Source organism: Kitasatospora sp. NPDC052896, assembly GCF_044547075.1.
Taxonomy (GTDB): Bacteria; Actinomycetota; Actinomycetes; order Streptomycetales; family Streptomycetaceae; genus Kitasatospora.
In genome coordinates this window covers 219231-274768 of sequence record NZ_JBITZU010000004.1, presented here as the reverse complement: position 1 = coordinate 274768, position 55538 = coordinate 219231, and the positions used below count along the sequence as shown (strand labels likewise).

Below are 55538 nucleotides of genomic sequence, written 5' to 3'. Positions count from 1 at the left end.
GCGTCGCTTCGATGACATGTCGGCCTCCTCGCTCGCTGCTGCGTTTCGCCCCTCTCCAACGTTGCACATGCGCGGCCCGTCGGCGCGGCGTCGACGTTCGGCAGGCGTTCGGCAGGCGGTCGGCAGGCCGTCGGGCGCCGCCGTGTCAGCGCCGGAACCGCCCGGTCAGGACGCTCCACCAACCGCGTCGCTGCCGGGGGATGGCGGCCGCCGTGGCGGGCGGTTCGGCCGGCTCGGCCGGCAGGGGGGCGGGCGCTGCCGGCGGGGTCGTGGGCGCGTTGCCTTCGGCGATCGCCGTCTCTTCCCCGGGCTTCGTCGGCGGGGTGAAGCTCACCGGCAGCTCGACCAGGTGCTGGGACAGCCAGGCCGAGGTCCAGGTCAACTCCCCCTCGGGAAGGGCGAGTCGGAGATCCGGCAGGCGGGTCAGCAGGATGTCGATGCCGGTCTCCGCGATGGCCCGCCCGATGTCCTGGCCGGGGCACTCGTGCGGGCCGCTGCCGAAGGCCAGGTGGGAGCGGTTGCCGTAGAGCGGCTGCGACAGGTCGGGACGGACGACCGGGTCGACGTTGCCGGCCGCGAGACCGAGCAGGAGCATGTCGCCGGCCCTGATCTGCTGCCCGCCGAGCTCGGTGTCGCCGGTGGCCCAGCGGCCCGCGACCAACGACATCGGCGCGGAGTCCCAGAGGACCTGGTCCAGGGCGTCGGGCAGGGTCATGTGGCCGCCGGACAGGTGGGCGCGGAACCGCCGGTCGGTGAGGACGAGCTTCAGGGTGTCCGCGATCAGGTTGACGGTCGTCTCGTTCGCGGCGAGCAGCACCACCCGCAGGTGCTCCAGCACCTCGTCGTCGGTGAGCCCGGCGCCGTGCTGCATCAGCCATGACACGAGATCGGCGCCGGGCGCCACGCGCTTGCGCTCCATCATCCGGCGCAGCGTCGCCACGACGTAGTCGTTGCTCTCGATCGCCGTCTCGGTGCCCTTCATCAGGTCCCGGGCGGCTTCGACCAGTCGGGGCCCGTACTCCTCGGGCATCCCGACCACCTGCGTCATCACGAGCATCGGCAGGTGCTCGGCGAACTGGGCCACCAGATCGGCCCGGCCGGTGGATCCGAAGTCCTGGATCAACTGGTCGGCGAAGCGGGTGACGTAGCGGCGGATCCCGCGCCGGTCGAAGCGGTTCAGACTTTCGGTGACCGCCCCGCGCAGGCGCCGGTGCTCCTCGCCGTCCGCGAACACGCACAGCGGCTGCCAGGCGATCACCGGCATCAGCGGGGAGTCCGGGGTGATCCGACCCTCCTGGAACGCCGTCCAACGGCGGGAGTCCCGGGAGAAGCGGGAGGGCGTGCGCATCGCGGTGAGGTTCGCGGAGTGGCCGAGGACCAGCCAGGCCGGGAGGTCACCGTGCAGCAGTACGGGCGCCACCTCGCCGTGCTCGGCGCGTAGTTTCTCGTACAGACCTGCCGGGTCGGCCTCGGCCTCCGGCCCGTAGAGCCGCCGGAGGCCGTTGGCGCCGAGCCCCTGGGCGCCGAGTCCGTGGGCGGGGCAGCCGGGCGGCGGGGTGAGGGAGGCGTCGTCAGGGAACGAGGTGGTCACGGTGTCTCCGGGGTCGGCGCCAGGCGGTCGTCGTGGGGCGCGGTCGTCGTGGGGCGCGGTCGTCGTGGGGCTGGCAGGGCGGGTGCGGTCACCGCGCGGGCGGGGCCGAGAGGTCGTACAGGTAGCGCATCAGGGCCATCAGGACGTCCCGGCTGGATTCGCGGGTCCGGGCGTCGCACGCGACGATCGGCACCTCGGGGGGCAGGTCCAGGGCGGCCCGCAGTTCCTCGGTCGGGTAGGTCGGCGACTCGGGGAAGGTGTTGGCCGCGACGACGAAGGGCACGCCGCGGTCCTCCAACCGCCCGATCACGTCGAAGCTGACTTCGAGCCGGCGGGTGTCGACCAGCACGACCGCGCCGAGGGCCCCCTCGAACAGGCCGTTCCAGAGGAACCAGAACCGCTCCTGCCCGGGGGTGCCGAACACGTACAGCACCAGTTCGTCGCTGATGCTGATCCGGCCGAAGTCCATCGCGACCGTGGTGGAGGTCTTGAGCTCGACCCCGGCGAGGTCGTCGACGCCGGCTCCGGCCTGCGTCATCGTCTCCTCGGTGGTCAGCGGGCGGATCTCGCTCACGGAACCGACCAGGGTCGTCTTGCCGACGCCGAAACCGCCCACGATCACCACCTTGACCGCCATGGCGGCCGAGTCCGGGAGCAGGTCCGCGCTCTGCGGCCCCACCACCACCTCAGAGCTTCTGTAGTCCATGCATCACCGCCTCCAACAGGGCGCGCTCGGGAAGGATCGCCTGCGGGACACCGGCGCGGGCCTCGATCCGCCCTTCGGCGAGGAGGTCCGCCAGCAGCACGGTGACCGCGCTCATCGGCAGCCGCAGGTAGGCGGAGATCTCGGCCACGGACAGCGGCGAGCCACAGATCCGCAGGATCGCCGCGTGCTCCGGCTGCATCGTGAGGGTCGGCTCCGAGCCGGAGACGATCAGGGTGACCAGGTCGAACGTGGTCCGCTCGGCCGGACCGCTGCGGCCGCGGGTGATCACATAGAGACGTTCCGGGTCGTTGCCGTCCCAGTCCTGGTCCGCAACGCTCATGTGCCCGCCTCGCAGGGCTCGGCCCGCGCTTCGCCCACGCGCACCGCCCGGACGACGAACGCGTTTCGCCCGCTCATGCGACCTGCTCGCTGTTGCGCGGAGCCGTGCTGAGGTGTTCGCCGATCCGGGCGACCAGGTCCCGCATCCGCTGGCCCATCAGCCCGGCGTCGACCCCCTCGTCGGCGAGCACCGCCAGGTAGGCCCGGGCGCCGGCCGCCATCAGGTAGAAGAAGCCGCCGCCCATCTCGATCACGACCAGCCGCATCCGACCGTCACCGTGCGGGAACTCGTGTCCCACCGCGGTGGCCAGGCTCTGCAGGCCGGCGCAGGCGGCGGCGAGGCGGTCCGCGGTGTCGTTGTCGGTGCCGTGCTGGGCCATCCGCAGGCCGTCGGCGGAGAGCACGACGATGTGCCGGGTGTGCGGAACGCCGTCCGCCAGCTCCTTGAGCATCCAGTCCATGTTGGTCCGCTGCTGAATCACTGCTCGCCCTTCCCTGCCGACTCTTCACTGGTGTGGCCGGCCGCACTGGTGGACGGCGCGTGGCCGTTCACCCCCTCGTGGAACGCGGCCAGCCACATCCCGGGCTGTACCGGCGCCTGGGCCGGCTCGGTGACCCTGGAGGCCCCGGGAGCGACCGTCCGGGCGGGTGCGGCGTGACGGCGGCGTTGCGGCAGGCCGTTCGGGGTCCGCTCGGTCACCACCGGAATCCCGTCGTCGGCCGGGACCGGTCCGGTGGCGGCCCCCCGGGAGGACCTGAAGGACGACCCCGTGGCGGAGGCGGGTACCGTCCTCGACCCCCACGGCCGCGGTCCGCCCGCCACCCGGGGGCCGGAGGCGATGCCGATGCCGTGCGCGCGGCCGGTGGCGGGCGCCGTGGTGATGAGCTCCTGCGGCACGATCAGCACGGCGCGCACCCCGCCGTAGGCGGAGGGACGCAGCGAGACCTGGAAGCCGTACGCCTGCGCGAGTCGGCCGACCACGGCCAGGCCGAGCCGCGGGGTCTCGCCGAGGTCGTTGAGGTTGATGCCGGCCTGCGCGTCCCGGAGCATCCGCTCGGCGCGGGCCCGCCCCTCCTCGCTCAGGCTGAGGCCGCCGTCCTCGATCTCGATCGCGATGCCGGTCTGCACCTCGACCGCGGTCAGGTGCACGTTGGTCTGCGGCGGGGAGTAGCGGGTGGCGTTGTCCAGCAGTTCGGCGAGTGCGTGGATGAGCGGCTCGACCGCCGGTCCGACCACGGCCACCTGGGACACCGGGTGCAGTTCCACCCGCTGGTAGTCCAGGATGCGCGACATGCCGCCGCGCAGCACGCTGTACAGCGGCACCGCCCGGCCCCACTGCCGGCCGGGGCGGGCGCCGCCGAGCACGGCGATGCTGTCCGCGAGGCGGCCGATCAGCGCGTTGCCGTGGTCCAGCCGCAGCAGGTCCTCGAAGACGGCGGGGTCGTTGCCGTGCCGGTCCTCCATCGAGCGCAGGTCCTGGGCCTGCCGGTGGACGATCGCCTGGACCCGGCGGGCGATGTTGACGAAGGCCCGCTGGGCGGACTCGTGCAGGGCGTCCTCGTTGTCGACCGCCTCCAGGACGGTGCGCAGCACGGCCTGCCGGGCGGCCCGGAACTCCGCGCCGACGATGGCGTCGTGGGACTCGTACGCCCTCAGCACGTCCTCGATGAACGCGCCGCGCTGGAGCCGGGCGACCGCCTCGGGCAGGGCGAACCTGGCCAGCCGGTCCGTCTCGCTCTCCTGCCGGGCCAGCCGACGGCGTAGCTCGCTCTCCTGCCGGGCGGAGCGCTCGCGCAGGTTCGCCAGCGCGTACCCCCGGCGTGCCGCCTCGGCGGCCACCACGGCCACCGCCACGGTGCCCACCACCCCGAACCAGACCGCTCCCGCGCGGGCGCCGGCGGAGGCCACCGACGCGGCGACGACAGCGGCCGCCGCCGTCACGATCGTTGGCAGGAGCCACACCAGAACGGGAGCGGAGCGCCAGCCTCCTGGTGACGATCCAGCACGAAGCATCATCATCCTCAAACGATCGGAAGAGTAGGGAAGGACGGACCGGGAACGCGTCCGGACGGGGCTCTCGCTCCGCCGGCCGGGGTGGTACTGGCACCAGGATTGCCCTGACCCGGGCTTGTCGTACCGGTGCCCAGCCTCAGTTCGCCCATGAGGGGGTTCTCCCCGGAAATCGCCACGTGGTGCGGGAACTCCGTGCTACGGCGCGATCCACGACATGACCTGGATCTTTCCGGTCCGCGCTGTCCCCGCGGAGGTGACCGGCCTCCCGGCGTCGCCGATCTCCCCGGGACATGGCTGGTCCCGGCCGCGCGGACGGCCGGGACCATGGAATTCGCCGGTCAGAGCCGGGGGATGACCTCGCGCCCGTAGGCGTCGATGGTGTCCTCGATGGCGTCGTGCATCGCGTAGAGGGCGAACTGGTCCACGCCCAGCGCCCGCAGCTCCTCCAGCCGGGCCACCTGCGCCGCCGGCGGGCCGATCAGGCAGAACCGGTCGACGATCTCGTCCGGCACGAACGTGGTGTCCGGGTTGTCCACCCGTCCGTGGTGGCTGTAGTCGTACCCCTGACGGTTCTTGATGTACGCGGTGAGGGCCTCCGGCACCAGGTCGGAGTGCTCGCCGTAACGGCTGACCAGGTCGGCCACGTGGTTGCCGACCATGCCGCCGAACCACCGGCACTGCTCGCGGGCGTGCGCCAACGCCGCCGGCGACTCGTCGGCCGTGACGTAGGCCGGCGCGGCGACGCAGATGGTCAGCGCGGCCGGGTCGCGACCGGCCTCGGCCGCCGCGGCCCGGACCGCCTTGACCATGTACCCGGTGAGATAGGGATCGGCCAGCTGCAGGATGAACCCGTCGGCCTGGCGGCCGGTCAGCGCGAGCGCCTTGGGACCGTAGGCACCCATCCAGACGGGCAGCGCGCCGTCGCGCACCCACGGCAGGTGCATCTCGGTGCCGTCCACCTCGACCGACCGCCCCTCGGCCAACTCCTTGATGGCGTGCATCGCCTCGCCCAGCCGGGCCAGCGTGGCGGGCCGCCGGCCGGCCACCCGCATCGCGGAGTCGCCGCGCCCGATGCCGCAGACCGTGCGGTTGCCGAACATCTCGTTGAGCGTGGCGAAGAGCGAGGCGGTCACCTCCCAGGTCCGGGTGGACGGGTTGGTGACCATCGGCCCGACCTTCAAGTGCCGGGTCTGGCCGAGGATCTGACTGTAGATCACGAATGGTTCCTGCCAGAGCACGCAGGAGTCGAAGGTCCAGCCGTGGCTGAAGCCGGCCGCCTCCGCGCGCTTCATCCGCTCGACGAGCAGCCGGGCGGGCGGGTCGGTCTGGAGCACGAGCCCAAAGTCCATCAGCGGCACAACCGTTCGGTGGTCGGAAGCGGATCAGGTCAGGTACTGGCAGGTGTCGCGCCGCAGGAAGGTGCCGTGGCCGGCCCGGCCGAGCCACTCGCCGCGGTCCAGCACCACGCTGCCCCGGGAGAGCACCGTCCGTGCCCGGCCGGTGAGTTGACGGCCCTCGTAGGCGGAGTAGTCGACGTTCATGTGGTGGGTGGCGGCGGAGACCGTCTGCTTCGCCGTCGGGTCGTAGACCACCAGGTCGGCGTCGGCGCCGGGCGCGATGGTGCCCTTGCGCGGGTGGAGGCCGAACATCCGGGCCGGGGCGGCGCAGGCGATCTCGATCCACCGCCTTCGCGACAGGTGCCCGTCCAGCACGGCCTGGTGCAGCAGGTCCATCCGGTTCTCCACCCCGGGCAGCCCGTTGGGGATCTTCGAGAAGTCGCCGCGGCCGAGCTCCTTCTGGCCCTTGAAGCAGAACGGGCAGTGGTCGGTGGAGACCACCTGGAGGTCGTTGACGCGCAACCCCCGCCACAGCGCGGCCTGGTGCTCACGCGGCCGGAGCGGCGTGGAGCAGACGTACTTGGCACCCTCGAAGCCCGGCTCGGCCAGGTTCTCGGTGGAGAGGAAGAGGTACTGCGGGCAGGTCTCGCCGAAGACGTTCAGCCCCTCGCGCCGTGCGGTGGACAGCTCGGCGAGCGCCGAGGCGGCCGAGACGTGCACCACGTACAGCGGCGAGCCGGCCACCTGGGCCAGCTTGATGGCGCGGTGGGTGGCCTCGGCCTCCAACAACTCCCGGCGGACCTCGCCGTGGTAGCGCGGGTCGGTGTGGCCGGCCGCGAGTGCCTGCTCGACCAGCACGTCGATCGCGATGCCGTTCTCCGCGTGCATCATGATCAGGCCGCCGTTCCCGGCACCGCGCTGCATCGCCCGCAGGATCCGCCCGTCGTCGCTGTAGAAGACGCCGGGGTAGGCCATGAAGAGCTTGAACGAGGTGGACTCGCCGGAGGCGACCAGCAGGTCCATCTCCTTGAGCACCGCGTCGTTGACGTCCGAGACGATGGTGTGGAACGCGTAGTCGATCGCGCAGCGGCCCTCGGCCTTGGCGTGCCAGGCGTCCAGGCCCTCCCGCAGCGAGCCGCCGACCGGCTGGACCGCGAAGTCCACGATGGTGGTGGTGCCGCCCCAGGCGGCGGCCCGGGTGCCGGTCTCGAAGGTGTCGGAGGCGTGCGTGCCGCCGAACGGCAGCTCCATGTGGGTGTGCGCGTCCACCCCGCCGGGGATCACGTAGTGTCCGGTGGCGTCGATCTCGGTGTCGGCGGTCCAGGCCTCGGCCGCGCCGCTGCCGGTGGCGGCGAGCGCGACGATCCGCTCGTCCTCGACCAGCACGTCGGCGGTGGTCTCCTCGGTGGCGGTGATCACCAGGCCGCCCCGGATCACGGTCCGGCTCATACCGGCTCTCCCGCCACGTCGATCCGGCGCAGCGCCTCGACCAGCAGGTCGCCGCCCTCGCGGGCCTCGGCCTCGGTGAGCGAGAGCGGCGGGGCGATCCGCAGCACGTGGCCGGCCCGGCCGCCCTTGCCGATCAACAGACCCAGTTCCCGGGCGTGTTCGAGCGCGGCGGAGGCGGCCGCGGCGTCCGCCAGCTCGACCGCGAGCATCAGTCCCCGCCCGCGCACCTCGTGCACGGCCGGCAGCTTGGCACTCTCCAGCCGCTCGCGCAGCACGGCGCCGGTGCGCCGGGCGTTGCCCTGCAGGTCGTTGGCGAGCAGGTGGCGCAGGTTGGCCAGCGCCGCCGCGGTGGTGATCGGGCTGCCACCGAAGGTGGAGATCGAGTTGGCCCCCAGGCAGTCCATGACCTCGGCCCGGGCCACCACCCCGCCCATCGACATGCCGTTGGCGATGCCCTTGGCGAAGGTGAGCAGATCGGGCGGGCCGGCCTCGGCGTGCGCCTGCCAGCCCCAGAAGTGGTCGCCGGTACGGCCCCAGCCGGTCTGCACCTCGTCCGAGATCCACAGGATGCCGTGCCGGTCCAGCACCCGCTTGAACGCGGCGAGCAGCCCGTCCGGTCCGTGGGTGAACCCGCCGACGCCCTGGATGGGTTCGGCGATCAACGCGGCGACCGTGCTCTCCGCCTGGTCGAGCATCTCCTCCAGGTCGGCCACACAGGCGGCGATGAACTCGCCGTCGGAGAGCGCCGCGAACGGTCCGCCGGTGCGCACCCCGCCGTGCACGTAGAGGGTCTGCAGCGGCGAGAGGCTGGTGGGCGACCAGGAGGCGTTGCCGGTGATGCCCACCGTGCTGAACGAGCGCCCGTGGTAGCTGTTGCGCAGCGCCACCACCTGGTTGGAGCGGCGGTAGCAGGTGGCCAGCAGCAGGGCGGCGTCGTTGGCCTCGGTGCCGGAGGTGGTGAAGAACACCTTGGCGTCCGGGATGCCCGACAACTCGGCGATCTGCTCGGCCAGTTCGACCATCGTCGAGGAGAGGTAGAGGGTCGAGGTGTGCAGGATCCGGCCGGCCTGCTCGGCCACCGCCGCAGTGACCTCGGGCAGTGCGTGGGCGGTCATCGTGGTCAGGATGCCGCCGAAGAAGTCCAGGTAGCGGTTGCCGGCGGCGTCCCAGACGTGCCGGCCCTCGCCGTGGGTGAGTTCGAGCGGTTCCCGGTAGTAGGTGGCCAGCCAGGCGGGCAGCACGGCGCGGTGGCGGTCCAGCAGGGGTCGGGTCATGCGGCTCTGCACGCTCCTTGTCGGTGGGCCCGCTGGCGGTGCGGCCGGCGGGCGGGTCGGGGTGCTCACGCCTCGGTCAGCTGTTCACGGCTGGGTCAGCGGTCCGTACGCGTCGGGCCGGCGGTCGCGGTAGAACGCCCACAGCTGGCGCACCTCGTCGATCACCCCGAGGTCGAGATCGCGCACCACCAGTTCCTCCTCCTTGTCGGAGGCCACCTCACCGACGAACTGGCCCCGCGGGTCCACGAAGTAGGACGAGCCGTAGAAGTCGTTGTCGCCGTACTCCTCGGTGCCGACCCGGTTGATCGCCGCGATGAAGTACTCGTTGGCGACCGCGGCGGCCGGCTGCTCCAGCTGCCAGAGGTGGCTGGAGAGGCTGCGGCTGGTGGCGGAGGGGTTGTAGACGATCTGGGCGCCCGCCAGGCCGAGCGCCCGCCAGCCCTCGGGGAAGTGCCGGTCGTAGCAGATGTAGACGCCGACCTTGCCGACCGCGGTGTCGAAGACCGGCCAGCCCAGGTTGCCCGGCTTGAAGTAGTACTTCTCCCAGAACCCCTTGACCTGCGGGATGTGGTGCTTGCGGTACTTGCCCAGGTAGCTGCCGTCGGCGTCGATCACGGCCGCGGTGTTGTAGTAGAAGCCCGCCTGCTCGACCTCGTAGACCGGCACGACGATCACCATGCCTAGCTCCCGGGCGAGCGCCCGCATCCGGACCACGGTGGGACCGTCCGGCACGGGCTCGGCCCAGCGGTAGTGCACCGGGTCCTGCACCTGGCAGAAGTACGGGGAGTTGAAGACCTCCTGGAAACCGATGATCCGCGCACCCTGGGCCGCCGCCTCCCGGGCGTACCGCTCATGGTTGTCGATCATGGAGTCCTGGTCACCCGTCCACCTGGTCTGGACGAGCGCCGCACGAACGATCTGGGACATGGAAACCGCTCCTGTCAGAGAGGGCTGGTTGGTCCTGGTCCTGTGTATACGCGACGGGCCGCGGTCGCGACGGGTACCGACGACCCGGCGCCGGCCGCGTCACCCGGGTGGCCCGTTTGGCGGCCGCCGCGGTGTGCCGTGACGGGAATGCTGTTGGACATTCCCCATCCGCCGGGGCGGCGAACCCGACGACCTGTCAGGCCCGGGCGGAGTTCCCTGCCATCCTGCCGCTGGCGTGCCCGGAACGTCGTGATCCCGTTTGGCCCAGCGGGCGAACCAGGCGGCCTCCGCCGTCGTCCTTATGGACATGACGAACTTCGTTTCCAAGCGTGCCGCGCTGCTCGCGGCCGGTGTCGCCGCCCTCGGTCTGTCCCTCACCGCCTGCGGCTCCGGCGGTTCGACCGCCTCCGCCGGGGCCGCGGGCGCCCCGGCGGCCGGCAGCAGCGTCGCGGCCGCCGCCGGTTCCGTCACCTCGGGTGGTGGTGGCACGGCCCAGCAGACCGGAGCGCAGACCTCCGGCGGTGGCCGCACCGGCTCGACCGGTTCGGGCTCCACGGGCACCAAGGGCACCGGCGGGTCCGCTTCCGGCACCGCGCAGGCCGGCGGCCCGGGAATGTCGGCGGGTGGCGGTCCCGGCAACGGCTGCACCCCGGGGCAGGTCTCCGTCACCAGTGCCGACGGCGGGGCGGGGATGGGTCACCAGGGTGTCGTCCTGGTCTTCCGCAACACCTCCTCGAACGGCTGTAGCCTCTACGGCTACCCGGGCGTGGCCGCGGTCGACGCCTCCGGCAAGCAGGTCGACCAGGCCCAACGCACCCTGAACGGCTACCTCGGCGGCGCCCAGTCGGTGACCGCCGTCCAGCTGGCGCCGGGCGCCCAGGCCTCGGCCCTGCTGGAGGGCGACGACGTGCCGTCGGGCAACAAGCCCTGCCTGACCTACGCCTCGCTGCTGGTCACCCCGCCCGGGACCAAGACCTCCACGCCGCTCGGGGTGACCGTGGCCGACTGTGACGGGCTGCAGGTCCACCCGGTCGTCACGGGCGCCTCCGGGAGCGCCCAGTAGCCGCCCCGCCGCCCGGCGGCCCGGTGGCGGGCCGCCGGGCGACCGGATAATGAAGGAGGAGGAAGTTCCCGTCGGTCGGGCCACGGGAGGAGGAAACCATGATCGTCCGAATCTGGGAGGCGAAGGTCATCCCCGGTCAGGTCGGCGAGTTCTGCACGCTGCTCGCGACCAAGGTGATGCCCCAGCTGGTCGGCTTGGACGGGTTCCTCGGTGGTGAGCTGCTGCGCGCGGTGCCGGACAGCTCGCACCGGGTCCTGGTGGTCACCCGGTGGCGGGACGAGGAGGCGCTGCGCGGCTACGCGGGCCCGATGTGGGCGATCCGGCCGGTCTGGTCCGACTCGGACATCAGCCATTTGGAGCATCCACCGGAGGTTTCGCACTTCGGCGTGGTCACCACCGCCCCCTGAGGCCGTCCGTTCGGTGACGGGCCGCCGAGAGCTATTTCCAAAGAACTCTTTGCAAAGAAGTCTTTGCGGTCTACGGTGCTGCCATGACCGAAGACACTCCTGACCGGCCTGCCATGGACGAGGTCGCCGTCCTGGACGCCAAGGGGCTTCGGGCGCTGGCCCACCCCGTCCGGGTCCGGCTGCTCGGCCTGCTGCGCCGGTACGGGCCGTCCACCGCCACCCGGCTCGCCGAGCGGATGGGCCTGACCTCCGGTGCGACCAGCTACCACCTGCGCCGGCTCGGCGAGGCCGGCTTCGTCGCGGAGGACCCCGAGCGGGGCAACGCCCGCGAGCGCTGGTGGCGGGCGGTGCACCGGACGACCTCGTTCAACGACCTCGATCTGCTCGACCAGGAGCCGGAGGCCGTCGAGGCGTACCTGAGGTCCGGGCTGGCCGTCTACGCGCTGCGCGGCCAGCGCGCGTTGGACGAGATCCGGACCATGCCGAGCGCCTGGCAGCGGGTCCTCGACCTGAACGACTGGACACTGCGACTCACGCCCGACGAGGCCGCCCGCCTGCGCGCGGAGCTGGCCGAGCTGGTCGGTCGTTACCGCCGGGACACCCCGGAGGCGGCCGCCGGCGCGCCGGCCGGTGCCCAACGGGTGGGCCTGATCACCCAGTTGCTGCCGGAGCTGGACACCACCGGGACCGGCGGGGGAGCGGCGGAGGAATGAACAGCTCACGGGGGAACAGCCGGCGACCACTGGTCGGGCTGCTGGCGGCCACCGGCGTGTCGCTGACCGGGACCAGGGTGTCGGCCATCGCGATGCCCTGGTTCGTCCTGGTCACCACCGGCAGCGCCACCCGCACCGGGCTGGTGGCCTGCTGCGAGATGGCGCCGTACGTGATCGCCAAGGCGTTGAGCGGCCCGCTGGTCGACCGGGTCGGACCGCGGGTGGTGTCCTGGGGCGCGGACGCGGTCAGCACGGTCGCCGCCGGCCTGATCCCGCTGCTCCACGCCGCGCACCGGCTCTCGTTCGGGTTCCTGCTGTTCCTGATCGCCGTGGTCGGCGCGGTGCGCGGGCCCGGCGACCTGGGCAAGCACGTGATGGTGCCGGAGGCGGCCGAACGCGGCGGGGTGCCGCTGGAGCGGGCCACCGGCGCGTCCGGGGTGATCGAACGGCTGGCCTCCACGGTGGGTCCGCTGGCGGGCGGGGTACTGGTCGCGCTGACCGGTCCGGTGGTCGGCCTGGTGGTGGACGCGGCCTCGTTCGCGCTCGGCTCGGTGGTCATCGCGCTCTTCCTGCCGCGTGGGATGGGACGCCCCGCCGCCCCGGGTGAGTCCGCCCCGTCGGGCTACTGGCGGCGGCTGGCCGAGGGTCTCGCCTTCCTGCGCGGCGAACCGCTGCTGCTCGCCATCGTCGTGATGGTCGGGGTCACCAACCTGCTTGACGCCGGCTTCAGTTCGGTCCTGCTGCCGGTCTGGGCCCGCGGCCACGGCGGCCCGGGCGTGCAGGGCCTGCTCGCCGGTGCCGCCGGAGTCTGCGCCGTCGGCGGAAGCCTGATCGCGACCGGGGTGTCCCACCGGCTGCCGCGGCGCCCGGTGTTCTTCCTGGGCTTCCTGTTGGCGGGCGCGCCGCGGTTCCTGGTGCTCGCGTTGCACCCGCCGACCTGGGCGGTGGCCGCGGTCTTCGCGGTGGGCGGTTTCGGCGGGGGCTTTCTCAACCCGATCCTGGGCGCGCTGGCCCTGGAGCGGATACCGCGCGAACTGCTCGGCCGGGTGGGCGCGTTGGGCGACTCGCTGGCCTGGGCCGGGATTCCGCTCGGCGGTCTGCTCGCCGGAGCGGCGATCGGCTGCTGGGGCCTGGCCCCGGTCCTGCTGGCCGGCGGCGCGCTGTACTTCGCCACCACCAATCTGACGGCACTGCGCCCGGAGTGGCACGAGATGGACCGGAGCCGGCGCGCGGGCGGCCGGCCGGTCCAGTCGGACGGATCCGGCGTCAGCGGTCACGAGCCGGGCAGGGAAGCGAAGTTGAGCGCGTAGAGGGGCGCGACCGAGGCGGCGGTGACGTAGTCCATCGCGACGGTCCCCAGCGCCGGTCGCCCGGTCGGGTCCAGGGCCGCCAGGTAGCCGCTCACCTTCGGCCCGATCGCCTCGGCGGCCTGCGGCGGCCACAGGCCCGCGCCGGAGGAGGAGGTGAAGGTGAGGAAGAGTCGCCGCGGGTCCTGGGCGGCCCGGGCCGCGTCGAGGTGGGCGGAGACCTCGGGCCACTTCCGCGACCAGAGGTCGAAGACCGTCCCGATCTGGTAGTCGTCCTCGATGTCGGTGAGTGCCCCGCCCCAGGGGATGCCGGGCAGGCCGGAGCTGTCCGCGAGCACCACGATCCGGCCGCGCACCTCGCCGAGCCGCGGGATGCGCTGCTCGGCCCAGAACAGCCCGGGCCACCGGGTCCGGTAGCTCGCGAAGATCGCCGCGAAGTCGGCGTCGGAGACCGTGGAGTACTCCTGTTTGACCCGCATCAGCACGGTCTCGCCGGGGTGTTCGGCGAGGAAGTCCTGGCAGGCGTTGAGCACGTCGCCGAAGAAGATCTGCTGGAAGACCTGGCTGTGGTGGATCGCGAACACCCCGCTGATCGCCCGGCAGCGGATGTCGAGGAAGCGCACCCCGGCCGCCAACTGGTCGGGGACGGAGAGGGTCTGGGTCCGGGCGAGCGGTCCGCCGTGGCGTGAGCAGGTGTCGTGGCTGCCGGGGATGGTGAGGCAGGACAGCGGGCACGCCGCGTCGAGCGCGCCCAACCAGTCCGAGGCCGGGGGGAGTTCGGCCGCCCGGGCGGGCCGGGCGGCCAGTCCTGTGCCGGCCGCGGCGACGCCCAGCGCGAGTGCGGCGCGGCCCAGGTCGCGTCGGCTCAGCCGAGTTCCCGTCAGATCCATGGAGTTCTCTCCTCGTTGCGCGCCCGCGATCATCTGGCATGGGCATTATCGACAGCTTGCGCCATATAGCGGTAGTCCGCCCGGGGGCATACCGTGGCGCGGGGTGGCGTTGGGTGGCGCTTTATGGTGCACGGCGGCACTCCGGATGGCCCGGCGTGCCGGACGGCGCGACGGCTCGCGTCGATCACCGGACGGCTCGCGGTGGAGGCGCGGATCATCCGGGGGCGCCCCCACCGCCGGCGGGTCGGCCGTACGCTGGGCCGATGACCGTCTCCACCGCTGTTCCGTCCGACCCGTCCACCATCCCGGTGCCCGTCCCCGGTCCGGAGTTCCTGGCCTTCTGGGCCGAGCGCCACCTCTGCACGCTCACCACCCTCCGCCCGGACGGCACGCCGCACGTCGTTCCGGTCGGTGCCACCTACGACCCGGCGACCGGCGTCGCCCGGGTGATCACCTCGGCCGCCAGCCGCAAGGCCCGCAACGTCGAGGCCGCCGGCGAGGGCGGCGCCCGGGTGGCGCTCTGCCAGGTGGACGGCGGCCGCTGGGCCACCCTGGAGGGCGTGGCCGTGGTCCGCCGCGACCCGGCGGCGGTCGCCGACGCGGAGGCCCGCTACGCCCGCCGCTACCGGACTCCCCGTCCCAACCCGGACCGGGTGGTGCTGGAGATCACCGTCACCCGCACCCTCGGCCGGGGCGCCCCGCCGCGCGCTCAGTGACGGGCGGCGGCGCGCAGCGAGCGCAGGACCGAGCCGTCCACCCGCAGGATCCGGGCCCTGACCAGCACCGGGTGCGCGTGCACCGCGTCCCCGGCCCGGACGTACTCCGCCCACAGGCGGTCGAACTCGGCCTGCTCGTCCGCCGCCCAGCCGCACCGCTCGACCGCCTGGTCCGGCCCGGGGAAGGCGGCGCGGCGGCGGTCCCGGACGGCCAGCGCGTAGTCGCCGAGCGCGCGGTCGGCGTTGAGCACGGAACGCTGAAGGGCGATCAGTTCGGCGGGGAGGGCGAGGGTCGGAGTGCTGGACACGCTGCCACGGTAGGGGCGGGTACTGACAACCGGCCGCCGCCCCCGGGGACTGTCAGCGGCGGGTGGCAGACTCGCGCCATGACCGAGATCCCAGCCGAGAACCTGCCGCCGATCTGGCCCGGTACCCGCCCCACCATCCCCACCGTCGGCGACGAGCGCGCGATGCTGACCGCGATGCTCGACTGGCACCGCGCCACCTTCGAGCTCAAGTGCGCCGACGTGCCCGCCGCGCGGCTCTCCGAGCCGAGCGTGCCGCCGTCCGGGCTGAGCCTGCACGGGCTGCTGCGCCACCTCGCCGGGGTGGAGCGCTGGTGGTTCCAGCAGCAGTTCGCCGGCTCGGACGTGCCGGACCTGTACTACTCGGACGACGATCCGGACCAGGACTTCGAGCGGCTGGACGGCGACACCACCGCCGCCCTCGCGGTCTGGCGGGCCGAGTGCGAGAGCTCCCGCCAGGTCGTGGCCGCGACCCCCTCGCTCAACGACCTGGGCGTCCGGCAGCCGAACGGCAAGCCGATCGCGCTGCGCTGGGTGCTGCTCCACCTGATCGCCGAGTACGCCCGCCACAACGGCCACGCCGACCTGCTGCGGGAGAGCCTCGACGGCCTGACGGGGGTGTGATGCCCCGGCGGCCGTGCGGCGGTGCCGCTGTCTCAGGCCAGTTGCCGCACGGCCGCCGCGAACAGTGCCGGAAAGCGGGCCGCCGTCGGCACGATCCGGTCGGCCAGCAGTGGCTGCTGCCGTGCCCAGAGCAGCGCCGCCGTCAGCGCGCGGCTGCGCAACGCGAGCCGGCGCCAGGCCCGTTCGTACTCCAGCGGCCGGTCGGCCCGGACGCAGCGCACCAGCGGTCCGGCGGCGGCCAGCGCCAGCGCGATGCCCTCGCCGGTCAGCGCGTCGAGGTACCCGGCCGCGTCACCGACCAGCAGCACCCGGCCGGCCACCCGGGCCCGCACCGACCGGCGCAGCGGTCCCGCGCCGCGGGCCGCCGTGCCCTCCCCAGTGGCCCCGGCCAGCCGCGCGGCCACCTCGGGAAAGCCCGCCAACTGCTCGCCGAACGGCCGCCGTTCGCGGGTCAGCACGGCCACCCCGACCAACTCCGGCCCGACCGGCGTGACATACGCCTCCGCACCGTCCGCCCAGTGCACCTCGACGTGGTCCGTCCACGGCGGCACGGCGAAGTGCCGGCGCAGGCCGTACCGGGCGGGGGCCGGCCCGCGCGGCCCGTCCAGGCCGAGCCGGCGGCGGATCGGTGAGTGCAGCCCGTCCGCGGCGGCCAGGTAGCGTGCGGTGATCCCGGCGGCGGTGACCGCGTGGGTGTCCTGCCGCACCGCGGTCACCCGCAACGGCAGTACGGGCACGCCGAGTTCCGCGACCCGCCGGGCCAGCGCCGCGTGCAGCTCGGTCCGCCGCACCCCGCGGCCCGGCCCGTCCGGAAAGGCCGCCTCGACTTGGCGCCGCGCGTCCAGGTAGCGGATGCCACGCAGCGGCCGCCCGCCGACCGTGACCCCGAGGCCGGTCAACTCCCGTACCGCGCCGGGCATCAGGCCCTCGCCGCAGGCCTTGTCCACCGGTGTCGGCCGGGGCTCGGCCACCACCACCCGCAGCCCGGCCCGCGCGGCGTGGATCGCGGTGGCCAGCCCGGCCGGGCCACCGCCGACCACCAGCAGGTCGATCACGGCGCCGCCGCCAGGACGCCACCGGCCGGCCGCGCGGGACCGGCCGCGAGCGCGGCGTTCTCGCAGCGCAGCCGCACCGCCAGCAGCGGCAGGTTGAGCAGGGTGAACCCGGTCGCGGTGAGCCAGGCGCCGTGCACCAGCGGCAGCGCGACCCCCTCCGCGACCACCGCCAGGTAGTTGGGGTGTCGGAGCCACCGATACGGCCCGCCGGTCACCAGCGGCAGTCCGGGCACCACCAGCACCCGGGTGTTCCAGCGCGGGCCGAGCGTGCCGACGCACCACCAGCGCAGCGCCTGCGCGGCCAGCAGCAGGGCGAGCATCGGCAGTCCCAGCGCGGCCCGGAACGGCCGTTCGCCCCAGCCGGTCTCGGCCAGGCAGCCGGCCAGCAGCGCGGTGTGCAGCAGCACCATCACCGGGTAGTGGCCGCGCCCGGATTCGACCGCGCCGTGCCGCCGGCTCCAGGCGGCGTTGCGCCGGGCGACCACCAGTTCGGCCAGCCGCTCGAGGCCGACCAGCAGGACCAGGACGGGGTAGCTCATCGGGATCACCTACCAGCGCAGCAGGACGAGTTCGGTGGCGAGCCCGGGGCCCAGGGCGAGCATCAGCCCGGGTGTGCCGGGCAGCGGCGTCCGGACCGCGAGGGTGTCGCGCAGCACGTGCAGCACGGACGCGGAGGACAGGTTGCCCACCTCGGCCAGTGAACGCCGGCTCAGTTCGAGGGCGCGGGCCGGCAGGTCGAGGCTCTCCCGGACGGCCTCCAGGATCTTCGGGCCGCCCGGGTGGCAGATCCAGGCCGTGACGTCCGCCGGTTTGAGTTCGTGGTCGGCCAGGAAGTCGCGGACGGCCGGCCCCACCCGCTCGCGGACCACCCCGGGCAGGTCGTCGCCGAGCAGGATCTGGAAGCCCTGGTCGCCGATGTCCCAGCCGAGCAGCCGCTCGGTGCCCGGGTAGAGCCGGCTGCGGGTGGCGGTCACGGACGGGCCGGCGCCGCTCGGGTGCCCGGCGCCGACCGCGACCGCCGCCGCCGCGCCGTCGCCGAACAGTGCCGCGGCCACCAGGTTGGCCCGTGAGGTGTCCGTGCGCTGCAGGGTCAGCGAGCAGAGTTCGACCGAGAGCAGCACCGCCACGCCGTCCGGGCGGCCGTGCAGGAAGTCGTGCAGCCGGGCGATGCCGGCGGCCCCGGCCACACAACCGAGCCCGAAGACCGGCAGCCGCCGGACGTCCGGGCGCAGGCCGAGCCGCCCGGCCAGCCGGGCCTCCAGGGAGGGCGCGGCGATGCCGGTCACCGAGGTCGAGATGACCAGGTCGACCTGGTCCGGCCGGAGTCCGGCCCGGTCCAGCGCGCCCCGCACGGCCTGCTCGCCGAGGTCCAGACCGGCCTCGATGAACGCGTCGTTGGCCGCGCCGAAGCCGCTCAGCGTGGCATAGCTTTCCAGCGGCAGGGCCAGGTGCCGGCTGCGGACCGTCGAGGCGGTGTGCAGCCGGTCGAACAGCCGGTGGTCCGCCGGGCGGGCCAGGCCCAACGCGGTGAGCGCCTCCCGGATCTCGTGCTGCTGGTAGCGGTGGGGTGGCAGCACGCCGTGCACGGCGGCGATTCGGGTCATTGCGCCAGGATAGGGAGACTCACCCGGAATGCCCCGGTTTGACGGGCCGTCGGCGCGCGGTGTCCCTAGCATCGCGGGGTGGACAGCAGCGCGACCTCGCCCTTCTCCGCGCGCCTGGCCGCGCTCGCCGGGGCCGGCCACCCGCAACCCGCCGTGGCCGTCACCGCCCTGGTCGCCGCGCTGGCGGTGGCCGCCGGGCGCGGGCCGGCCGGCAGCGCGGTGCTGGCCGCGGCGGTGCTCACCGGCCAGCTCTCGGTGGGCTGGTCCAACGACCTGGTCGATCTGCACCGGGACCGCGCGGCCGGCCGGCCCGACAAGCCGCTCGCCACCGGCCGGCTCGCGCCCGGCACGGTGGCCCGGGCGGCCGGCGGAGCGCTCGCGCTCTGCGTGCCGCTGTCGCTGGCGGGCGGCCTGGCGGCGGGGGCCGTGCACCTGGTCGGGGTGGTGGCGGCCTGGGCCTACAACCTCGGCCTCAAGCGGACCGCGCTGTCCTGGTTGCCCTACGCGGTCGCGTTCGGTCTGCTGCCCGCCTTCGTCACGCTCGGGCTGCCGGGCCGGCCGTGGCCGGCCGGCTGGACGCTCGCGGCCGGCGCGCTGCTCGGGATGGGCGCGCACGTCGCCAACGTGCTGCCGGACATCGAGGCCGATCTCGCGGCGGGCGTTCGCGGCCTGCCGCAGCGGCTGGGCCGCGGGCCGTGCCGGGTGCTGGCGCCGGTGCTGCTCTCGGCGGCCTCGGTGGTGCTGGTGCTCGGCCCGCCCGGACCGGTCGGGCGGGCCGGCTGGGCGACGTTGGCGGTCAGTGGCGGGCTGGCCGCGGTCGGCGCGCTGCCGGGGGAGGCGGTCCGGCGCGGGCGGCTGCCGTTCCTCGCCACCCTCGGCCTGGCGCTGGCCGCGGTCGCGCTGCTGGTGCTGAGCGGCACCGCGCTGACATGACGGGCCGTCGATTTCACGCGGAGAGCAGCCGGCGCAGCACCGTGAGCAGCTCCCCTGGCGCGGGTTCGCCCGGGGCCCGCCAGCCGATGTGCCCGTCCGGCCGCAGCAGCACGGCCCCGCCGTCCGGGACCGCGCAGAGCCGTCGCCAGGTCCCGGGCCGTTCCTCACGCAGTGGCCCGGCGGGATCGAGCCGGTGCACGGCCACCGGGATACCGGCCGCCCGGGCGTCCGCGGCCTGCGCGCGCCACACCGCCTCGCGGTCCTCGACGACCAGCGCGAACCCCGGGCCGACCAGATCCAGGCTGGACGCCACCTCGGCCGGGCCGGTCAGCCGGACGTGCGGCAGTCGCTGACCGGGAGCGCCGCCGGGTCGTCCCGAGCCGCCCAGCGGCCGGGCCGGGCCGTCGGCCGGGTCGGCGAGCACCGCGCTGGACCGGTAGTCGGCGGTCAGCAGCAGCTCGTCATCGATTCGGTAACCGCCGCGGGCCGCCCGGGCCTCGGCGTTCTCGGTGGCCCGGTCGAGCACCTGCCGGGCGACCGGCCGCCGCTCGTCCTGGTAGCTGTCCAGTAGCGCCTGGCCGGCCCGCCCGCCGAGCACGGCGGCCAGCTTCCAGGCCAGGTTGTCCACGTCGCCGATCCCGGTGTTCATGCCGTGGCCGCCGGTCGGCGGAATCACGTGCGCCGCGTCGCCGGCCAGCAGTACCCGGCCGCGCCGGTAGGCCGAGGCCAACTGGGCGTCCATCCGCCAGAGTTGGACGGAGCGGACGCGGACGTCGAGGCCGGGCAGCCCGGCCGCGGCGCGGACCAGCTCGACCGGCTCGGCGTCGGCCGCCGGACCGGCCGGGCCCACCGGATACTGGTAGATCCACTGCCGGTCGTTGTCCACCGCCAGGAAGCCGCCGCGGCCGGGTTCGGTGAGGAAGTACGAGGCGCTGGCCCGGTCCGCCACCACCGGGCCGAGCGGCGCCTCGAACCGGATGCTGAGGAAGTGCCGGAGGCCGGTCGGCCCGTCCAAGGCGAGCCCGGCCCCGGCCCGCACGGTGCTGGCCGCACCGTCGCAGCCGATCAGCCAGTCGGCTCGCACGGTGAACTGGTCGCCGCTCTCCCGGTCGGCCAGCACGGCGTGCACGGACCCGGTGCCGTCGGTGGGGTCGGCGGAGTCGGTGGAGTCGGTGAAGGAGAGCAGCCGGGTGCCGAAGCGCACCCGGTCCGGTCCCGCCCGCCGGGCCCGGCGCAGCAGGACCGGTTCCAGGGCGTCCTGGGAGCAGATCAGGCCCGGCGTCGGGCTGTGTTCCGGGCCGTCCGAGGGCGGGCCGGCCGGGCTGGTCCGGGTGAACTCCGGGTCGACCAGGCTCCGGCCGCGGTAGAAGGCGACCTGGTCGGCGGGCAGCCCCGCCGCGCGGATCTCCTCCTCCAGCCCGCAGCGCCGGAGGATCTCCATCGAACGGGCCGAAATACCACGGGACTTGGGGTGCCCGGTGGTGCCCGGGCGGGCCTCCACCAGCAGGTGGTCCACCCCGAGGTCGGAGAGCAGGACGGACAGGGTGAGACCGATCGGGCCGCCGCCCGCGATCAGGACGGGCACGGTGGTCGGGCAGCGCATGGGGCTCCAGTCGCTCGGGATCCGGATTGCTGTAACGCCGTTTTCGAAAAAATGACGTTACCATGGCCATCGAGGCGACGGAATTGTCGCGGTGATCCACCGAGTGGTCGTAGTGATCCACGAGTAGGAGGGCGCAGTCGTGACCGAGGACCTGGGCCGGGCCAACCCGCGCGGCCTGTACTTCATCGTGGAACTCGCCAACGCCGTCCAGGAGGGCACGCCGGGCGCCGCCGAGCTGCGGTCGTTGCTCGACCGGCACGGCGCCCCCGCCTTCACCCTCACCGAGCCGGAGGCCGCCGGCCTGCGCGCGGCTGCCGCCGAGTTGGTCGCGGTGCTCTCGCAGGACGATCCGGACGTGGCGGCCGAGCTGCTCAACGGCCTGCTCGACCGCTACCCGGCCCAGCCCCGGCTGGTCCGGCTACCCGGGCGGACGTGGTCCCTGCACGCCCGGACACCCGCCGGAGCCGATCGCACGCACTGGCTGCTCTCCACCTCCGCGCTGGCCCTCGCCCTGTGGCTGAGTGAGCGCGAGGGCTGCGCCTGGGGGCGGTGCGCCGCACCGGGCTGCGCCCGCTTCTTCGTCGACGCCGGACGGCGCACCCCGCAGCGCTACTGCTCCCCGCGCTGCGCGACCCGGGTGCGGGTCGCCGCTCACCGTTCCCAGAAGCGGAGTTGACCGGAAGGAGCACCGGTTCCCGGTGACGCCACCCGGGGTCCGGGACCCGCTGCCGCCGGTCCCGGTCCCCGGTCGCGCCTCCACCGCCCACGCTCAGTCCAGGTAGTCCCGCAGCACCCGGGAGCGCGAGGGGTGGCGCAGCTTGGACATCGTCTTCGACTCGATCTGCCGGATCCGCTCCCGGGTGACCCCGTAGACCTGGCCGATCTCGTCCAGCGTGCGCGGCTGGCCGTCGATCAGTCCGAAACGCATCGAGATCACCCCGGCCTCGCGCTCGGCCAGCGTCTCCAGCACCACCTGCAGCTGCTCGTGCAGCAGGGTGAAGCTGACCGCCTCGGCCGGGACGACCGCCTCGGTGTCCTCGATCAGGTCGCCGAACTCGCTGTCCCCCTCCTCCCCGAGCGGAGTGTGCAGCGAGATCGGCTCGCGGCTGTAGCGCTGGATCTCGACCACCTTCTCCGGGCTGAGGTCCAGCTCGCGGCCCAGCTCGGCGGGGGTGGCCTCGCGGCCCAGGGTCTGCAGCAGGTGGCGCTGGACCCGGGCCAGCTTGTTGATCACCTCGACCATGTGCACCGGGATCCGGATGGTCCGCGACTGGTCTGCCATCGCCCGGGTGATCGCCTGCCGGATCCACCAGGTCGCGTACGTCGAGAACTTGAACCCCTTGGTGTAGTCGAACTTCTCCACCGCCCGGACCAGCCCCAGGTTGCCCTCCTGGATCAGGTCGAGGAAGAGCAGTCCACGGCCGGTGTAACGTTTCGCCACCGAGACCACCAGCCGCAGGTTGGCCTCCAGCAGGTGGTTCTTGGCGCGCAGCCCGTCCTCGGAGATGATCTCCAGCTCGCGTCGCAGCTCCGGAGCGAGCCGCGGCTCGGTCGTCAGCTTCTCCTGGGCGAACAGGCCGGCCTCGATCCGGCGGGCCAGGGTGACCTCCTGCTCGGCGGTGAGCAGGGCGACCCGGCCGATCTGCTTGAGGTAGTCCTTGACCGCGTCCGTGCTCGCGCCGGGCGTGGTGACCTGCTGCTTGGGCGCGTCGTCCTCGTCGTCGGAGAGCGTGAAGGTGTCCGCGGCGTCCGCGGTGGCCGCCACCGCCTCGGCCAGCTCGCTCTCGGTGGGCCCCTCCTCGGCCGCCGCCGGGCCGTCCGGAACGGACTCGACGGGGTCGGCGGCGGCGTCCGAGCCGCTCGCGTTCCCGCTGTTGACAGTGCTGGACCGCGTCACTACGGTCTTTCTGACGCCTCGACGGGTGCGTTGCAGGCCGGGGCCGTCGGTGTCCCGGCCGGCCCGGACGGTCAGGACGACCCCCGCGGCGTCGAGGATCTGGTTGAGACTGCCGAGGACGTCCTTCCATTCGGCGGTGGGGATGCGGTCGGCCTCGAAGGCGTCGCGCACCTCGTCACCGGTGATGTGTCCTTCGGCCCTGCCGCGCTCGATGAGCGCCACCAGGGAGGCGGACTCGCTGATCCGCTGCGGAAGTGCGGGGGATGGGCTGGGCGACACGAGTGGCCTCTCACGAAAGATGGGCATGACTCGGCTCGGCCGCGCTTCAGGAACGGTTGTGGGGGTTGGAGGACGGCCGCGCGGCAAGCACCATCCTGATAATCGACAGCACACCGGGTTCTGTTACGCGCCGCAGGAGTGACGCGACCCGCGCCGACGGGTGAGAAGCACCCGGCCGACACCGCGTCAGATTTTCCGTTCCGCCACCGACCTGATGTGTGGTCAGCACTCCCGGCGGACCTCCGCCGAATCTGCGATGGTCCCCAACCAGCCGACGGTGCGGGGGAGTTGAAGCATCCATCGGGAGCGATGGCCGGCACTCCCGGAAGCTCGGCCCGGGGCGGCGAAGCCCGCCGGGGGTGCCCCGCCCGCTCGGCCGGTGACCGGCTCCCGGTTCCCCCGATCGGCCCAGCAGGCCTCCCCGGTGGCCGCCGACCGTCCGAGGCGGAGCAGGGGCGATCCGGGTGAAAGCGGACATCGCCACGCCCGGCCGCGGGTAGTGATTCACCTCTGCGGGACAGCCCCGCGGAACCACCTCTGCGATCCGCCACGGGCGATCGACTCAGCGAACGGGAGGAGCCGGGCGATGACGGGCACCGAGGCGGCAGCGGCCGCCAGGGCCGACGGGACGCGGTGCGCTCCGCCGCTCCGGCACGGTCGGAGCGGCGGATGAGCGTCCTGCGCCCGCGTCCGGAACTGGACGACCGGGCCACCCGGGCCGCCGGCCATCGCTGGCCGGCGCTGGTGGTCTGCCTGGTCGGCGGTTTCATGACGCTCCTGGACGTGAGCATCGTCAACGTCGCGCTCCCCTCGATCCGCAGCGGGCTGCGGATGTCCGAGGGCGGGCTGCAGTGGGTGCTCTCCGGCTACGCGCTCGCCTTCGGCCTGGTGCTCGTCCCGGCCGGACGGCTCGGCGACGCGCACAGCCGCCGGGCGGTCTTCATCAGCGGACTGGCGCTCTTCACCGCGACCAGCGCGCTGGCCGGCGCCGCGCAGAGCGAGGCCTGGCTGGTCATCGCCCGGCTCGCCCAGGGGCTGGCCGGCGGGCTGCTGGTGCCGCAGGTGGCCGGCTTCATCCAACAGCTGTTCCAGGGGCCCGAGCGCGGCCGGGCGTTCGGGATGCTGGGAGCCACCATCGGGCTCTCGATGGCGGTCGGGCCGTTGCTGGGCGGCCTGCTGATCGAGGGGTTCGGCGCCGCGGAGGGGTGGCGCTGGGTCTTCTACGTCAACCTGCCGATCGGGTTGCTGACGTTGCCGCTGGCACTCCGGCTGCTGCCCGGCCCGGCGCTGGCCAGGGCGCCCGCCGTACCGGACCCGTCCGTCCGGCCGGCCGGCGCGACGCGGCTCACCACCCGGCCGCGCCGCGACTTCGACCCGGTGGGCGTGCTGCTGCTCGGCCTCGGCACCGTCCTGCTGCTGCTCCCGTTCGTGCAGGAGCAGCAGTGGCACGGCTGGACCAAGTGGCTGCTGCTGCCCGCCGCGGCGGCGCTGCTGGCCGCCTTCACCGGCTGGGAGCGCCACTACGGCCGCACCCGGGAGCCGCTGGTCAGCATGGACCTCTTCGAACAACGCTCCTACTCGCTGGGCACCCTGGTCTCCCTGCTCTACTTCGCCGGCTTCACCGCGATCTTCTTCATCTTCACGCTCTACCTGCAGAGCGGGCTCGGCTACAGCGCGCTGGAGGCGGGGCTGGCGATCACGCCGTTCGCGCTGGGCTCGGGCACCGCGGCCGCGGTCGGTGGCCGGCTGGTGCAGCGGATGGGACGCCCGCTGGTGACCGGGGGACTGCTGTTGGTCGAGCTGGGGCTGTTGCTGGCCGCGGCGGCCGTCCACCTCTGGTCGGGGCCCTCGATCGGCTGGTTGACCGCGGGGCCGCTGCTGCTGGCCGGGATCGGCAGCGGGCTGGTGGTCGCACCGAACCAGACGCTGACCCTGGGCGACGTCCCGGTGATCCGTGCGGGCAGCGCGGCCGGGGTGCTGCAGACCGCCCAGCGGATCGGCTCGGCGGCCGGGATCGCGGCGGTCGGATCGGTCTTCTTCCCCTGGGTCACCGAGCACGGCGAGGACTGGGCGGGGGCGTTCCAGGCGGGGATGGCGGTGGCGGTCGGCTTCGTTCTGCTGGCACTGCTGACCGCGCTGGCGGACGCGCTCGGGCGTCGACCGGGCGGTACCGCGGGCTGATGTCGGCCGCCCGCTCGCCGCCCCGCGACGGTGGCTCAGGACCTCGGCTCGCTCGCCCATCCCACCCGTCCCACTCGTCACATATGGCGCGGCAGCCTCTGACGTCCCACTGGTTTCGTCACACTGGCCCCACCCGTTTCTTCTGCGTCCCATGGTCTTGCGGGCCAGGCGTACCAGTCGTTCCATAGGAATAACCTGGATCGGCCCACCCGGTCCGGTCCGACCTGGCGGCGACCGGCCGGCGGGGTGCGGCGAGCGAAGGTGAGATGCATGGCTACCACGCTCAGCGGACCAACCGGATCCAGTACCTCGGGACGGTTGAACCGGGCAGTCGGATTCTGGGGACTGCTCTTCGTCTCGCTAGGCTCGATCATCGGTTCGGGTTGGCTGTTGGGCGCGCTGACCGCGGCGACCGTCGCCGGTCCGGCATCGCTGATCTCCTGGATCCTGGCCGCCGCGATCCTCGCCGTTCTCGCCCTGGTACACGCCGAGTTGGGCGCGGCCTATCCGGTGGCGGGCGGTACCGCCCGCTTCCCGTTCTTCGTCTTCGGCCCGCTGGCCGGCTTCGCGGCCGGCTGGATGGGCTGGGTCCAGGCCGTCACCATCGCGCCGATCGAGGTCGAGGCGACCCTCTCGTACACCTCCCACATCGGTTGGGTGCGGGACAATGTGACGATCCTGCACCCCGACGGCACGCTCACCGGGTTGGGCATCCTGATCGCCAGCGGCTTCATGCTGCTCTTCACGATCATCAACATGGCCGGCGTGAAGCTGCTGGCCGACACCAACTCCATCACGGTGATCTGGAAGACCCTGGTGCCGCTGCTGACCGTGGTGGTGCTGATGACCCTCACCTTCCACAGCGGCAACTTCACCGGGGGCGGCGGCTTCGCCCCGTACGGCGCGCACGGCGTGTTCGCCGCGCTGCCGGCCGGCGTGGTCTTCGCCCTCCAGGGCTTCGAGCAGGCGATCCAGATGGCGGGCGAGGCCCGCAACCCGCAGCGCGACCTCTCGCGCGCGGTGATCGCCGCGATGGCCATCGGCGCGGTCGTCTACCTGTTGCTGGAGGTCGCGTTCATCGGGGCGATCGCGCCCGCCAACATCGCCCACGGCTGGGCCAACCCGGTCGGCAAGGGCGACTTCGGGCCGTACGCCACGCTGGCCACCGCCGCCGGGGCCGGCTGGCTGGCGACCGTCCTCTACCTCGACGCGGTGATCTCGCCGGCCGGCACCGGTCTGATCTACGTGGCGACCGCCTCCCGGATCTCCTACGCGATGGGCCACGAGGGGGCGATCCCGAAGGCGACCGCCCGGATCGACCGGCGCGGCATCCCGATCACCTCGGTCCTGATCTCCTTCGTGGTCGGTGAGATCTCCTTCCTGCCGTTCCCGAGCTGGCAGTCGCTGGTCGGCCTGGTCACCTCGGCGACGGCGCTGATGTACGCCTTCGCCCCGCCCGCGCTGCACGCCCTGCGGCTGAGAGACGGCGACCGGCCACGCCCGTACCGGCTGCCGGCCTGGAAGGTGCTCTCGCCGCTGGCCTTCGTCGCAGCCGATCTGATCATCTACTGGTCCGGTTACCAGGCGGACTGGAAACTCGGCCTCAGCCTGGTCTTCGGCCTGCTGCTCTTCGGCGGCACCCGGCTCGCCCAGCCGGAGGCCGAGCGGCGGAACCTGCAGTGGCGGGCCTCGGCCTGGGTCTGGCCGTGGCTCGGCGGCCTGGTCGTGCTCGGCGAACTCGGTCGGTACGGCGGCGCGTCGACCATTCCCGAGTGGTGGGACCTGGTGGTCGTGATCATCTTCTCGCTGGTCGTCTACTACGTCGCGGTCCGGATGGCGATGGCCGGCCCGGCGGTGGCGGAGGCGGTGCGCCTGGAGGAGCAGCACGAGTTCGAGCAGCGCGGGGAACTGGCCTGAGCCGGCCGGCGCCGCCCTGCTACTCCGCGGGCTCCTCGGGCAGCAGGGCGCCCAGCAGTGGGTGGATCAGGTCGACCAGCTCCTCCGGGTCGGCCGCCGCCAGCTCGCCGAAGGCGTTCCCGCCGCGGGCCAGTACGATGCCGGTGAAGGCGGCCGCCGCCAGCTCCGCGCGCAGCTGCGGTCGGTCCGCCCCCGCTTCGACCAGGTGCTCGCGCAGCGGGGTGACCAGCCGCCGGTGCAGCTGGACCCGGGCGGCCTCCTGGACGCCCGGGTCGTCGTGCGGCAGCACCGCGGACCGGAAGACCGGCCCCGGCCCGCGCCGGGTCACCCGGGTGAGCAGGCCGCGCAGCCGCTCGGTGTCCAGCAGGTCGGCGGGCAGCGCCGCGCCGAGCTCCTCGTGCATGGTCGCGATGTAGAGCTGCGTCTTGCCACCGAAGTAACGGGCGATCAGCGCCGGGTCGACCCCGGCCCGTTCGCCGATCTCCCGGGTGGTGGTCCGGTCGAAACCGCGCTCGGCGAAGAGTTCGAGCGCGGCCCGGAGCAGCAGCTCACGGCTGCGGGCGGCGTCGCGCCGCCGGGCGGGTGCCGCGGCGGCCTCGGGGGGCGACTCCTCGGCCGCCGGCCGTTCGTCGGTCATCCGCCGCTCCCGGCGTCCCGCACCGGGCCGTTCAGCTCGGCCATCCGCTCCCGCTCCGTCCCGCCGGCCTGCGCCGGCAGCCGTACCGTCCCGCTCGCCACCTCGACCGTCCCGGCACTGCGCGACGGCAGGACGACGGTCACCACCGCGGCGACCACCCACGCCGCGCAGCCGAACAGCGCGGCAGTGCGGTAGCCGCCGTTGGACGGCAGCACCTGTCCGGGGGCGGTGTGCGCCTGGAGCACGGCCGCGCTGAGCGCGCTCCCCATCGAGTAGCCGATCAGCCGCAGCACCTGGTTGAAGCTTATGGCGCTGCCGGTCTCCCGCGCCGGCACCGAGCTGACGATCAGTCCGGGCATCACGGCGAACGTACAGCCTACTCCGAGCCCGGCGATCCCCATCACCACGAACAGCTCCCAGAGGCTGCCGCGTGCCACCGCGAAGCCCGCCACCGAGAGCAGCGACACCGCGCAGCCCAGCGGCAGCACCACCCGCGAGGAGGTCAGCCGGATCAGCAGCGGCACCACCTTGCTGGAGACGACGCTGGCGACCGAGAAGGGCAGCAGGACCAGTCCGGAGACCACGACCGAGGCGCCGAAGCCGTACCCGGCGGTGGTCGGCGTCTGCACGAACCGGGTGACCAGCGAGAGCAGCAGGTACATCCCGACGCCGGCGATCAGGCCGCTGACGTCCGCGGTCAGCACCACCCGGTGCCGAACCAGCCGGAGGTCCACCAGCGGGTGCGCGGTGCGCAGCTCGTGCACGGTCCACCAGACCAGCAGTACCAGCGAGCCGGCGGCCACGCCGAGCAGCCGCGGCGAGGTCCAGCCCCAGTCGCCGCCCTCGCTGAGCACCAGCAGCAGTCCGGCCAGCGCCACGCCGAGCAGCAGCGCGCCGAGCGCGTCCAGCGGGCGGGCCGGCCGGTCGGCGGTGGACGGCAGCACCAGCGCGACCGCGAGCAGTGCGATCGCGCTGATCACGGCGCCGAAGCCGAAGGCGGCGTGCACCCCGAAGGACTCGGCGATCAGCCCGGTGAGCGGGTAGCCGAGGCCGACCCCGGCCACCGTGGTGATCGACAGCAGCGCGACGGCCGGTCGCGAGCGCTCCGCGGGCAGCGCGTCGCGGGCGGTGGCGATGGCCAGCGAGGTCAGGCCGAGCCCGACGCCCTGCATCGCCCGGCCGGCGACCAGGCAGCCGAAGCCCAGCGGCAGGGCGGCGAGCACGCTGCCCGTCACCACCACCGCGGTCGCGCCGAGGACCACCGGCCGCCGGTGCGGCCCGTCCCCGAGCCGACCCATGGCGGGCGTGGCCACGGCTCCCACCAGCAGAGCGATGGTCAGCGACCACTGCGCGTCGGACAGCGAGACGTGGTCGACGGTCGCGATGGTCGGGACCAGCGGCGCGCCGAGGCTGCTGATCACCGCCACGACCATGCCCAGGTACACCAGCACCGGCACCAGTGCCCGCTGCCGCCACGACGAACCCTTCAAGGCCGTCTCCACGGGGCCCCCTCCTGTCAAGTCATCAAGCGATGTCATCACATGATGACACGAGCCCCGATCGGCGGACCAGTGTGGGCGGCCACCGCTGGACCGTCGGGCCGCGGCGCGCGACAGTGGGTGTGTCAGCCCTGCGGGCGGGCGTCGGAAGTCGGCGATCCGGACGGTCGCCGCGCTCGCGGGAACGGCCACTCCTCGTCCCCGGAGGCAGCCATGACCCCCACCGACCCCGCCGCCCGGCCCGAGCAGGCAGCACCAGCCCGGCCCGAGCAGGTGACCCCGGCCAAGCCCGCCCGGCCGCCCGGCGTGCCGCCGACCGAGACGCCGGAGGGGGAGGGCAGCACCACCCACGGCATCTCGATCCCCGAGCCGCCGGAGCTGCACGACGCCTGGCCGAGCTGGATCCCGATGGCGTTGATCGCGCTGCTGGTGGTGGCGGTCCTGATCTTCATGATCGCCCGGATCACCTCCTCCTGAGCTCGCCCGGCCTCCTGGCCCCACGCGGCTTCTCGTGCCGGCCCCCCGCGTGCCTGCCCTCCCGAGTCCGTCCGGGTGGGTCAGGCGATCCAGGCCCCGGTGAGCCGCTGGACGGCCGAGCCGTCCAGGTCGGAGAGCTTGACGCCGGCGAACCCGCGCGCCGCGGCCGAGGTCTGCAGCCGGAACGCCGGCCGGGGCTCGGTGAGCGCGGCGAGCACGACCTCCGCGGCCTCCGCCGGGGACTGGGCGGCGTTGGCGAACGCCTCGTTGGTCCGGGCCAGGTAGCCCGCCAGAGCCGGCCCGTACGGCCCGGCGTCGGCGACCGCGCGCTCCTGGTCGATGCCCACGTTGCTGACGAACTCGCTGGCCACGGCTCCGGGCTCGACCACGTGCACGCCCACCCCGACCGCACCGGCGACCGGCGCGAGGCTCTCCAGGAACCCCTCGACGGCGAACTTGGCGGCGCAGTAGGCCTCGTTGAACGGCTGTCCGATCACGCCGCCCACGCTGCTCACCGTCACGACCCGACCGCCGACCTCCCGCAGGTGCGGCAGGGCCGCCTTGGTCACCTGCACCACGCCGAAGAAGTTGACCTCCATGACCTGGCGGACGTCCTCGACGGTCCCGTTCTCGATGGTCCCGACGTGCCCGGCGCCGGCGTTGTTGACCACCGCGTCCAGCCGGCCGTGGTCGGCCAGTACGCCCTCGACGCAGGAGGCGACGGAGGCGGCGTCGGTGACGTCGAGGGCGCGGACGTCCAGCTCGACGCCCGCCTCGGCGGCCGCCTCGCGCAGGGCGCCGGCCCGGGCGGGGTCGCGCAGGGTGGCCACCGTGCGGAAGCCGGCCCGGGCGGCGGCGATGGCGGTGGCCAGGCCGATTCCGGAGGAGGTGCCAGTGATCAGGACGACCTTGTTGGTGGACATGCGGGGTTCCTCTCCAGCATTTTGCGTGTGTGCACACACACTAGCAGATGTGTGTGTGCGCACACGCAACCATCCTGGCCGGAAGCAGGACGGCTCGCGTCGGTGCCGGCAACGGCACCAATGCTCAGCCGCAGCCAGGTCCCCCTGGGGTCTCGACACGCTGGGGCTGGGGGAGTGGTGGCGCGGCGGCTTGCCGGACGCGAGGCCCGTCCGGTGGCGGCCTCCCTCCTCCCAGCCTCCTCCCGGCCGGGCGGGCGCTCCCCGCGGGGGCCGATCGCGTCCGCCGGGCCTGCCCCGCCCCGGCCCGCACGGAGGTGCTGGACGGCCAAAGGATGCCGCCGCGCTGGAGATCGTCCCGGCACGAGCCGGAGCAGTCCCCTCGGAGCTGCCGCTGACGCCGTCGGCTCAGATCGTCGCGTGACGGGCGCGGAGCAGCGACGCGCTGCCCAGCGCCCACACCGCGGCCACCCCGAGGCAGCCGGGCAGCCCGAAGGTCCGCAGCAGCCAGGTGCCGGTGGCAGCCCCCGCCAGCATCAGCGCCGCCACGCCGGCCCGGCGAACGGCCTGCCGCCGGTCCTGCCCGCCGGGCCGCGCGTCGGCCGCCAGTCCGGTCAGGGTCAGGGTCAGCACGGTGGTGGTGAGGTCCGGCACGGCGAGCCGGCGCACGGTCGCGTTGCGGCAGCCCATGGCCATCGCCAGTACGGCCGTCACGGTGTATCCGGTCCAGTCGCCGACCCGGATCCCCGCCACCGCCCCCAGCACGGCCGCCACTGTCAGCGCCACCACCTCGACCAGCACCGCCGTCAGCATCCAGCGCCGCGGTCGGTCCGCGTGCCGCGACGCAAGTCGCCCGCCGCCGGCGGCGCCGAACAGGAACGCGGCCAGTGAGACCGCCGAGGCCGCGGCCGAGAACCCGGGTGCGCCCGCGGCGGCGAAGCCGAGGATCACCACGTTCCCGGTCATGTTCGCGGTGAAGACGTGCCCGAGCCCGAGGTAGCTCGCGGCGTCCAGCATCCCGCTGGCGAAGGTGAGTGCCGCCAGCACCGGCACCACGCCCGCCTGCCGCCCGGGTGTCGGGGCCGCCGCGCCTGTCGCGGCCGTCGTGGTTGCCACGCCCGCCGTGCGTGCCGTTCGCGCCGCCGCCTCCCCGTCCGCCGTGGCCGTCAGACCGTCGCTCATGGTGCCGCCCTCCGTCGTGCTCTCCGTTCAACAGCCCCAGCATCTGCCGGGCATACTTATCTAGTCCAACGGAGAATTCCGATCACGGTCATCGACAGGAACGATCAATGGAGCTGCGCCAGCTGGAACACTTCGTCACGCTGGCCGAGGAACGGCAGTTCACCCGGGCTGCCCAGCGCCTGCACCTCGCGCAGTCCAGCCTCTCCGCCTCGATCCAGGCGCTGGAGCACGACCTGGGTCAGACCCTGTTGGTGCGCACCACGCGGCGGGTGGAGCTGAGCGAGGCGGGCCGCGCCCTGTTGCCGCTCGCCCGGGAGACGCTGCGCAGCGCGCGGCGGGCCCGGCAGGCCGTCGAGGCGGTCGGCGGCCTGCTGCGCGGCCGGGTCACCGTCGGCATGATCCAGACCGTGAACGCCGTCGACCTGCCGGCCGTGCTGGCCCGCTTCCACGCCGCGCACCCGGCCGTCGAGCTGCGGCTGGTCCAGGGCGACTCGCGGGACCTGGTGGCGGCCGTGCGCCGGGGAACGTACGACCTCGCGGTGGTCGCCGACGCGGGGGAGGCGCCGCTGCCGGGTGTCGACCTGCTGCCGCTGGCCCGTGAGGAGATCCTGCTGGTGCTCGCCCCCGACCACCCGCTGGCGGACCGCACGTCGGTGGCGCTGGCCGAGTTGGCCCGCTGGCCGTTCGTCGACTTCCGCGAGCACTCCGGCCTGCGGGCGTTGATCGACGAGGCCTGCGCACGGGCCGGCCTGAGCCGGACCATCACCTGCCACGTCGAGCACATGCCCACCCTGCTCGATCTGGTCGCGCACGGGCTCGGCGTCGCGCTGGTACCGCGCAGCGTGCTGCCCGCCGAGCCGAGCAGGCTGCGCGCCGTCCCGACCCGTCCGCCGCTGGCCCGCACGGTCGCCGTCGCCACCGCTGCCGGCAGCGAACCCCAGCCCGCCGCCCGCGCCCTGCTCGACGGCATCCGCGCCGAGGCCCGGGGCGAGCGCTGAAGCGAGGCCCTGGCGGGCGGGTCGGCCCGAGCGGCGGTGGCTCAGGCGGGGACGCCGGCGGCGGCTCCGGTCGGCTGGTCGCCGCCCCAACGGTCCCGGGCCGCGCGGTAGTCGAGCGGGCCGCGGCTCAGTGCGTCGTCGTAGGACCACGCCCCGTCCGGTGTCCGCCAGATCACCTCGACCGCGAGACCGTCCGGGTCCGTGCCGTAGACCGAGAGGTGCATGCCCTGGTCGAGGGCGGTCCCGAAGGTCCCGGCGGCGGTCAGGCGCTGCTGCGCCCGCTCCAGCTCGTCGATCGTGCCGAGCTCGAAGGCGACGTGGAACAGGCCGGGCCGCCGCACGCCGTCCGCCGGTGCGTCGGCGTTGGCGATCAGCGCCAGGTCGTGGTGGTTGGTCGAGGCGAGCGGCGAGCGCAGGAAGACCATGGCGGGCCAATGCTCCGTCCCGGGCAGTTCGGTCACCACGCGCAGGCCCAGCGTGTCGCGGTAGAAGTGGACGGAGGCGTCGAGGTCGCTGACGGACAGCACGACGTGGTTGACGCGTCGCAGTGGCATGGGGGGCTCCCCGGTGGTAGGCGTAGGATCATCCTCAAAGTGAGGGACCGGATAGTGAGGGTCCTCCGTAAATCGGAAGGATGTCAAACCCGTGACCGCTGCGCCCACTCCCGGCGAGGTCGCCGACCGGTTCTTCGCCGTCGCCAACCTGCTCCGCAAACGGGCCAACGAGGGGCTGCGCGAGCAGGGCCTGACCATGGCCCGCGGGAAGCTGCTGTCCATCCTCGACCGCCGCGGCCCGACCAGGATCAGTGCGCTGGGCGCCAAGCTCGGCGTCGCCGCGCGCACGGTCACCGAGGCCGTCGACGCGCTGGAGCGGGACGGCCTGGCCTACCGGGCGCCCGATCCCGCCGATCGGCGGGCGGTGCTGGTCACGCTGACCGAGCAGGGTGCGGCGCTGATCCGGGCCGCCGACGGCCCCCGGCAGGAGGCGATGAACCGGCTCTTCGCCGCGCTCTCCGCCGCCGACCGGGCCGCGTTGGTCCGGCTGCTCGACACTCTCGACCAGGCGGCGGGCGGCCCATCGGCGCCCACTCCCGGGTCGGAGTGACCGGGCCCAGCGGCTCGCGGATCACCGCGGGGCTGGGCAACACCTGGCCGACCGGGGAGAGGCCGATCATCACGACACGGGTGCGGTGGCGGTGGGACATGTCGCAAACGCCGGTCCGTGCCCCGCGCCGCCACCACCGGATTTCCCCCGGCCCCGGCGAGTGGCGGCCCGCCGGGGCCGAACGGTCAGCAGATCCGCGGTAGTTGCTCGCCCAGCGGCAGGTCCACCACCCGGGTCCCGCCGAGCGTGGTCCGGGCCACCACCATGCCCGGATGCTCCGCCACGCACTCGCCGATCACCGCCGCCCCCGCGCCCAGCGGATGGGTGTGCATCGCGGCCAGCACCAGGTCCGCCCACTCGCGCGGCACGAAGGCGACCAGCTTGCCCTCGTTCGCGACATACATCGGATCCAGGCCGAGGAACGCGCAGGCGCCCGCGACCTGGGGTGGCACCGGGATGGTGCGCTCCCACACCACGACCCCGACCCCGGCCGCCGTCGCGATCTCGTTGAGCGCGGCGCCCAGTCCGCCGCGGGTGGGGTCGCGCAGCACGTGCAGGTCGGGCGTGACCGCGAGCATCGTCTCCACCAGCCCGCCGAGCGCCGCGCAGTCGCTGCTGATCTCGACCCCGAACTCCAGGCCCTCGCGCACGCTCATCACCGCGACCCCGTGCACGCCGATGTCACCGCTGACGATCACCACATCGCCCGGCACGGCCCGCTGCGGGCGGATGTCCACCCCGGCCGGGATCAGTCCGATCCCGGCGGTGTTGAGGTAGATGCCGTCGCCGCGGCCGGCCTCCACCACCTTGGTGTCACCGGTCACCACCTCCACCCCGGCGGTCCTGGCCGCCGCTCCGAGCGCCTGCGCGACCCGGGCGACCACGGCCATCTCGACGCCCTCCTCCAGGATGAACCCGCAGGACAGGAAGGCCGCCCGGGCGCCGCTCATGGCGAGGTCGTTGACCGTGCCGTTGACCGCCAGGTCACCGATGCTGCCGCCGGGGAAGAAGAGCGGCCGGACCACGAACGAGTCGGTGGAGAAGGCGAGTCGGGCCCCGCCGAGGGTGACCGTGGCGGAGTCGCCGAGGCCGGCCAGGGTACGCCCGCCGAAGGCCGGCGCGAAGACGTGCTCGACCAGCTCGGCGGACATCGCCCCGCCGCCGCCGTGACCCATCACCACCCGCGGGTGGTCGCGCAGCGGCAGCGGGCAGTTCCAGCCGGAGAAGTCCGGGGCGGTGGGCAGGATCGTGGTCTCAGCCAACGGGGCTCGCCTCCAACGGGACGGCCGGCACACCGAGCCGGCGGTAGAGGTAGTACGCGGCGCAGGCGCCCTCGCTGGACACCATGGTGGCGCCGAGCGGGGTGCGGGGGGTGCAACTGGTGCCGAAGGCCTCGCACTCGTGCGGCTTGAGCAGGCCCTGCAGCACCTCGCCGCTGCGGCACTGGGCGGGCTCGCAGGCGTTGATCCCGGTGACCTCGAAACGGTACTCGGCGTCGTGGTCGCGGTAGCGCGGCGACAGCCGCCAGCCGCTCCGCGGGATCACCCCGATGCCGCGCCAGGCCCGGTCGGTGACCTCGAAGACGTCCGCCAGCATGGCCCGGGCGGCCGGGTTGCCCTCGGGTCGGACGGCGCGCGGGTACGCGTTGTGGACGGTGTGCTCGCCGCGCTCCAACTGGCCCACGGTCCGCCGGATCCCCTCCAGGATGTCCAACGGCTCGAAGCCGGTGACCACGATCGGCACCCGGTACCGTTCGGCCAGCGCCGGGTACTCCTCGACACCCATCACGCTGCACACGTGCCCGGCGGCCAGGAAACCCTGCACCCGGCAGTCCGGCGACTGCATGATCGCCTCGATCGCCGGCGGCACCCGGACGTGCGACACCAGCAGGCTGAAGTTGCGGATGCCGAGCTTCTTGGCCTGGTACACGGTCATGGCGTTGGGCGGCGCGGTGGTCTCGAAGCCGATCCCGAAGAACACCACCTCGCGATCCGGGTTCTGCTGGGCGATCCGCAGCGCGTCCAGCGGCGAGTAGACCACCCGGACGTCGCCGCCCTCGCCGCGTACCCGGAACAGGTCGCGGTCCGTGCCGGGCACTCGCAGCATGTCGCCGAACGAGCAGAAGATCACCTCGGGCCGGGCCGCGATGGCCAGTGCCCTGTCGATCATCTCCAGCGGGGTGACGCACACCGGGCAGCCCGGTCCGTGGATCAACTCGATCTGATCCGGCAGGAGTTGATCGATGCCATGGCGGATGATGGTGTGCGTCTGGCCGCCGCACACCTCCATCAGCGCCCACGGCCTGGTTACCGTGGCGCGGATGTCGTCGAGCAGCCGCCGGGCCAACTCCGGGTTCTGGAACTCCTCCAGGTACTTCACGACCGGGCCTCCTTCGCCGGGGTGCTGTCGACCGGGTGCCCCGCTCCGGCCGCCGCCTCCCATGGATCACCGAACTCCTCCTGCAGCAGGCCGAGTTCCTCGAAGAGGGCAAGCGTCCTGCGAGCCGACTCCTCGTCCAGTCGCTGCAGTGCGAACCCGACGTGGACGATGGCGTACTCGCCGACCGTCAGGTCCGGCAGGTACTCCAGGCACACGTCCTTGACCACGCCGCCGAAGTCGACGGTGGCCATCCGGGTTCCGTCCCGCTCCTCGATCTCGATCACTCTGCCGGGCACTGCCAGGCACATCGGGTCCTCCTCGCAACTGGGTCATTGGTGCTCGAACGGCAGGTCAGGAACTGTTCGGCACGGGACCTGCCACGGTCGCGGCGCTCGGTGTGCCGTCGGACGCCCGGGCGGAGCGGGCTGCCACCATCAGCTGGCCGAGCGCCAGCCCGCCGTCGTTGGGCGGCACCAGGTGGTGTCGCAGCACGGTGCAGCCGTCCGCCCGCAGCGCTCGCCAACAGGCCGAGGAGAGCAGCCGGTTGGTGAACACACCGCCGGTCAGTGCGACCTTGGACAGCCCGTGCCGGCTGCGTGCCTCGGCGCACAGGCGGCGGACCAGATCGGCCACCGCGCCGTGGAACCGCCCCGCGATCAGCCCGGGCGCGGTCCCCGACCGCAGGTCCGCGACGATCGTGGCCAGCACCGGCGCCGGGTCGGCCAGCAGCGCGGCCTGCCCGGTGGTCGGATCGCCCTCGGTCAGCCCGAACGCGTAGCCGGGCAGTGCGCCGTGCGCTACCGCGGCCGCCTCCAACTCGACCGCGGCCTGGGCCTCGTAGCCGACCCGGTGGCAGACGCCGAGCAGCGAGGAGACCGCGTCGAACAGTCGGCCCATGCTGGAGGTCGGCACGCAGTTCAGTCCACGTTCCAACTGGCGCTCCAGCAAGCTGAGCTCATCGGGAGGGCAGGCCGCGACGCAGGGCAGGTCGGCCGCCCAGTCGATCCCCGCGGTGTGCAGTTGGGCCAGCGCCATCCGGTACGGTCGGGCCACTGCCGCCTCTCCGCCCGGGAGTTGGACGTACCGCAGCTGGGCGAAGCGCTCGAAGCCGGTGTAGTCGGCGAGCAGCACCTCGCCGCCCCAGACCGCGCCGTCGGTGCCGTAGCCGGTGCCGTCGAAGGCCACCCCGACCACCCGTCGCCGACCGTCCAGCCCGTGCTCGGCCATCGTGGCGGCGACGTGGGCGTGGTGGTGTTGCACCTGGTGCAGCGGGCGGCCCAGGGCGCCCTCGCGGGCCCAGCGGCCGGAGCGGTAGCCCGGATGCCGGTCGGCGGCCAGGAGCTCGGGTCGCACCCCGGTCAACGTGGTCAACTGCCCTGCCGCGCGGTCGAAGGCGCGTAGGGTGGCCAGGTCGTCCATGTCTCCGAGGTGGCCGGAGAGCCAGGCCTGTCGCCCCTCGGCCAGGGCGAAGGCGTTCTTGAGGTCCCCGCCGACGGCGAGCACGGGTCGGACGGCGACCGGCAGCGGCACCGGGCGCGGCGCGTAGCCGCGCGAGCGGCGCACCGGCAGCGGGTGACCGTCGCAGACCGCCAACACCGAGTCGTCGCAGGGCACATGGATCGGCCGGTCGTGCGCCAGCCAGCCGTCCACCAGTGGTGCCAGTCGCTCCAGCGCCTCGGCGTCATCGGTGACGATCGGCTCCCCGGAGCGGTTCGCGCTGGTCATCACCAGCAGCCGGGGGCCGGGTGGGTCGCCGGGCAGGCCGAGCAGCAGGTGGTGGACGGGCGTGTAGGGCAGCATCACGCCGAGGTCCGGGCTGCCCGGGGCGACCGCCTCGGCCACCGGCGCGGCACCCGGTCGGCGCCGCAGCAGCACGATCGGCCGCTCCGGACCGGTGAGCAGTGCCCGCTCGGTCCGGTCGAGCCGGACGAACGGCTCGGCGTCGTCCGGCTCCCGCACCATCAGCGCGAACGGCTTGTCGCCGCGCAGCTTGCGCCGTCGCAGCAGGGCCACCGCGTGCTGGTCGCCGGCGTCGCAGGCCAGGTGGTACCCGCCGACGCCCTTGACGGCGAGCACCGCGCCGGTGGCCAGCATCCGGCGGGCCGCCGTCACCGCCTCGGTGCCGCCGCGGTCCGCCCGGCCCGGCACCACCAGGGTGAGCCGCGGGCCGCAGGCGTGGCAGGAGATCGGCTGGGCGTGGAAGCGCCGGTCGGTCGGATCCGCGTACTCGCGGGCGCAGTCCGAACACATCGGGAAGTGCGCCATCGTGGTGTTCGCGCGATCGTAGGGCAGCGCGGTGACGATGGTGAAGCGTGGTCCGCAGTTGACGCAGGTGATGAACGGGTGCCGGTGCCGCCGGTCGGCGGGGTCAGCGAGTTCGGCCAGGCAGTCCGCGCAGGTCGCGACGTCCGGCGGGATCGGCGGCCGGCTCGCCCCCTCGGTCCGGGACGGCAGGATGGCGAACCCGGGACCGCCCAGCGCGGCCATCAACCGGTGCTCCACCGAGGCGACTTCGGCCAGCGGCGGGGCGTCGCTGGCGACCCGCCGACAGAACGCCGCGACCGCCTCCGGGTGGCCCTCCACCTCGGCCAGCACGCCCTCGCCGGTGTTGCTGACATGGCCGCTGAGCCCGAGCTCGGTGGCCAGCGTGTAGACGAACGGGCGAAAGCCCACCCCCTGGACCAGCCCGCGCACCGCGACCCGGCGGCGCAGCACCGCGGGGGCCGTCGGCTCAGCCGTCACGAAAGCCCTCCGGCGGGGGCCAGCCCGTGGCTCTGGTCGCCCGCCGCGGTCCCGTGGCCGTCCGCATGGTCGTGTGTGTGCGCGTGCACATGTCCGCCCGCATGATCGTGTGCGTGTGCATGCACATGCCCGTCCGCAGGTGCGTGTGTGTGCACACGCTCGGCGGACTGCCGGGCCATCACCGGCCGGTGCGGCCGCGCACCCTCCAGCACCGCCAGGGCCCGGTCCAGCAGCGCCCCGACGCCCTGCCCGGTCCGGGTCGAGGTGGTGATCACCTCGACTCCCGGGTTGACCCGGGCGACCGCGGCCAGGAACGCCGCCTCGTCGAAGTCGACCGCCGCCGCGAGATCGGCCTTGGTCACCACCACCAGCTGCGCCAGCCCGAACGCCGTCGGGTACTTCAGCGGCTTGTCCTCACCCTCGGTGACCGAGGCGAGCACCACCCGCAGGCTCTCGCCCAGGTCGTAGGAGGCCGGGCAGACCAGGTTGCCGACGTTCTCCACGAACAACAGCCGGGTCGGTTCGGGCAGCCAGCCCGCCAGGTGCCGGCCCAGCATCTCGGCCTCCAGATGGCACAGCCCGTCGGTGAGCACCTGCTTGACCGGCACGCCCGCCCGGGCCAGCCGGGTCGCGTCGTTCTCGGTGGCCAGGTCCGCGGTGAGCGCGGCGACCGGCACCCCGCGCTCCCGGGCGAGCCCCAACTCGGCCTCCAGCAGAGCGGTCTTGCCGCTGCCCGGACTGGACAGCAGGTTCACCACGGTGGTGCCGCGGGCGGCCAGCCTCGCGCGCAACTCCCCTGCGGCGGAGTCGTTCTGGGCGAGCACGGCCTGCTGGAGTTCGACGACTCGACACATGGGTCAGCCTTCCTGGTGAGCCGGGAGGTGCGCCGGGCCGTCGGCCCACCGCACGCTGAGGATCTGCAACTCGCGCCCGGAGAGCAGCTCGGCGGCCCCGCCGCCGCAGCCCGGGCAGCCCAGGTCCGGGGGCATCCCGACCGCCCACTCCAGCGCGCAGCCGGTGCACCGGGCGCGTGCCGGCACCGCCTCGGTCCGCAGCTCCGCGCCAGCCAACACCGTCCCGGTGCAGGCGAGTTCGAAGCAGAAGGCAAGCGACTCCGGTACCACGCCAGCTAGTTCGCCGACCTGGAGCAGGACCGTCTCGACACCGGTCGCCCCGCCGGTCTCGGCGGCGGCGGCGACCTGCGCCACGACGGCCGTCGCGATCGACATCTCGTGCACCGGCCCGCTCCCGTTCGCCCGTTGGCGCCGGGGCCGCCCCACCGGGAGGGATCCGACGGCACGCCACACCGTGCCCGCCACCCGTGCGCTCCGGACCATTACAGAGCGTGGTGCCGGCGCGGGCCCCAGCGCCGCGCCGCCACCAGCACCGCGCTCCGCCATTCGGAGCAGCGGACGACCACCCGGATCCCGGGTCACATCCGGCGGATCCGGAGATAACGCTGGATGTCGCCGAGGTTCTGCGCCACCACCACGGCCGCCGCGGAGAGCAGGACCGCGCCGATCAGGAACTTCCGCATGACTACGCCTTTCGCTCGGCCCGGCCGCCGATCCCGGCGGACTCGGGTGTCTCTTCGTCCCGCAGCACCCGCAGGACGGTCTCGACCGCCGCGTCCAGTGCGGCGGTCACCGGGGCACTCAGCCCCATCCCCTCCTCCAGCGACCGCGGTTCGCAGCCGACTACCAGGACCCGCTCGGGCGGACACCCGCCGGTTCCGGCGGCCAGCGTGTCCAGCAGCGCCAGCACCGCGTCCGGCCCCATCCGGTGCCCGTCCAGCGCTGGCGCCTGCGGCTCCACCGTCCCCGGCGTGGCCGCTTCGATCAGATAGACCGTGCCGGGCTCGCCGCCGCGCTCGGTGGCGTCCAGCAGGATCAGCGTCCGGTAGCCGTCCAGCAGCTGGTAGGCCAGGTGCACGCCGCGCACCCCGAAGTCCACTGCCTCGACGTGCGGCGGCAGTGGCCGCTCGGCGAGGCGCCGCAGCGCGGCCGGCCCGAAGCCGTCGTCGCCGAGGAAGATGTTGCCGACCCCGGCCACCAGGACCCGGCCGCCGGTCCGCCCGGCGCTCACGGCTCGTCCACCGGGGTGACCTCGTCCGGCTGGAAGTACCGGAACCGGCCCTGGGCCCGCCAGAGGTCCGCGCCCGGGTCGCCGTCGATGGTGACCGCCAGGTGCACCGAGCCGTCCACGTCGTGCAGTACCGCCTCGACCAGCGCGGTGCGGCCGTGCAGGAAGAGGTCCTGGGCGTCGGTGCGGCGCAGGCCGGGCTTGAGCACCACCCGGCTGCCCGCCCCGACCGACCGGCCGTCCACCACCACCCGGTCCCGGGTGGGATCGACGGCGCGGTCCGCCGCCGGGTCCCACCAGGGGGTCCGCGGGTGCAGCGGGTCGTCCTCGGCGACCGGGACGTCGATGGCGGGCTCGGTCACCTCGCGCAGCGCCCGCACCGCTCCGTGCAGCCGTTCCATGATCTCCGGTGGCATCGAGTCGGCGAGGTCGATCACCGCGCCGGCCCGCTCGTCGGTGCCGCGGGCCTCGCGCTTCTCCTCCTCGGTGAGGGTGGTTGTGCGCAACGCCAGGATCTCGTCGATCTCGGTCGCGTCGTACAGCGTGCCGGGGCTCTCCGGTGCGACCTGCGGGTGGTCGGAGAGGATGATCGGCGAGGAGAGCAGGACGTCCGCCTGTCCCGGTGGCCCGGCCAGCACCGGCCAGGTGTGCAGGTTGCGACACTCGGCGACGGCCGGGGCGGCCCACTCGGGCGGGTCGGTCATCGAGACGAACGAGCCGGCGGAGAGCGCCAGCAGCAGGTGCGCGGAGACCAGCGAGCGCGGCAGCGCCGCCTCCCGGTCGGCGTTCTCCGCCGGGCGCCACTCGCTGGTGTTCTCCACCAGCGCGGTCAACCGCCTGACGGGGTAAGGGCCGGGGAGTTCCACCGCGCTCAACCGCAGGACGCCTTCCAGGCGTTCGCGCCGCCGCACCAGCCGGCCGAGCGGGCGGCCGTCGGCGTCCCGGACCTGTTCCATCGCGGTCCGGTTCGGCCGGCGGATCGGCAGCGTGATCCCGTTGCCCGCCAACTCGTCGACGGGCACGATGAGTTCGACCCGTTCCTCGACCCCCTCGTCCCACGGGACGAGCACCCGGTCGGCCAGCTCCAGCCGCTCGACCGGCTCGAACCCGCCGCTCGCGCGAGTCCGTTCGACGGTGCGGCGCTGGGCGTGCAGGAACCGCAGCTCCACCGCGAGCAGCGCGTCCGGTTTGGTCTCCAGCAGGCACTCGGTGCGCTGCGCGGAGGGCTCGGTGGTGGCCGGGCCGAAGGCCGGCGGTACCAGCACGCCGAACTGCCAGCGCAGCCGGTTCTTGGCGGCCGAGGCCCGGTAGGGGTAGAGCACGTAGCCCTCGAACAGCACGGCGTCGGCGATCTGCCGGGCCGCGGCGAGCCGCGGCTCCACCGCGGCCGCGAACGCGGGATCGGTCACCGCGGAGTCCTCTCGCTCAGTAGTCGTCCGGCCGCGCCGACGCCCGCCGCGGCCCGCGCGGTGGGACCGGCGGGCGGGCCGGGGGTGGGTCCGGTGGCGCCCAGCAGGGCCCGCATGGTGGCCTCCCAGGACGGCAGCCCGTGCTGGGTGCGGTAGTCGAGCAGCGCGTCCATGGTGTCGCGTGGCAGTCGCAGCCAGCCGCAGCCGGGGAAGTGCTGCTCGATCATCTCCCGCCAGACCCGGATCGGCAGCCGGCAGAGCGCCTCCCGGTCCCACGGCACCGGCTCGACCCGGAAGCCGCCCGGGCCGGTGAAGGCGGTGCCGGAGAAGAGCAGCAGCACCGGGACCTCGCCCTCGGTCAGTGCGTGGAAGTACCGGCCGGCCGCGACGTCCAGGTCGTAGCTGCACGGCACCACCAGGTCGACCTCGATCTCCCCAGTGAACGCCGGTACCAGCAGCGACACTTGGGCGAACTGCAGCGGGTTGAGGGTGCTGCCCCAGCGGGCCCGCTCGCCGAACAGCACCTCCAAGTGCTCGCCCTCGGCGGCTGAGTAGGCCCGCCGCCGGGGTTCGATCCGCAACTGGCAGCGCAGCGCGATGGCGTGCACCGGCTCGCCGCCGGTGGCAACGATCCGCAGCCGGAACAGCAGGGTGGGGCCGGCCGCGTAGCGGTCGGCCCGGACGCCGGTGCAGCTGAAGGAGAGCTCGGTCACGGCGCGACCTCCCGGGCCAACTCGCGGGCCCGGCCGGCCACTTCGGTGAAGAAGCCGGCCAGTTCGGCGCGGGCCTCGGCGCCCCCGTCGAAGCCCTGCCAGTGCCGCCGCATCCGGCCGACCAGCTCGTAGCAGCGATCGACCGGGACCAGGTAGCAGTCGGTGCTGCCGTCCCGCGACCGGCGCAACAGCAACGCCTCGACGTCGGGCCGCAGTTCGGCGGCCAGCCGGGTGCCGCCGAGCACCGCCTGCCAGGCCGCCGGGTCCAACTCGCTCTCGGTGGCGCCGGCCGGACTCGGATAGAGCGCGACCAGTCGGTCCAGCGCGGTGTCGCGCAGGAAGAACGCGGTGCCCACCGGGATCTGCAGCGCCTGCCAGCCGGATTCGTCCAACTCCATCGCGGGATCGACCAGGTAGCGTTCCGGGACGGCCCGGTAGCGCCCGCCGCCGGCCTCGAAGAGCAGCACGCAGCCGGGGCAGGCGCAGACCAGGGCCCGCGCCTCGCCGTCCACCAGGTGCCGGTGCTCGGCCGCCACCGCCTGCCGGCACAGCTCGCAGCGCTCCGGGGCCGGGGGAGCGGGCTCGCTCAGCCGGCGCAACAGCGCCAGGCCGGGACCGGCGGCGCTCACCGGGCCTCCACCCGGTGCGCGGTGGGCGGCCGGGAGCCGATCTGCAGCAGTGTCGGCCCGGGCGGGGCGGCCGGCGCCCACTCGACCGCGGTGACCTCGGGGGCGTAGCAGGACAGGGCCTCCTCGATCCGCTGCCGGGCGGCCGACCCGTCGCCCCCGCAGCCGCAGCCACCGGAGGCGGCGGGCGGGCGCAGCCGCAGCGTGCCGCTCGCCGCCTCGAACTCCGCCACCACGACAAGGTGTTCGGGCACCGTGCCAAGAGCGCGGTCGATCCGTGCGGTGACCTCCTCCGGGTGCAGGTCGTGCAGCACCAGCAGGGCGCTCACCAACTCGTCGTCCAGCAACGGGCGCAGCGCACCCCGCGCGTCGAGCAGCGCGACGACCCGGGTCAGCCCGGCGCCGTAGAAGTCCAGCAGGACCCGCACCAGCTCCTCGGCGGTGGCCCTGGCGGCCTCGTCACCCGCGTCGGTCAGCCGGTCCAGCACCTGCTGGACCCGCCGGCCGGTCTGCTCGACACTCAGGGCGCCGCCCCGGGCAGCGGTGCCCGGGGCGGCGGCGTGGCCGGGCGCGCTCATCCGCCGAGCCCGCTCAGCCCGGTGGGGACGTGCATCTTCTGCACGGTGCGGCCGTCCCCGACGTACATGTGCACCCCGCAGGGCAGACAGGGGTCGAAGCTGCGCACCGCCCGCATGATGTCGATGCCCTTGAAGTTCTCCGGGGAGTTCTCCTCGAAGATCGGGGTGTTCTGCACCGCGTCCTCGTACGGGCCGGGGGTGCCGAAGCTGTCCCGGACGCTGGCGTTCCACGGGGTCGGCGGGTACGGGTGGTAGTTGGCGATCTTGCCGTCGCGGATCACCATGTGGTGCGAGAGCACCCCGCGCACGGCCTCGGTGAAGCCGCAGCCGATGCTCTCGTCCGGCACCTCGAACCGCTCCCAGGTCTGGGTGCGCCCGGCCCGGACCTCGTCCAGCGCCTTCTCGGCGAAGTACAGCGCCGCGGCGGCCGTGTAGGCCTGGAAGTAGGTCCGGGCCCGGTTGCGCTCCAGCGCGTTGCTCCACTGCGGGATCTTCCACTCGAAGGTGGTCTCCGGCTTGGTCATCGTCTTCGGCAGGTTGATCACCACGCTGTGCCCGGTGGCCTTGACGTAGCCGATGTCGACCAGGCCGGAGAGCGCGGTGGACCAGAGCCGGGCGATCGGGCCGCCGCCGGTGTCCAGCGCCAGGTAGTCCTTGCCGTCGAACCAGCGCGGGGACATCACCCAGCTGTACTTGTCGTCGAAGTTCCGCTTCTGCGGGGCGGGGATGGTGTGCTGGTTCCACGGGTGGCGCGGGTCCACCGGGTTGCCCAGCGGGTCGTGCGTGACGAACTGCTCCTGGCCCTGCCAGTCCTGGTAGTAGGAGCTGCCGAGCAGGATCCGGATGCCCAGGTTGATCTCGGTGAGGTCGTTGGTGACCAGCTTGCCGTCCACGATGACGCCGGGGGTGACGAACATCTTCCGTCCCCAGGCGGTCATGTTGCGGTAGGTGAAGTCGCAGTGGTCCGGGTCGTTGAGAGCGCCCCAGCAGCCCAGCAGGATCCGCCGCCGGCCGACCTCCTCGTAGCCGGGCAGCGCCTGGTAGAAGAAGTCGAACAGGTCGTCGTGCAGCGGCACCACGCGCTTCATGAACTCCACGTAGCGGGTCAGCCGGGTCAGGTAGTCGGTGAACAGCTGGACGGTGGCGACCGTGCCGACCCCGCCCGGGTAGAGCGTGGAGGGGTGCACGTGGCGACCCTCCATCAGGCAGAACATCTCCCGGGTGTAGCGACTGACCTGCAGTGCCTCCCGGTAGAACTCGCCCTCGATCGGGTTGAGCGAGCGCATGATGTCGGCGATGGTCTTGTAGCCGTGCTCGCCCGCGTGCGGTGCCTCGGTACGCTCGGCCAGTTCCAGCACGCCGGGGTTGGTCTCGCGGACCATCTTCTCGCAGTAGTCGACCCCGACCAGGTTCTCCTGGAAGATGTTGTGGTCGAACATGTACTCGGCGGACTCGCCGAGGTTGATGATCCACTCGCCCAGGTGCGGCGGCTTGACCCCGTACGCCATGTTCTGCGTGTACACCGAGCAGGTCGCGTGGTTGTCGCCGCAGATGCCGCAGATCCGGCTGGTGATGAAGTGCGCGTCGCGCGGGTCCTTGCCGCGCATGAAGACGCTGTAGCCGCGGAAGACCGACGAGGTGCTGTAGCACTCGGCGACCCGCTTCTGCTTGAAGTCGATCTTCGTGTGGATGCCCAGACTGCCCACGATCCGGGTGATCGGGTCCCAGGACATCTCCACCAGGCCGCTGCCTGCGTTCGTCGTCGATGCCATCGTCTCTGTCGTGCCCTTCTGCAAACGGGAGGCCGGCCCCCCGACGAGGGAGGCCGGCGAACGGAACGCGGGTCCGGGCGGACGGGCCGCCCGGACCGGGCAGGGGTGTCAGGAAGAGCCGGCGCGGTAGCCGGTGGTCAGCCGGCTGCCGGTGTGGCGCCACTTGGGCTCCTTGTCCACGGTCCTGGCCGTGATCGAGCGCAGCGAGCGGATCACCGTTCCGTAGGCGCTGCTGACCCCGCTGGAGATCTTGCCGCCCGGGGGCTCGTCCATGAACGGCATGAACATGTCCGGGAAGCCCGGCATGGTGCAGGCGATGCAGATGCCGCCGACGTTGGGACAGCCGCCCACGCCGTTCATCCAGCCCCGCTTGGGGACGTTGCACTTCACCACCGGCCCCCAGCAGCCCAGCTTGACCAGGCACTGCGGGGAGCCGTACTCGGTGGCGAACTGGCCCTGCTCGTAGTAGCCGGCCCGGTCGCAGCCCTCGTGCACGGTGGCGCCGAAGAGCCAGGTCGGGCGGAGCTTGTCGTCCAGCGGGATCATCGGCGCGGAGCCGGCCAGCTGGTAGAGCAGGTAGACCAGGGTCTCGGAGAAGTTGTCGGGCTGGATCGGGCAGCCCGGTACGCAGACGATCGGCAGGCCGGCCTTGGACTTCCAGTCCCAGCCGAGGTAGTCCGGCACACCCATCGCACCGGTCGGGTTGCCGGCCATCGCGTGGATGCCGCCGTAGGTGGCACAGGTGCCGATCGCCACCACCGCGGTGGCCTTGGAGGACAGCCGGTCGAGCCACTCACTGGTGGTGATCGGCTGGCCGGTCCTCGGATCGTCGCCGAAGCCGCACCAGTAGCCCTCCTTCTTGACCGCCTCGTTGGGGATGGACCCCTCGACGACCAGGACGAAGGGCTCCAGCTCGCCACGTTCGGCCTTGAAGAACCACTCGATGAAGGTGTCCGCGCCGCCGACGGGCCCGCACTCGAAGTCGATCAGCGGCCAGTGGACCTCGATCTTGGGAAGGCCCGGCAGCGCACCGGTGACGATCTCCTCGATGCTCGGCTGCATCGCGGCGGTCAGCGCGACCGAGTCTCCGTCGCAGCTGAGGCCGGCGTTGATCCAGAGGACGTGGACCGGCGGCCCCTGCTCGGCACGGGCGGCGGCGCGCCAGGCGCTGTCGTCCGTGGTCGTTGCTGGTGCACCCATGAGGAGACCTCCTCGGGGAAATGGGGGCAAGCTGGAAGTAACGGATGAACAACGTGTATCAGTCATTTGCCGCCAGCCTAGGAACAACTGGGCCAAACGGTGGCGTGGCGGACAGTGACCTCGACGGCCCGAACCAGGGCGCCGAGGCCGATTAGAAAGGGCACTGACCGGGCAGGCGGCGGGTAGGAACGTCACCGGCCAAGGTCGGAGGTGGCGACGATGGACGGACCCGGTGGATCCGGCCTGACCGGACGCGAACGGCAGATCCTGGCGCAGATCGAGGCCGATCTGAAGGCGGACGCCGCGCTGGACCACAGTCTGAGCCGCATGCGGACCGATCGCTGGCGCTACCTCTGGCAGCGGCTCTGCGCGGTGCGGGTGAGCGCGGTGGTGTTCCTGGGCGCCGCCTCGCTGGGGTTGCTCGGCGTGGCCCTGCAGTCGCCGGTAACCGGAGTGCTGCTGGTCAGCGCGCTGCTCTGGACGGTCACCCTGGCGGCACTGGCGGGCCTGACCGGCCGGCTGCTACCGCCCGCGCTGCGCCGACGTCGTGCCCTGCGGCAGCGCGACGACGGCTGACCTCGCGGACCGTCGGGGTTCGACACGCCGCCCCTGAAATCCGGCCGTCACCGCTGGTGGGCCGCGTGTAATCACTGGCATGGATTCCAGCAAGGCGGCGCGGATCGCCGAGGACGGCGCGGTGGCCCTGGACGGCCGGCTCCCCGTGATGGAGGCCGGCCGCGAGCTGCTCCGCAAGGCCTTCCCCGACCACTGGTCGTTCCTGCTCGGCGAGCTGGCGCTGTACAGCTTCGTGCTGCTGCTGCTCACCGGCGTCTACCTGACGTTCTTCTTCAACCCGAGCATGGCCGAGGTGGTCTACCACGGCTCCTACGCGCCGCTGAACGGCGTGCCGGTCTCCGAGGCCTACGCCTCGACCCTGCGGATCAGCTTCGACATCCGCGGCGGCCTGCTGATCCGGCAGATGCACCACTGGGCCGCGTTGCTCTTCGTCGCCTCGCTCTCCGTCCACCTGTTGCGGGTCTTCTTCACCGGGGCGTTCCGGCGGCCGCGCGAGCTCAACTGGGTACTGGGGGTGACGCTCTTCCTGCTCGCCGTACTGGAGGGCTTCTGCGGCTACTCGCTGCCGGACGACCTGCTCTCCGGCACCGGGCTGCGCACCGCGCAGGGGATCGTACTGGCGATCCCGCTGGTCGGCAGCTACCTGCAGTTCTTCGGGTTCGGCGGGGAGTTCCCGGGCCAGGCCGTCATCCCCCGGCTGTACAGCACGCACATCCTGCTGGTGCCCGGGCTGCTGCTGGCCGTGATCGGCGCCCACCTGACCCTGGTGGTCCACCTCAAGCACACCCAGTGGGCGGTCCCCGGACGGACCAACCGCAACGTGGTCGGGATGCCGGCCTTCCCGCAGTTCGCCGCCCGCTCGGCGGGCCTCTCGTTCGCCGTCTTCGGGGTCAGCGCGCTGCTCGGCGGCCTCGCGCAGATCAACCCGATCTGGGGGTACGGGCCGTACCGGCCGGACATCGCCTCCACCGACGCCCAACCGGACTGGTACGTCGGGTTCCTGGAGGGGGCGCTGCGCCTGATGCCGCCGTGCGAGATCCGGGTGGCCGGCCACACCCTCGCCTTCGGCGTGCTGATGCCCACCGTGCTGCTGCCCGGGCTGATGTTCGCGATGCTCTACCTCTATCCGTTCTTCGAGGCCTGGCTGACCGGAGACACCGGCGAGCACCACCTCTGCGACCGGCCGCGCAACCGGCCGACCAGGACCGGGCTCGGGGTGGCCGCGATCGCCTTCTACACCGTGCTGCTGCTGGCGGGCGGCCAGGACGTGCTGGCCGACACCTTCCAGGTCTCGGTCAACGGCCTGAACTGGAACCTGCGGATCGCCCTGCTGGTGCTGCCGCCGCTCAGCTACCTGATCACCAAGAGGGTCTGCCTCGGTCTGCAGGAGCGTGACCGGGAGCGCCTGATCGAGGGGGACGAGACCGGCGACGTGCGGCAGTCGGTGGAGGGTGGCTACCAGGAGGACAGCGAGCCGCTGCCCGCCGCTCGCCGCTACCTGCTGCTCTCCCGCGACCTCCCGCAGCCGCTTGCCGAACCGCGGTCCGGGGGCCCGTGGGTGGACCGCCTGCGCCGCGCGCTCAGCGGCTGGTACCACGGAGACCGGGTCGAGCTGCCGGCCCGGCCGGCCGAACGGGCCGGGGCCCGCGCGGTGACGGCGCCGCCCGGCGGCGAGGAGCCCGAGCGCGTGGAGTGACGGCGCTCAGCCGCGGTCGCGGTACTGGAAGACGAACCCGAACACGCCGAGGGCCAGCACGACGACGCCGATCAGGAAGAGCCACAGGCCGAGCACCACGCCCAGCCCGGTGAGCGCGGCCCCGGCCGCCAGCAGCGGCGGGTAGCCGCTGCGCGGTGAGAAGAACGCCAGCGGGCCGGTGGTGTCGACGATCTCCGCCTCCTCGCGGTCCTGCGCCCGCGCCCCGGTGCGCCGGTACTGGACGTAGAAGAAGACCGCGATCAGCGAGGTCATCAGGAACGCCACCGCCAGCGCCGCCTTGCCGGCCGGCTCCTTGGCGAACGCGTCGTAGATGCCGCCGGCCACCGCGAAGAACACCGCGACCGCCGCGAACAGCGCGGCCTCGGTCCTCATCGGCCGCTCTCCCCGGTCCGCTCGGTACGGCGCGCGGGCGGCCCGGCCGGCTCGCCGGGCACCTCCGGGTGGTGCAGGTCGAAGGCCGGGCTGTCCGAGCGGATCCGCGGCATCGCCGTGAAGTTGTGCCGTGGTGGCGGGCAGCCGGTGGCCCACTCCAGCGAGCGCCCCCAGCCCCACGGGTCGTCCTCGTCGACCCGCGGCGCCCACTTGGCGGTGCGCCAGACGTTGTACAGGAACGGCAGGGTGGACAGGCCGAGCAGGAAGGCGCCCAGCGAGGAGACGGTGTTCAGCGTGGTGAAGCCGTCCGAGGGCAGGTAGTCCGCGTACCGGCGGGGCATGCCCATGACGCCCAGCCAGTGCTGGACCAGGAAGGTGAGCTGGAACCCGACGAACAGGGTGTAGAAGTGCACCCGGCCGAGCCGCTCGTCGAGCATCCGGCCGGTCATCTTCGGCCACCAGAAGTAGAAGCCGCCGTAGGTCGCGAAGACCACCGTGCCGAACAGTACGTAGTGCATGTGCGCCACCACGAAGAAGCTGTCCGAGACGTGGAAGTCGATCGGCGGCGCGGCCAGCAGGACACCGGAGAAGCCCCCGAACAGGAAGGTCACCAGGAACCCGATGCTCCACAGCATCGGTGTCTCGAAGGAGAGCGAGCCCCGCCACATGGTGCCGATCCAGTTGAAGAACTTCACCCCGGTCGGCACCGCGATCAGGAACGAGGCGAGCGAGAAGAACGGCAGCAGCACCTGGCCGGTGACGAACATGTGGTGCGCCCAGACCACCGCGGAGAGCGCGGTGATGGAGATGGTGGCCCCCACCAGGCCCGCGTAACCGAAGATCGGCTTGCGACTGAAGACCGGGATGATCTCACTGATGATGCCGAAGAACGGCAGCGCCACGATGTAGACCTCCGGGTGGCCGAAGAACCAGAACAGGTGCTGCCAGAGCAGCGCCCCGCCGCTGGCCGGCGCGAAGACCAGGGCGCCGAACCTCCGGTCCGCCTCCAGCACCAGCAGTGCCGCGGTGAGCACCGGGAAGGCGAAGAGCGCCAGGATCGAGGTGAAGAGCACGTTCCAGGTGAAGATCGTCATCCGGAACATCGTCATCCCGGGCGCGCGCAGGCAGACGATCGTGGTGATGAAGTTGACCGCGCCCAGGATGGTGCTCAGCCCGGCCACCGCCAGGCCCATCGCCCACAGGTCCCCGCCCAGTCCGGGGGAGTGGACCGCGCTGTTCAGCGGCGCGTAGGCGAACCAGCCGAAGGCGGCCGCGCCGTCCCGGGTCAGCAGCCCGCTGAGCACCATCAGGCCGCCGAACAGGAAGACCCAGTAGGTGAAGGCGTTCAGCCGCGGGAACGCGACATCGGGGGCGCCGATCTGCAGCGGCATGATCCAGTTGGCGAAGCCGGTGAAGGTCGGTGTCGCGAAGAGCAGCAGCATGATCGTGCCGTGCAGGGTGAAGAGCTGGTTGTACTGCTCGTTGCTGAAGAACTGGAGCCCCGGCTGGGCCAGTTCGGCCCGCATCAGCATCGCCAGCACCCCGCCGATCAGGAAGAAGCCGAAGGACGTGGCGAGATAGAGGCTGCCGATCACCTTGTGGTCGGTGGTGGTGAACCAGCGGACCAGCGCGGAGCCCTGCCGGATCCGGTGGCCGGCGGATCCGGACCCGGGGAGCTGCTCGGCGACGGCCATCCGTCCTCCTGCGGTCGGTCGGGAACAACCGGGGCGGGGGCCGCGGTCGCCGCTGCCATCCTGACGGCGGCCCTGGACAAAGCCCGGGCGCTGGACCGGCCCGCGGGCCCGAATCGTCCGAATGGCGGCAGCGGCCGGCGCGCTCAGCGCGCCGGCTCGACGGACCCGTCGCCGGCCGCGCTGGTGACGGCGCTGAGCGGGAGGCCAGCTCCTCCAGGCCGCGGCCCTCGGCCCTGACACCGATGGCGGCCTCGACCAGGCCGGCCGCGAGCGGGCCCAGCAGCAGTGGGCCGAGGAAGTTGCCGACCGCGATCACCACGAAGTAGGAGCCGGTGCTGCCGGTGGGCACGTGGAAGAAGGTGCCGAGGATGGTGGCGTAGTCGAAGGTGACCGAGTTGAAGAGGAGCGGGTGCGGCAGCGTCTGCTCGTACAGGTGCTGACCTTTTGCTGACAGAGCTGACCGGGTGTCAGGTTGCTGCCGCGCGAGCCGGGCGGGCTGAATCTGGTGGCCCGCGCAAGTGCGGGGTCGAGGTGGTGTCAGTGGTCAAGTTGATCGCGGTCCTGGATCAATGCTCGTACTGATGTACGGGCCGTTCCCCTTTGGGTGAACCTGGTCGGGCGGCCTGCCGAGTCGGTCGGCGAATTTCGTCACCAAGGCGATCATGAACTGCGCAAGCTCACGTGAGGAGGCCATCAGGTGCGCACGTTCACGGGCTGTTGAACGGTCAGGGGCGCGCCGACCGGCCGCGAGTCGGTCAGGTTTCCGCCGGGACTGTCAGGGCAGAGGCCGCAGTGATGAAGGGCGGCAAGCCGAGGACAAGGGTCGCGCCATTCCGCGTGGACGGCACCCCGTACCCCCCTTCGTCCGTGAGGGGGTGTCCTGCCCTGAGCTTGGGCTCTGCGGGGGTCGAAGGAGTCATGGAGCAGCATCCGGAACAGTGCAGGTCAGTGCCGGCCGGCGCGTAGGACCAGGACCGGCACGTCGTGCCGGCGAGTGGACGGGTGGGTGAGGCGGGTGGCAACCCCGGGACCGGGTGACGCGTTGATCAGTACTGATGTGCCGGCCCGGCTGGACCGATTGCCGTGGTCCCGCTGGCACTGGCGGATCGTCATCGGCCTGGGCACCGTCTGGATCCTCGACGGTCTCGAGGTCACGATCGTTGGCAACATGGCCGGCCGGATGGCGCAGCAGGGCAGCGGGATCTCGATCAGCACCGAGCAGGTGACCACCGTGGCGGCGGCCCTCTACGTGGCCGGTGCCTGCACGGGGGCGCTGTTCTTCGGTTGGCTGACCGACCGGCTGGGCCGCAAGAAGCTCTTCATGGTGACCCTGGCCGTCTACCTGGCGGCCACGGCGGTGACGGCGTTCTCCTGGACGGCCTGGTTCTTCTTCCTCTGCCGGTTCTTCACCGGCTTCGGCATCGGCGGCGAGTACGCGGCGATCAACTCGGCGATCGACGAGCTGATCCCGGCCCGGGTGCGCGGCCGCGTCGACCTGGTCATCAACGGCAGCTTCTGGATCGGTGCGGCGGTCGGCGCGTTCGCCTCGATTGCCTTGCTGAACACCGCCCTGTTCGCGACCGACCTCGGGTGGCGGCTGGCCTTCGGGATCGGTGTGGTGCTCGGGCTGGTGATCCTGCTGGTGCGGCGGCACGTGCCGGAGAGCCCGCGCTGGCTCGTCACGCACGGGCGGGCTGAGGAAGCCGAGGAGGTGGTCAGCGAAGCGGAGCGCACGGTCGCGGAGCAGAGTGGGGCGGAACTCCCGGAGCCTGAGGGCGAGCCGATCACGATCCGTCCCCGTGTCTCGATCGGCTTCCTGACGATCGCCCGGACGGTCACCCGAAGCTACCCGCGCCGAACCACACTGGGGCTCGCCCTCTTCATCGGCCAGGCATTTCTCTACAATTCGGTGACGTTCGGCTACGCGGTCATCCTCACCACCTTCTTCAAGGTGCCGACCGGCAACACGGGTTACTACTTCGCGGTGATCGCGGTGGGTAACTTCCTCGGGCCGTTGCTGCTGGGCGGGCTCTTCGACACCGTCGGCCGGAGGCCGATGATCGCCGGGACCTACATCGGTTCCGGGGCGCTGCTCTTCGTCACCGCGTTCCTCTTCCAGCGCGGTGACCTGACGGAGACCACGATGACCGCCTGCTGGACCGCGGTGCTCTTCCTGGCTTCGGCCGGTGCGAGTGCGGCCTACCTGACGGTCAGTGAGATCTTCCCGCTGGAGACCAGGGCGCTGTGCATCGCCTTCTTCTACGCGGTGGGCACCGCGATCGGCGGCATCACCGGCCCGCTGATCTTCAACGGACTGGTGAGCGGTGGGAAGACCCGCGACACCACGCTCGCCTTCTGCATCGGCGCGGCATTGATGGTCCTGGCCGGTCTGGTCGAGGCTGCGATCGGCGTTCGCGCCGAGCGGCGCAGTCTGGAGTCCCTGGCGGCACCGCTGAGCCTCGTGAACCGATCGGCTCTCGGCGCCCAACCCGAGCAGTCGCCAGGAACTGGCCGTCGGGGGGCTTGAGGCCCAGTCCCAGGGCGACCGAACAAGCAGGGCAGAGGTGGTCGGGTCGCACAGCTCGAACGGAACCGGCCGAGCGTCGACTGAAGGCCCCGCCGCAAGACCCCTGGCGTAGGGCGAGATACGGGCATCCGCAGGCGAGCCCGGGCCGGTCCTTTCGCTCCGTCTGACCGGGACCGCTCTCACGGACGGAACGGACAGCGGTGATTGACAGGAGCGTGTTCGACGGTTGACCACCGTCGTTGGGCTCGTGGGGCCCAGAAGGTCTGTTCGATCTCGCCGAGGCGGGATGTGGCCGTCCGCCCCCAGTGCGAGAGCAGATTTTCGGACAGGTCGACATGAACCAGACGTTGTCTTGGATGTGCCATGGTCGGTTCCGGTTGCCGCGTACCTTCGGACTTGGCATGCGCATCGCTGAGCCGTCCTTCGGCGTCGCCGGTTCCCGATCGAGGAGGACCCCCATGGACATTGTCGAGGCCCGAGGACCGGGGGTACGGGCGGCTAAGGCGCTGGACGTTGGTGTCGACCCTGCCAGGTCGGGCGTGCGGCGGGTGCTGCACGCGACCGAGGTCGAGCCGGGGATCCCCGATGGCCACATCCCCGACTCGTCGTTCGTTCTCGTCGCTCGCGCCGACAGCTGAGCTCGCGGCGAGCGAGCCGGGCACAACCAGACAGGTACTGAAGGAGCTACCTGCGCCCGCGACCGGCAGGCGGGTGTACCCCGGATCGAGTACTTGGAGCGGGAACCTGTCAGGCACCGTATCGACACCAAGGGAGCATCCTCATGGGAACGGACGACAATCGCCCCGATACGCAGCCGCGGTTCTCCTTGGAGGAGCTCAAGGCCAACCTGGCGGCCCTGGCCGCGAAGGGGCGGGGTAAGCCAGGGTTCGGAGTGGTCAGGTCACAGCCGGTCGGGATCCACGACTTCGAGTTGACCGGCTTGGTCGCGAGCCCGGTCAACTGCCACGTCAGCATCGGGCAGCCGCCGCCGGCGGGGCAGGTACTGCTGTGCGATCTGCAGTGGGACGACGTGGATGGCGCATGGATCGCGATCTGCCACGACCGTGGTCAGCCGAACTGGCTGTACGGCTACCTGACGGACTTTCCGGTGGACCGGGCGACCGTCCCGCTCTTCCGGTTGAACGGTTCCACGTCGACGGTCGTGGATCTGGCGGATGTCGCCCCCGGGGGCGAGGTTTGGGA

Annotated in this window: 55 protein-coding genes; 18 read left to right on the top strand and 37 right to left on the bottom strand. The window is 72.9% G+C overall.

Translation table 11 applies throughout. The annotated features are described in order from the left end of the window. Nucleotides 1–145: 145 nt before the first annotated feature. From ACIGXM_RS12105 to ACIGXM_RS12065, 9 genes are all read right to left on the bottom strand, one after another. On the bottom strand, nt 146–1591 hold the full coding sequence (locus tag ACIGXM_RS12105; protein ID WP_396559667.1) for a cytochrome P450: 1446 nt from the start codon (nt 1589–1591) through the stop codon (nt 146–148). An 88-nt stretch (nt 1592–1679) separates the two neighbouring features. Then, a complete protein-coding gene (locus tag ACIGXM_RS12100; RefSeq protein WP_396559665.1) occupies nt 1680–2297 on the bottom strand; it encodes a GTP-binding protein in 618 nt (205 codons plus the stop codon). After that, the gene (locus ACIGXM_RS12095; protein WP_396559663.1) at nt 2278–2637 is read right to left on the bottom strand and encodes a DUF742 domain-containing protein; all 360 of its coding nucleotides are present in this window, start codon (nt 2635–2637) and stop codon (nt 2278–2280) included. Before ACIGXM_RS12095 ends, ACIGXM_RS12100 begins: the two co-directional genes overlap by 20 nt. Nucleotides 2638–2710: 73 nt before the next feature. Beyond that, nucleotides 2711–3118, bottom strand: coding sequence for a roadblock/LC7 domain-containing protein (locus ACIGXM_RS12090; RefSeq protein ID WP_396559661.1), 408 nt, complete (start codon nt 3116–3118; stop codon nt 2711–2713). Next, nucleotides 3115–4650 carry an ATP-binding protein gene (locus ACIGXM_RS12085; protein ID WP_396559899.1) on the bottom strand — a complete coding sequence of 512 codons (1536 nt, stop codon included), beginning with the start codon at nt 4648–4650 and terminating at the stop codon, nt 3115–3117. Before ACIGXM_RS12085 ends, ACIGXM_RS12090 begins: the two co-directional genes overlap by 4 nt. A 338-nt stretch (nt 4651–4988) precedes the next feature. Further along, nucleotides 4989–5999: a TIGR03842 family LLM class F420-dependent oxidoreductase gene (locus ACIGXM_RS12080; RefSeq protein ID WP_396559659.1), complete on the bottom strand. Its 1011-nt coding sequence runs from the start codon at nt 5997–5999 to the stop codon at nt 4989–4991. Between the two features lie 33 nt (nt 6000–6032). After that, nucleotides 6033–7436, bottom strand: a complete 1404-nt coding sequence (hydA, locus tag ACIGXM_RS12075) for a dihydropyrimidinase (RefSeq protein ID WP_396559657.1) — start codon at nt 7434–7436, stop codon at nt 6033–6035. Continuing rightward, complete coding sequence (locus tag ACIGXM_RS12070; protein ID WP_396559655.1) at nt 7433–8710, bottom strand: aspartate aminotransferase family protein; 1278 nt, start codon at nt 8708–8710, stop codon at nt 7433–7435. The genes hydA and ACIGXM_RS12070 overlap by 4 nt, the downstream gene beginning before the upstream one ends. 84 nt (nt 8711–8794) lie before the next feature. Next, nucleotides 8795–9637: a nitrilase-related carbon-nitrogen hydrolase gene (locus ACIGXM_RS12065; RefSeq protein ID WP_396559653.1), complete on the bottom strand. Its 843-nt coding sequence runs from the start codon at nt 9635–9637 to the stop codon at nt 8795–8797. A gap of 307 nt (nt 9638–9944) precedes the next feature. Between ACIGXM_RS12065 and ACIGXM_RS12060 the strand changes: the two genes are divergently transcribed. The 4 genes from ACIGXM_RS12060 (at nt 9945) to ACIGXM_RS12045 (ending at nt 13130) form a co-directional block, all read left to right on the top strand. Beyond that, a complete protein-coding gene (locus tag ACIGXM_RS12060) occupies nt 9945–10700 on the top strand; it encodes a DUF4232 domain-containing protein (RefSeq protein ID WP_396559651.1) in 756 nt (251 codons plus the stop codon). Nucleotides 10701–10798: 98 nt separating this feature from the next. After that, a complete protein-coding gene (locus ACIGXM_RS12055) occupies nt 10799–11107 on the top strand; it encodes an antibiotic biosynthesis monooxygenase family protein (protein ID WP_396559649.1) in 309 nt (102 codons plus the stop codon). Nucleotides 11108–11190: 83 nt separating this feature from the next. Next, nucleotides 11191–11820, top strand: coding sequence for a helix-turn-helix domain-containing protein (locus tag ACIGXM_RS12050; protein ID WP_396559647.1), 630 nt, complete (start codon nt 11191–11193; stop codon nt 11818–11820). Further along, complete coding sequence (locus ACIGXM_RS12045) at nt 11817–13130, top strand: MFS transporter (RefSeq protein ID WP_396559645.1); 1314 nt, start codon at nt 11817–11819, stop codon at nt 13128–13130. The genes ACIGXM_RS12050 and ACIGXM_RS12045 overlap by 4 nt, the downstream gene beginning before the upstream one ends. Here the strand turns inward: ACIGXM_RS12045 and ACIGXM_RS12040 are convergent. Continuing rightward, nucleotides 13094–14017 (bottom strand): phosphatidylinositol-specific phospholipase C, encoded by a 924-nt coding sequence (locus ACIGXM_RS12040; RefSeq protein ID WP_396559643.1) that lies wholly within the window; start codon nt 14015–14017, stop codon nt 13094–13096. The genes ACIGXM_RS12045 and ACIGXM_RS12040 overlap by 37 nt on opposite strands. A gap of 263 nt (nt 14018–14280) precedes the next feature. On the opposite strand from ACIGXM_RS12040, the gene ACIGXM_RS12035 reads away from it, so the two are divergent. Then, complete coding sequence (locus ACIGXM_RS12035) at nt 14281–14733, top strand: pyridoxamine 5'-phosphate oxidase family protein (RefSeq protein WP_396559641.1); 453 nt, start codon at nt 14281–14283, stop codon at nt 14731–14733. Here the strand turns inward: ACIGXM_RS12035 and ACIGXM_RS12030 are convergent. After that, on the bottom strand, nt 14727–15041 hold the full coding sequence (locus ACIGXM_RS12030; protein WP_396559639.1) for a hypothetical protein: 315 nt from the start codon (nt 15039–15041) through the stop codon (nt 14727–14729). The two genes, ACIGXM_RS12035 and ACIGXM_RS12030, sit on opposite strands and share 7 nt — an antisense overlap. Nucleotides 15042–15119: 78 nt before the next feature. Between ACIGXM_RS12030 and ACIGXM_RS12025 the strand changes: the two genes are divergently transcribed. After that, nucleotides 15120–15662 (top strand): DinB family protein, encoded by a 543-nt coding sequence (locus ACIGXM_RS12025; protein ID WP_396559637.1) that lies wholly within the window; start codon nt 15120–15122, stop codon nt 15660–15662. A gap of 32 nt (nt 15663–15694) precedes the next feature. Here ACIGXM_RS12025 and ACIGXM_RS12020 read toward each other — a convergent pair whose 3' ends face one another. Genes ACIGXM_RS12020 through ACIGXM_RS12010 form a run of 3 tightly spaced genes read right to left on the bottom strand, consistent with a single transcriptional unit; the run spans nt 15695 to nt 18321 of the window. Further along, nucleotides 15695–16717: an NAD(P)/FAD-dependent oxidoreductase gene (locus ACIGXM_RS12020; RefSeq protein ID WP_396559635.1), complete on the bottom strand. Its 1023-nt coding sequence runs from the start codon at nt 16715–16717 to the stop codon at nt 15695–15697. Beyond that, nucleotides 16714–17256: an isoprenylcysteine carboxyl methyltransferase family protein gene (locus tag ACIGXM_RS12015; protein ID WP_396559633.1), complete on the bottom strand. Its 543-nt coding sequence runs from the start codon at nt 17254–17256 to the stop codon at nt 16714–16716. Before ACIGXM_RS12015 ends, ACIGXM_RS12020 begins: the two co-directional genes overlap by 4 nt. A gap of 9 nt (nt 17257–17265) precedes the next feature. Continuing rightward, nucleotides 17266–18321, bottom strand: coding sequence for a type III polyketide synthase (locus tag ACIGXM_RS12010; RefSeq protein WP_396559631.1), 1056 nt, complete (start codon nt 18319–18321; stop codon nt 17266–17268). 78 nt (nt 18322–18399) lie between these two features. Between ACIGXM_RS12010 and ACIGXM_RS12005 the strand changes: the two genes are divergently transcribed. Then, nucleotides 18400–19254, top strand: coding sequence for a UbiA family prenyltransferase (locus ACIGXM_RS12005; protein WP_396559629.1), 855 nt, complete (start codon nt 18400–18402; stop codon nt 19252–19254). Nucleotides 19255–19267: 13 nt separating this feature from the next. Here the strand turns inward: ACIGXM_RS12005 and ACIGXM_RS12000 are convergent, their stop codons facing one another. After that, entirely contained in the window at nt 19268–20857 is a 1590-nt protein-coding gene (locus tag ACIGXM_RS12000) for an FAD-dependent monooxygenase (RefSeq protein ID WP_396559627.1), read from the bottom strand. Between the two features lie 139 nt (nt 20858–20996). Here ACIGXM_RS12000 and ACIGXM_RS11995 point away from each other — a divergent pair, with 139 nt between their 5' ends. Then, nucleotides 20997–21533, top strand: a complete 537-nt coding sequence (locus ACIGXM_RS11995) for a CGNR zinc finger domain-containing protein (protein WP_396559625.1) — start codon at nt 20997–20999, stop codon at nt 21531–21533. 93 nt (nt 21534–21626) lie between these two features. Here ACIGXM_RS11995 and ACIGXM_RS11990 read toward each other — a convergent pair whose 3' ends face one another. After that, a complete protein-coding gene (locus ACIGXM_RS11990) occupies nt 21627–23033 on the bottom strand; it encodes an RNA polymerase sigma factor (protein WP_396559623.1) in 1407 nt (468 codons plus the stop codon). 669 nt (nt 23034–23702) lie between these two features. Between ACIGXM_RS11990 and ACIGXM_RS11985 the strand changes: the two genes are divergently transcribed. Both ACIGXM_RS11985 and ACIGXM_RS11980 read left to right on the top strand, forming a co-directional pair. Continuing rightward, entirely contained in the window at nt 23703–25214 is a 1512-nt protein-coding gene (locus ACIGXM_RS11985; RefSeq protein WP_396559621.1) for an MFS transporter, read from the top strand. Nucleotides 25215–25484: 270 nt separating this feature from the next. Then, entirely contained in the window at nt 25485–27131 is a 1647-nt protein-coding gene (locus tag ACIGXM_RS11980; RefSeq protein ID WP_396559619.1) for an APC family permease, read from the top strand. A 19-nt stretch (nt 27132–27150) separates the two neighbouring features. Here the strand turns inward: ACIGXM_RS11980 and ACIGXM_RS11975 are convergent, their stop codons facing one another. Further along, nucleotides 27151–27768 (bottom strand): TetR family transcriptional regulator, encoded by a 618-nt coding sequence (locus ACIGXM_RS11975; protein ID WP_396559617.1) that lies wholly within the window; start codon nt 27766–27768, stop codon nt 27151–27153. After that, the gene (locus ACIGXM_RS11970) at nt 27765–29270 is read right to left on the bottom strand and encodes an MFS transporter (protein ID WP_396559615.1); all 1506 of its coding nucleotides are present in this window, start codon (nt 29268–29270) and stop codon (nt 27765–27767) included. The genes ACIGXM_RS11975 and ACIGXM_RS11970 overlap by 4 nt, the downstream gene beginning before the upstream one ends. A gap of 210 nt (nt 29271–29480) precedes the next feature. Between ACIGXM_RS11970 and ACIGXM_RS11965 the strand changes: the two genes are divergently transcribed. Continuing rightward, the gene (locus ACIGXM_RS11965; protein ID WP_396559613.1) at nt 29481–29744 is read left to right on the top strand and encodes a DUF6480 family protein; all 264 of its coding nucleotides are present in this window, start codon (nt 29481–29483) and stop codon (nt 29742–29744) included. Between the two features lie 80 nt (nt 29745–29824). Here ACIGXM_RS11965 and ACIGXM_RS11960 read toward each other — a convergent pair whose 3' ends face one another. Together ACIGXM_RS11960 and ACIGXM_RS11955 are read right to left on the bottom strand one after the other, a co-directional pair. Continuing rightward, on the bottom strand, nt 29825–30706 hold the full coding sequence (locus ACIGXM_RS11960) for an SDR family NAD(P)-dependent oxidoreductase (RefSeq protein WP_396559611.1): 882 nt from the start codon (nt 30704–30706) through the stop codon (nt 29825–29827). A gap of 366 nt (nt 30707–31072) precedes the next feature. Beyond that, nucleotides 31073–31846 (bottom strand): YoaK family protein, encoded by a 774-nt coding sequence (locus ACIGXM_RS11955; protein ID WP_396559609.1) that lies wholly within the window; start codon nt 31844–31846, stop codon nt 31073–31075. A 107-nt stretch (nt 31847–31953) separates the two neighbouring features. Here ACIGXM_RS11955 and ACIGXM_RS11950 point away from each other — a divergent pair, with 107 nt between their 5' ends. After that, nucleotides 31954–32844, top strand: coding sequence for a LysR family transcriptional regulator (locus ACIGXM_RS11950; protein ID WP_396559607.1), 891 nt, complete (start codon nt 31954–31956; stop codon nt 32842–32844). A gap of 41 nt (nt 32845–32885) precedes the next feature. Here ACIGXM_RS11950 and ACIGXM_RS11945 read toward each other — a convergent pair whose 3' ends face one another. Beyond that, complete coding sequence (locus tag ACIGXM_RS11945) at nt 32886–33398, bottom strand: VOC family protein (RefSeq protein ID WP_396559605.1); 513 nt, start codon at nt 33396–33398, stop codon at nt 32886–32888. Between the two features lie 91 nt (nt 33399–33489). Here ACIGXM_RS11945 and ACIGXM_RS11940 point away from each other — a divergent pair, with 91 nt between their 5' ends. Then, nucleotides 33490–33948 carry a MarR family winged helix-turn-helix transcriptional regulator gene (locus ACIGXM_RS11940; protein WP_396559603.1) on the top strand — a complete coding sequence of 153 codons (459 nt, stop codon included), beginning with the start codon at nt 33490–33492 and terminating at the stop codon, nt 33946–33948. A 185-nt stretch (nt 33949–34133) separates the two neighbouring features. On the opposite strand, the gene hypE is transcribed toward ACIGXM_RS11940, so the two are convergent. From hypE to ACIGXM_RS11870, 14 genes are all read right to left on the bottom strand, one after another. Continuing rightward, complete coding sequence (gene hypE / locus ACIGXM_RS11935) at nt 34134–35210, bottom strand: hydrogenase expression/formation protein HypE (protein ID WP_396559601.1); 1077 nt, start codon at nt 35208–35210, stop codon at nt 34134–34136. Continuing rightward, nucleotides 35203–36327, bottom strand: coding sequence for a hydrogenase formation protein HypD (gene hypD, locus ACIGXM_RS11930; protein ID WP_396559599.1), 1125 nt, complete (start codon nt 36325–36327; stop codon nt 35203–35205). Before hypD ends, hypE begins: the two co-directional genes overlap by 8 nt. Beyond that, on the bottom strand, nt 36324–36635 hold the full coding sequence (locus tag ACIGXM_RS11925; RefSeq protein ID WP_396559597.1) for a HypC/HybG/HupF family hydrogenase formation chaperone: 312 nt from the start codon (nt 36633–36635) through the stop codon (nt 36324–36326). Before ACIGXM_RS11925 ends, hypD begins: the two co-directional genes overlap by 4 nt. A 43-nt stretch (nt 36636–36678) precedes the next feature. Next, nucleotides 36679–39069 carry a carbamoyltransferase HypF gene (gene hypF, locus ACIGXM_RS11920; RefSeq protein WP_396559595.1) on the bottom strand — a complete coding sequence of 797 codons (2391 nt, stop codon included), beginning with the start codon at nt 39067–39069 and terminating at the stop codon, nt 36679–36681. Next, nucleotides 39066–39923, bottom strand: coding sequence for a hydrogenase nickel incorporation protein HypB (gene hypB / locus ACIGXM_RS11915; RefSeq protein WP_396559593.1), 858 nt, complete (start codon nt 39921–39923; stop codon nt 39066–39068). Before hypB ends, hypF begins: the two co-directional genes overlap by 4 nt. Before the next feature lie 3 nt (nt 39924–39926). Beyond that, the gene (gene hypA / locus ACIGXM_RS11910; protein WP_396559591.1) at nt 39927–40307 is read right to left on the bottom strand and encodes a hydrogenase maturation nickel metallochaperone HypA; all 381 of its coding nucleotides are present in this window, start codon (nt 40305–40307) and stop codon (nt 39927–39929) included. Between the two features lie 194 nt (nt 40308–40501). Next, nucleotides 40502–40606: a DUF6893 family small protein gene (locus ACIGXM_RS11905; protein WP_396559589.1), complete on the bottom strand. Its 105-nt coding sequence runs from the start codon at nt 40604–40606 to the stop codon at nt 40502–40504. Between the two features lie 2 nt (nt 40607–40608). Beyond that, a complete protein-coding gene (locus ACIGXM_RS11900) occupies nt 40609–41154 on the bottom strand; it encodes a hydrogenase maturation protease (RefSeq protein WP_396559587.1) in 546 nt (181 codons plus the stop codon). Continuing rightward, nucleotides 41151–42560 carry a hypothetical protein gene (locus ACIGXM_RS11895; protein WP_396559585.1) on the bottom strand — a complete coding sequence of 470 codons (1410 nt, stop codon included), beginning with the start codon at nt 42558–42560 and terminating at the stop codon, nt 41151–41153. Before ACIGXM_RS11895 ends, ACIGXM_RS11900 begins: the two co-directional genes overlap by 4 nt. Then, the gene (locus tag ACIGXM_RS11890) at nt 42557–43273 is read right to left on the bottom strand and encodes a DUF6084 family protein (protein ID WP_396559583.1); all 717 of its coding nucleotides are present in this window, start codon (nt 43271–43273) and stop codon (nt 42557–42559) included. The genes ACIGXM_RS11895 and ACIGXM_RS11890 overlap by 4 nt, the downstream gene beginning before the upstream one ends. Beyond that, entirely contained in the window at nt 43270–43902 is a 633-nt protein-coding gene (locus ACIGXM_RS11885) for a DUF5947 family protein (protein WP_396559581.1), read from the bottom strand. The genes ACIGXM_RS11890 and ACIGXM_RS11885 overlap by 4 nt, the downstream gene beginning before the upstream one ends. Further along, entirely contained in the window at nt 43899–44477 is a 579-nt protein-coding gene (locus ACIGXM_RS11880) for a hypothetical protein (protein ID WP_396559579.1), read from the bottom strand. The genes ACIGXM_RS11885 and ACIGXM_RS11880 overlap by 4 nt, the downstream gene beginning before the upstream one ends. Further along, nucleotides 44474–46249 carry a nickel-dependent hydrogenase large subunit gene (locus tag ACIGXM_RS11875; protein WP_396559577.1) on the bottom strand — a complete coding sequence of 592 codons (1776 nt, stop codon included), beginning with the start codon at nt 46247–46249 and terminating at the stop codon, nt 44474–44476. The genes ACIGXM_RS11880 and ACIGXM_RS11875 overlap by 4 nt, the downstream gene beginning before the upstream one ends. Nucleotides 46250–46357: 108 nt before the next feature. Next, the gene (locus ACIGXM_RS11870; RefSeq protein ID WP_396559575.1) at nt 46358–47449 is read right to left on the bottom strand and encodes a hydrogenase expression protein HypE; all 1092 of its coding nucleotides are present in this window, start codon (nt 47447–47449) and stop codon (nt 46358–46360) included. A gap of 219 nt (nt 47450–47668) precedes the next feature. On the opposite strand from ACIGXM_RS11870, the gene ACIGXM_RS11865 reads away from it, so the two are divergent. Both ACIGXM_RS11865 and ACIGXM_RS11860 read left to right on the top strand, forming a co-directional pair. Further along, entirely contained in the window at nt 47669–48025 is a 357-nt protein-coding gene (locus tag ACIGXM_RS11865; RefSeq protein ID WP_396559573.1) for a DUF3040 domain-containing protein, read from the top strand. A 79-nt stretch (nt 48026–48104) separates the two neighbouring features. Beyond that, the gene (locus ACIGXM_RS11860) at nt 48105–49721 is read left to right on the top strand and encodes a cytochrome bc complex cytochrome b subunit (RefSeq protein ID WP_396559571.1); all 1617 of its coding nucleotides are present in this window, start codon (nt 48105–48107) and stop codon (nt 49719–49721) included. A gap of 6 nt (nt 49722–49727) precedes the next feature. Here the strand turns inward: ACIGXM_RS11860 and ACIGXM_RS11855 are convergent, their stop codons facing one another. Both ACIGXM_RS11855 and ctaD read right to left on the bottom strand, forming a co-directional pair. Further along, nucleotides 49728–50114, bottom strand: coding sequence for a cytochrome c oxidase subunit 4 (locus tag ACIGXM_RS11855; protein WP_396559569.1), 387 nt, complete (start codon nt 50112–50114; stop codon nt 49728–49730). Continuing rightward, nucleotides 50111–51808, bottom strand: coding sequence for a cytochrome c oxidase subunit I (gene ctaD, locus ACIGXM_RS11850; protein ID WP_396559567.1), 1698 nt, complete (start codon nt 51806–51808; stop codon nt 50111–50113). The genes ACIGXM_RS11855 and ctaD overlap by 4 nt, the downstream gene beginning before the upstream one ends. A gap of 1015 nt (nt 51809–52823) precedes the next feature. Between ctaD and ACIGXM_RS11845 the strand changes: the two genes are divergently transcribed. The 3 genes from ACIGXM_RS11845 to ACIGXM_RS11835 form a co-directional block, all read left to right on the top strand. Then, a complete protein-coding gene (locus tag ACIGXM_RS11845; RefSeq protein ID WP_396559565.1) occupies nt 52824–54335 on the top strand; it encodes an MFS transporter in 1512 nt (503 codons plus the stop codon). A gap of 458 nt (nt 54336–54793) precedes the next feature. After that, nucleotides 54794–54973 carry a hypothetical protein gene (locus tag ACIGXM_RS11840; RefSeq protein ID WP_396559563.1) on the top strand — a complete coding sequence of 60 codons (180 nt, stop codon included), beginning with the start codon at nt 54794–54796 and terminating at the stop codon, nt 54971–54973. Nucleotides 54974–55116: 143 nt separating this feature from the next. After that, the coding region (locus ACIGXM_RS11835) for a hypothetical protein (protein ID WP_396559561.1) at nt 55117–55538 on the top strand (422 nt) is incomplete at its 3' end.

Coding starts and splice junctions, on each gene's coding strand:
- ACIGXM_RS12100 (WP_396559665.1), bottom strand. CDS start 2,297: ATGGACTACAGAAGCTCTGAGGTGGTGGTGGGGCCGCAGAGCGCGGAC.
- ACIGXM_RS12095 (WP_396559663.1), bottom strand. CDS start 2,637: ATGAGCGTTGCGGACCAGGACTGGGACGGCAACGACCCGGAACGTCTC.
- ACIGXM_RS12085 (WP_396559899.1), bottom strand. CDS start 4,650: ATGCTTCGTGCTGGATCGTCACCAGGAGGCTGGCGCTCCGCTCCCGTT.
- ACIGXM_RS12080 (WP_396559659.1), bottom strand. CDS start 5,999: ATGGACTTTGGGCTCGTGCTCCAGACCGACCCGCCCGCCCGGCTGCTC.
- hydA (WP_396559657.1), bottom strand. CDS start 7,436: ATGAGCCGGACCGTGATCCGGGGCGGCCTGGTGATCACCGCCACCGAG.
- ACIGXM_RS12070 (WP_396559655.1), bottom strand. CDS start 8,710: ATGACCCGACCCCTGCTGGACCGCCACCGCGCCGTGCTGCCCGCCTGG.
- ACIGXM_RS12065 (WP_396559653.1), bottom strand. CDS start 9,637: ATGTCCCAGATCGTTCGTGCGGCGCTCGTCCAGACCAGGTGGACGGGT.
- ACIGXM_RS12060 (WP_396559651.1), top strand. CDS start 9,945: ATGACGAACTTCGTTTCCAAGCGTGCCGCGCTGCTCGCGGCCGGTGTC.
- ACIGXM_RS12055 (WP_396559649.1), top strand. CDS start 10,799: ATGATCGTCCGAATCTGGGAGGCGAAGGTCATCCCCGGTCAGGTCGGC.
- ACIGXM_RS12050 (WP_396559647.1), top strand. CDS start 11,191: ATGACCGAAGACACTCCTGACCGGCCTGCCATGGACGAGGTCGCCGTC.
- ACIGXM_RS12045 (WP_396559645.1), top strand. CDS start 11,817: ATGAACAGCTCACGGGGGAACAGCCGGCGACCACTGGTCGGGCTGCTG.
- ACIGXM_RS12040 (WP_396559643.1), bottom strand. CDS start 14,017: ATGGATCTGACGGGAACTCGGCTGAGCCGACGCGACCTGGGCCGCGCC.
- ACIGXM_RS12035 (WP_396559641.1), top strand. CDS start 14,281: ATGACCGTCTCCACCGCTGTTCCGTCCGACCCGTCCACCATCCCGGTG.
- ACIGXM_RS12025 (WP_396559637.1), top strand. CDS start 15,120: ATGACCGAGATCCCAGCCGAGAACCTGCCGCCGATCTGGCCCGGTACC.
- ACIGXM_RS12015 (WP_396559633.1), bottom strand. CDS start 17,256: ATGAGCTACCCCGTCCTGGTCCTGCTGGTCGGCCTCGAGCGGCTGGCC.
- ACIGXM_RS12010 (WP_396559631.1), bottom strand. CDS start 18,321: ATGACCCGAATCGCCGCCGTGCACGGCGTGCTGCCACCCCACCGCTAC.
- ACIGXM_RS12000 (WP_396559627.1), bottom strand. CDS start 20,857: ATGCGCTGCCCGACCACCGTGCCCGTCCTGATCGCGGGCGGCGGCCCG.
- ACIGXM_RS11985 (WP_396559621.1), top strand. CDS start 23,703: ATGAGCGTCCTGCGCCCGCGTCCGGAACTGGACGACCGGGCCACCCGG.
- ACIGXM_RS11980 (WP_396559619.1), top strand. CDS start 25,485: ATGGCTACCACGCTCAGCGGACCAACCGGATCCAGTACCTCGGGACGG.
- ACIGXM_RS11975 (WP_396559617.1), bottom strand. CDS start 27,768: ATGACCGACGAACGGCCGGCGGCCGAGGAGTCGCCCCCCGAGGCCGCC.
- ACIGXM_RS11965 (WP_396559613.1), top strand. CDS start 29,481: ATGACCCCCACCGACCCCGCCGCCCGGCCCGAGCAGGCAGCACCAGCC.
- ACIGXM_RS11955 (WP_396559609.1), bottom strand. CDS start 31,846: ATGAGCGACGGTCTGACGGCCACGGCGGACGGGGAGGCGGCGGCGCGA.
- ACIGXM_RS11950 (WP_396559607.1), top strand. CDS start 31,954: ATGGAGCTGCGCCAGCTGGAACACTTCGTCACGCTGGCCGAGGAACGG.
- ACIGXM_RS11945 (WP_396559605.1), bottom strand. CDS start 33,398: ATGCCACTGCGACGCGTCAACCACGTCGTGCTGTCCGTCAGCGACCTC.
- ACIGXM_RS11925 (WP_396559597.1), bottom strand. CDS start 36,635: ATGTGCCTGGCAGTGCCCGGCAGAGTGATCGAGATCGAGGAGCGGGAC.
- hypB (WP_396559593.1), bottom strand. CDS start 39,923: ATGTGTCGAGTCGTCGAACTCCAGCAGGCCGTGCTCGCCCAGAACGAC.
- ACIGXM_RS11905 (WP_396559589.1), bottom strand. CDS start 40,606: ATGCGGAAGTTCCTGATCGGCGCGGTCCTGCTCTCCGCGGCGGCCGTG.
- ACIGXM_RS11880 (WP_396559579.1), bottom strand. CDS start 44,477: ATGAGCGCGCCCGGCCACGCCGCCGCCCCGGGCACCGCTGCCCGGGGC.
- ACIGXM_RS11875 (WP_396559577.1), bottom strand. CDS start 46,249: ATGGCATCGACGACGAACGCAGGCAGCGGCCTGGTGGAGATGTCCTGG.
- ACIGXM_RS11870 (WP_396559575.1), bottom strand. CDS start 47,449: ATGGGTGCACCAGCAACGACCACGGACGACAGCGCCTGGCGCGCCGCC.
- ACIGXM_RS11865 (WP_396559573.1), top strand. CDS start 47,669: ATGGACGGACCCGGTGGATCCGGCCTGACCGGACGCGAACGGCAGATC.
- ACIGXM_RS11860 (WP_396559571.1), top strand. CDS start 48,105: ATGGATTCCAGCAAGGCGGCGCGGATCGCCGAGGACGGCGCGGTGGCC.
- ACIGXM_RS11855 (WP_396559569.1), bottom strand. CDS start 50,114: ATGAGGACCGAGGCCGCGCTGTTCGCGGCGGTCGCGGTGTTCTTCGCG.
- ctaD (WP_396559567.1), bottom strand. CDS start 51,808: ATGGCCGTCGCCGAGCAGCTCCCCGGGTCCGGATCCGCCGGCCACCGG.
- ACIGXM_RS11840 (WP_396559563.1), top strand. CDS start 54,794: ATGGACATTGTCGAGGCCCGAGGACCGGGGGTACGGGCGGCTAAGGCG.